This is a genomic window from Alteromonas sp. G4i13, from assembly GCF_054960505.1.
In genome coordinates this window covers 1-57,671 of record NZ_JBHNYX010000010.1, presented here as the reverse complement: position 1 = coordinate 57,671, position 57,671 = coordinate 1, and the positions used below count along the sequence as shown (strand labels likewise).

The following is a 57,671-nucleotide window of genomic DNA, read 5'->3' as shown; positions in this document are numbered from 1 at the left end:
CAGCATGGTAAAAGTAAAGACTGAGATCCTCTCTTTATCAGTGATTACTGCCAACGGATATCATGTCGAAAATAGAGAAGAGCTGGTCGCAAACAAAGAGACGTTTGATACTTTATCTTCCGCATTCTCTGACGACTTGTCTCGTTTAAACTCACTTATGCCAAATAACGCGGTAGCCAGTAACGCTGTCGACGTTAGTCTAGCCTACGTTAATAGTAGTAACGACATGTATACCGCCATCAACGAACGAATGAATATCGAAAAGGCCCTTACTACACAGCTAGAAAAAGTTTTGATGACCGCTGATGAAGCCAGTGCCCTAATGCTAGACCTTTCTTATTTAGAAGGGGATAACCCCAGCATTGAAACGCTTATTGGTGCGGGTACTGCAATAGACAACAAATTGCTAACCATGAACGATTCGTTCATAGAACTTGCAGAAACCGACAGTGCCACACAAAGCGCCAATATCATTGAGGATTTGGAGTATCAGTTAAGCAATTTGCAAGTAGATAAAGACTATGTAAACCGTTTAGCCACGGGTGTTGATGATGGCGGTACGATAGCATCTTTTAACGAACAGTATGATTTACTGATGGAAGCGGTAAACGGCACAAATGGATTAATTGCTTTGCAGCGACAAAAACTTTCTGAAGTAGACAAAGCTGCGAAAGCTCAGAAGGAAGCAAAAGAAGCGTTAGAAACCGCACTTGCCGACATTAATACTTTGTTTGACGCTGTCCAGAAGCAATCTCTTGATGGGCAGAACGCCATTCTTGAATCTGTTCAGGCCAACCTTGTGCGCAATATCATTGTCGCGGCACTGGGCTTGGTTGCTGCAATATTTTTAGCGGTTATTGTAACCCGTAGTATTTCCAAGCCCCTTGGCCGTATCAATAAAGGCTTAAGTCAGCTAAGTAAAGGGGATTTAAGCACCAAATTGCCTCAAGAGGGCAATGATGAGTTTTCTGCCCTTTCCGCAAAAGTGAACAGCCTAACCGATAGTTTACGAGAGCTAGTGGGCAATATATTAGAGCAAGAAAAACGCCTTATAGACATTACAAAAGAAAGCGTAGAGCTGGGTAATAAGAGCTTATCTGAGGTAGACAAGCAACGTGAGCAAGTAACGGTAACGTCTACGAATACAAAACATGTACAGGAAAAAAGCCGCAGCAACCTCGCCCAAATTAATGAAGCAATGGACGCCCTACGCGATATAACAAAGCAAAGTACAGACATTGGTCAATTGGTACAAAAAAGCAGTCAGCAGGTGGGTAATCAAGCCAAACAGGCGGAGTCTTCGGCGCAGATCATTAATCGTTTGGACGACAACTCTCGCAATATTGGCAGTATCTTAGACGTGATTAAAACGATTGCAGAGCAAACCAACTTGTTAGCATTGAATGCAGCCATTGAAGCTGCAAGAGCTGGTGAACAAGGTAGAGGCTTTGCGGTTGTTGCGGATGAAGTGCGAACGCTAGCCAACCGCACCCATGACTCTACGGAAGAAATTGAGCAGATGATTGGGAACTTACAAAAAGATGCTGCGCAGGCAGTAAAAGCAATTAATGCAGGGCGCGAACAAGCGCAAGAAGGGGTGGAAATTACCCAGCAAGTATCTCAACAAGTAGAGAGTATTAGAGAAATCATTGAGCGGTTAAGCGATATTAATGAACACATTGTGGCTGATACCGAACAACAAGATGTTTTACTTGGTGATGTTGCGAAAAGTTTGAACCGCATAGTTGCTTTAGCCGACTCCAGTGCGCAAAGCACGCGCCAGTCCAACGAATCAACGATGCTCTTGGATGCGCAGACAGAAAGCTTGAGAAAAGCGGTTGAGCGCTTTCAGCTTTAATCAAATTCGACATCCCAGTTAAGCGCTACACTGATGTTCCTGCCTACTTCATTTTGGCCAGAACCATGGATGCGATAATCTTTGTCGGCAACATTTTCAATGCTTGCAGCTAAGTTCAGCGTATCTGAAACTGTGTAGCCTGCCCGTAAAGACACAATCACATGGCCTGGCGTACCTTCAGGGGGGATTCTGTCTGTATCTCTGATATCGCGAGTTGAAAGCCTATCGGCTCTCTGTTGAGCTAAAATTTCAGCTTGGGCATACCAACGTTTATCACTAGACTCATAGTTAACGATACCTCCTACGTTATGTGGCATTAGCCGGCCAATGTACTCTTTCTTAGGCTCGCTCAGTGACTCTGGAAATTGGAACGTCTCTCCATAGTTAAGAGAGCCAAAAATTCTAAATGACCACTGTTCGTTTAACTGAGCTAGAAAATCAAACTCCCAACCATAGACTTCTCCGCTAGTGGCGTTAGCTTTACTAATCTCAAATTCCCCATCAAAGTTTACGGTCCCTGTTGGAAATCTAACAATTTGGTCTTCTATATCAGTGTAATAAAAACCTGTGTTGAGCTTCCAGCTTTGATAAGCCAGGCGAAGTCCAAGTTCTGTACTCAAGTATTGTTCAGGCTCGAGATTGGTGGATGGCACTTCAAATTCGTTGCTTCTTGCAGAGTCAAAGCGACTTAAATCAGAAAAATTTGGCGCTCTGAAACCTTCGGCTACCGTGAGATATGCACTCGCGTTATGGCTTAAGGCGTAAATACCTTCTAATGCAAATGCAACGTTATTCCACGTTCTATCAAGCGAAATGACATCTGAAGTAATAGGGCTTTGAATTCTATCTGATTCCGCAGAAATGTAGGTATATCTTGCTCCTAGCGCTAACGTGAGTTGTTCCATTGGATTACCGACAACTTTGGCAAAAAGACCGCTATTTAGGTAATCTGCATCCCCAGCAACAGGTCCTTGAATGGGGTTATTACTGGCGTAACTTTCTATATCATCATGGTAGACATCAAGTCCGTAATTGAAACGGAGAGCATTGTTAACGTGTTTAGAGAGTGTAGCACTTAGGCCAGTCGTTGCTACATTCGTTTCTTGTCGATCAAACCGGTCCCCCGTTCTCAAACGCGTGCGCTCTTCATCTTGCTGGTGATAGGACAAAGTAAGGTCTAGGTCGGTGTAAAAAGGGTTTGATAATGGCTGATGACTAAATTTAGCATAGGTAAGGTTTCGAGTTTGGTCGTGATCTCTTTGTAATTCACTGCCAATTGTCGTGCCTGCGAATGAATGGCCAAATATTGTCTTATGCGTTCTTGGAACATCATCTTGTTTAACCACATAATGCGCAAATGTGACTGTGCTGTTAGCCAATTGCTTTTGCCACTTTATGTCGTAAGCTAGTTCGTCGTAGCCGCTGTTTTGTAGCGTACCGCTAGCCATTTGGAAGTCACCAAAGTCTTTTTTCGTAACCCCCATGGTGAGTGCGCTATCTGCTGAACTTGAAAGATTTAATCGAGACCCGAATATATTCGAATTTTCACCTTCGGCGAGTCGCGTCATAAAGCGCAGTGAGTTTTTATTAAACGTTGGTGTTATTGTTGAAGTATTAACGATAGCGCCAATTCCATCAGATCCGTATTCGACGCCTTGCGGGCCTTTAATTATTTCAATCTGCTGTACAGAACCTATGTCAATGGTACTCCAATATTGGTTGGGGCCAGAGCGAAATGTAGAGTTATTCAGTCTGATCCCGTCTATCAGCATCAAATTTCGGTATCCAGTGAAACCACGAATGAACGGAGAGCCTTGGCCGTAAGAGGTTTTTTGTACAAGAACGCCAGGTACTAACTTGAAGTTGTCAATGATATTTCTGAAATTTGCCTTTTCTATTGACTGTCTATCTAACACGTAGGCGGTATAGGGGAGTGTTGAAATAGTATCAAAGGTCTTACTTCCAGTAATTTCAATAACTTCGACGTCATCTTCTAGCAAAACGTTTGCGTAAGAGCTTGAGGAAATACCTAAATAACTGGTTAAAATTAACGTGTAAAATTTAACTTTAGATGTGCGTAGTTTCGTATTCATCGTAACTTCCTTTGTTGTAAATGATATCAATAAAGCAACGACTCTTTACTAAATTGTGTTTTTTTTGTACAACAAAATGGAAGTGTAGGCAAGTTTACTTTTATATACAGGAAGAGAGAAATGACAATGCGTAAATTGACACTACTATTTTTTTCACTTGGCGGTTTAATAAGTTGTGGTGCGACAGAGGAACGCTCAGCAAAAGTGAGTGACAGTGTGCAAAGCGTGGCTTACTTGTCTAGTGCAGACGGTAATCTAGATATTTATATCAAGAACGTAAAATCTCAAGAAGTTAACCAAGTCACAAATAACGAGCTTGACGACCTCAACCCCACATGGAGTTTCGATGGAAACCACTTGGCGTTTCTGGGTAGAACGCTTAATTCAACATTTATTGAGCTTTATAACGTTGCTAGCAAAAAGCGAAAAACACTAGTAGACACGGTGCATAGTCCAACTTGGATAGAGTTTTCTCCCAATGAGAATCTTTTAGTATTCATTGGTACTGATGACGAAAAACAATCAGTGAAAACAGTGGATTTAATGTCCAATATCCAAACAGTTTACACCTCAGAGGAATCCGAACTTATATCACCTAAATTTTCACGGGACGGAAACCGAATAGCAGTTATTGAAAATGACAATATAACGATATTAACCAAGCAAGGTATAAAGTCAGAAATAGTACCTACTCAGTACAGAATATTAGACTTTGATTGGGGCGAGTCTGATTCTTCGCTGTACGTAACGGCTAGGTATGAAAAAAACATAAACATCTACCACCTAGATATTTCTAACAATCAATTAGATTTAATCGTTGAAAGTCCCTTCATCGATATTGAAGGTCGGTTTTTCCCTCCGAATAATTTGTTATTCTTGAGCTCCAGGCTAGATGGTACAACTAGACAGCTGTACTTATTAAACTTAGAAAGCAAAATATCCGAACAACTTTCACCTTCCGGTATAGAAATAATGAATCCATCTTGGTCAAGTGATGGAAAGGCCGTAACCTATACGCAGTATGTAAAAGGAAGGTTCACGAGCGTTTTATTTGAAATTAATACACATACTCACACCCCAGTTTCGCCTACAGACAGCGGATTTCATTTATTGCCAAAAGTGAGACCACTTCCTAGAGAGTAACTATTGTGGATACCTGCAAAGTCTTTCTATTCCTAATGCTGTCATCTTTTTTTACATGTTTTTAATTTATGTCTTACCGCAAAATTGTAAGTGGTTATAATTTGAGCGGTTTCCCAATGTGGCTTGGTATATGCATTAGGTCTAATGTCTTAGTAGTGCGTTAAGACTTACTTAAATATTGCATAAAGGACTTTCCAATGAAGCGAAAATTACTGGCCCTTTCGGGGATAGTTTTCGCAGCACACTCGATAACGTTGTACGCGTATGCTGCAGAGGCAGCCTGGCTAAATTCCCCATCCGTATTATCCGTGAACGAAGACATTCAAGTCAGTGGAGGAGGTGCACCTTCTAGCACTTACATTGATATCAAAGCCTTAGATGATTCTTCCGGTGCACTCTTATCTGAAGAGACAGTGTATACAGATAGCTCTGGCCAATTTGAATTAACGTTCAGAGCATTGAGTGACGCGAGTACAGTGAGGATAACAGCTGTTATTGATGGAAAAGAATTGTCATCAATTAGTGCACGTCAATAAGGCATAGAGAAAACAGAGGATGTAATTATGAAAATGATTAGAAAAGCAAAACCATCACTTTTTGTTTCTTTAGGTTTGACGTTAGCAATTGCCTCAAGTGCAGTTTCTTCTCAGGAAGTGGTTTACACCATAGATAGCGACTTTGTGCAGGGTAGCCTTAATTCGCTGGAATACGATGCACTTACAGAATCGCTGGTACTTAGTGAAACAGGCTCTACTTTTCCAGTACTTTGGGTAGCAAATGCAGGTGAGGACTCGGTATCAAAAATAAACACAGATACTGATTGCGAAGAAGCACGGTACAGTACTTGGTTTTTTACTAACTTTCATGGAGCCTACTCAGGACCTGCTCCTTCAAGAACAGCAGTCGATATAGAAGGCAACGTGTACGTTGCTAACCGTCATTTCGACAACAAGCCACCTAGTGTTATGAAAATTTTGGCTGAGGGCGGTATTGACAGAAATGGCAACGGGGTCATTGACACGTCAAGAGATGTAAATGGAGATTGCTCTATTGATAGAAACGATCCGAACGAAATGCCAATGCCTGTTGATAGTAATGGTAATGGTATATATGACGCAGATGAAATAGTTGATGAACGAATTGCTTGGGTCAAACAGATAGGTGGGGACCGTGGGTTAGGCCGTTCACTATGTATTGCCCCAGATGGAAATATCTGGTTGGGAATGTATAACGCTTCTGAATATTATCGAGTCGATTCTGACGATGGTACGGTACTGAACGGACCTATTGGAACCCCCGGCCATAGGCCTTATGGTTGCTTGATTGACGGCGATGGAATCTTGTGGAGCGCAACGCTTTCTTCAGTTATGGCTGTAGTTGATACAAACTTAGTGAACACTGCAAGTGATCCTTTCTTGGGGACAAAGTCTATTCGCGCCAGTGGATATGGAATAGCGTTGGCTAACGATAAGGTGTACTTCGGGCGCTCAGGTCGAGATTTTAATGAATATGATCCTAACGCACCTGAGGGAGCCGCTCCTGCCAATGATGGAAACCCTCTAACTGGTGAGTTTACGCTAGCTCCAAATTTTAATACTCAATACGGAATATCTTCAGATGGAGATGGTAACTTAATAGGTGGATTATCCACTGTAATTAAAACACGGCCCGACGGCACAAGAGTCTGGTCTACGCCGAACCCAACTTCAACATCAGTAGGGGTAGCTGTGGACAGTAACCAAAATGTTTGGGTTATGGGCTTAAATAGTAATAATGTGGCGAAATTTGATGGAGCAACAGGTAATCAGTTACTCATTAAACCCGTCGGTGCAAACCCTTACACCTACAGTGACTCTACAGGCTTTGCTGCACGAAATGTAACCGATAGAAGCGGTATTTGGATAGTGACAAGAGATAGTGGTAGCCCCGGTACTGAATGGGACATGGTTTCTTGGAACAATGAACCCGATGGCGATATCCCTCCAGGTTCAAGCATTCGAGTACGTTACAGAGCGTCAGATGTTGAAAACCAGTTAGAGCTTATCAGTTATCAAGATGCGTCGAATGGCAATCCTGGTTTGGGAGCAGTGGGCCGATTCATGCAAATGAGGGTAGAGCTTCGTCCCAATGATGATGGTGATAGCCCCCATTTTTCAGACTTAGCGCTAGCTACGCTGGCAGAGGTTGGTGCGTGTGATGTTAATGAAGATGGCTTCGTTGATAGATTTGATTTAAACCTGATTATTTCGGCGTCTGGACCTGCAGCTGCGAATGATCCGTTAGATATTGATAACAATGGAGTAATAAACAGGCTCGATGCAAGAGCGTGTGTAGATTCTTGTACCAATGCGCGCTGTGCAGTGACTGCTCCGCAATAAAGACTATAAGGAAAGTGTTATGAAAAAAATCATTAAAGCAATGCTGTTTTCGATTACTGCTTTATTTGCGACGGCTTCGTTACCTGTGCACGCTGTATTTATTGCACTGTCACCCTCTATTCAGGTTTCGGGTACAGGGCAAGTGGTTACTGTTGACCTCATAGCAGGTGATCTTGGCGACCCAATCGATACTACGATAGGCGTATTTGATGTTGACGTTTCATTTGATAGTACGGTGCTTAGCTTTGTTAGTTTTGACTACAGCGACGCGCTAGGAAGTATAATTACAAATGATTTCTTTGATTTAACAGCTGATGCTTACACCGATGACACCATGAGCGGGCTTAACGCAGCAGGAAACTCAATAAACTTGAATTTATTAAGTTTTCTATTTTCAAGTGACCTTGAGTTTTTGCAATCAACCGTAACTACACTTGCTTCTCTAACTTTTAACGTGATTGATTTAGAAATGGGGGAGTTTACCGATCTTGACTTGACGGTTTTGTTATTGGGCGATGGCCAAGGAAATGACCTTACCAATGTTGACGCGAGGAGTGCAAGAGTAACTACACAGGTTTCCGCACCGTCATCTGGCATCATCTTTTTAATGATGATGATTGCTACAGCACCTTTCGTAAGACAGATTAAACGCTAGGAGGGATTGCTTCAGCATGCACCGGATAAAAGAGAAGTAATGAAAAAGACCGCAGATCGATAGAAACGCGGTCTTTTTTTTAAGCTTATGCAAGTTCGGCCAAGCAAAGTTCATCGTGAATTTGCTTACACCACGCTTTAACGCGAGATTCTGTTAGTTCTGGTTGACGGTCTTCATCGATACCAAGACCAACAAAATGATTGTCGTCAGCCATACCTTTAGACGCTTCAAAATCATAACCTTCAGTCGACCACTGACCCACTAAGATAGCGCCTTTGGCTTCTACGATATCGCGTACCATACCCATAGCGTCTAAGAAGTATTCCGCGTAGTCTTCTTGGTCACCGCAGCCAAAAATAGCAACTAACTTGTCGTTGAAGTCAATTTGCTCTAGTTCAGGAAAGAAATCATCCCAATCGCATTGCGCTTCACCGTAGTACCACGTAGGGATACCAAAGATAAGCAAATCAAATTCAGCGATGTCTTCTTTACTGCTCTTGGCAATGTCTTTAACATCAATTAGCTGTTTACCCAATTCCTTCTGGATCATTTTCGCAACATGTTCGGTATTACCCGTGTCACTTCCGAAAAATAGGCCAACGCTTGCCATATCTAACCTCTATTAATCGTTACTAATTAAACGCCTGTGCTTAGCCAAAACCATTCAATAATGCCCTTCGCAAGAAACCCTAATGCGCCTAAACCTAGCACACCGTACGTTACCACTCGTCCAATAAGTGGCACATCGTTCTTACGCAGTACATCGTGTACAGCAAAACCCATCAACCCAAAAAGGATAGATAAGCCGCCATACAGCATGATGGACTCAATGAGTTCGTAATTTTCTGCAAGCATAGTGTTGTTACTTAAAAAAATCTGGCGCAACTATATCACAGTATATACGCCTGTAAGAGCCTAAAACGTTCAAAAATAGGTAATAATAGTCATTCTCATCTTAAATGATGATGAAAACCCTTCTTTAAGACGATTTATTGAGCGTTCTTTCTACAACGGCGTTAAAGACCGCTGGCTTTTCTGCATGTAACCAGTGGCCAGCCCCTTCTATTACATGTGCTTTAGCCATAGGAAAATAACGCGTTATGTCATCGCGATAGGCTGGCGTAATATAATCAGACTCACTGCCCTTGATGAATAATGTTACGCCATCAAATGTTTGATTTGTTTGTTCCCAATCAATAATGTGTGAATAACTGGCAATTAATCCATCGACATTAAAACGCCATTTCCAATCTCCATTTTCATCTTGATATAGGCTCTTCAATAAGAATTGTCGAACGCCTGGCTCTTTCACATGTTTAGCCATTTCTTTTTCAGCATCTTTTCTACTTTGAATTGCATCTAAAGGAACGGCCTTGAGCCCATCAAATACGGATTGGTGGCTATGGACGTAAGATACTGGTGCAATATCGGCGACAATGAGGTGAGAAACAACGTCGCCGTGGTTTAAGGCTAATCTCATGGCTACTTTGCCGCCTAATGAGTGGCCTAAAACCGCGCTTTCTCTAATATTAAGCGATTGCATAATCTCGAACACCGCATTTGCAGCATCGTCGACAGAAAATGAAGATGTCCATGGGGATTCACCGTGGTCAGGCAGATCAATGCTGATCACGTTGTAGTTAGATTCAAAGTGGCGCTTAATGCCGGCTAAATTATCGGCATTTCCAAATAGTCCATGAATGAGAATCAGCCAGGGAGAGGTAGAAGCGCATTCCGAAAGTTTGTAGTTCAACTTCACAATATACTTATCCGTTTCTGAACATGCTGTTCAAACAAAATAAGGCCTGTAAAAACAGGCCTTGTTTAATTCACAATTTCAATTAATTAATGGCGTAATCGTCGAGTGACTTACCGCTATCTAGCGCTTCTTTATAAACGCGAGGCATGCGTCCAATACCTGTCCAAAGGTGTTCTTCACCTTTGCTATCAACAAGCTTGTATTTAACCGGACGTTTTTTGCCAACCTTTTTGTTTGTTTCTACATTTAATGCCTGTAGATCTTCAACATTTAAACCCGCTTCTTCCATTTGCTTTTTAATAGCAGCGAGCTTCTCTAATTTTTCTTTCTCAAGCTTTTCTTGTTCTACTAATTTTTCTTTTCTTTTCTCAATTATACCGCTAAGTTTTTCTTGAATTTGTTCAAGTTCTTCAATGCTTAATTCCTTAACAGCACCTTGTAAACGTCTTCCATGGGTTAAAATATCTAAAAAATCGCTCATTAATTAACCTTAATACGTTGTACTTAATTTCTATTGGATAATAAATAAAAGTAGCACAAAAAAAAAGCGAGCCAAGCTCGCTTTTAAAAAATATCAGTTAAATAACTAAATAACGCATTAAATTACATATTTGGGTAATTCGGGCCTCCAGCACCCTCTGGTACAACCCATTTAATATTCTGACTCGGATCTTTAATGTCGCACGTTTTACAGTGAACACAGTTTTGTGCATTAATTTGGAACCGTTTTTCACCTTCCTCTTCAATTACTTCATATACACCAGCAGGGCAGTAGCGCTGTGCTGGCTCTGCAAATTTAGGTAAATTAACCTGCAGAGGAATAGACGGATCTTTTAATTTTAAGTGGCAAGGCTGGTCTTCTTCGTGATTTGTATTAGATAAAAATACAGAAGACAATTTATCAAAGCTTAACACGCCATCTGGCTTAGGATATGAAATCTCTTTTGCATCTTTCGCTTCTTTAAGCTGTGCGTAGTCTTTATGTTCGTCTTTCATGGTGAAAAACAAATTACCATTAAAGATATTTTGCTCTAGCGTGTTAAATGCGCCACCCCAGAAATTTCCGAGTTTGTGGATAGCGGGGCCAAAGTTACGAGAGCGGAACAATTCGTCGTATAGCCACGATGATTTAAATTTCTCTGTAAAGTTTGTTAACTCTTTTACTGGTGCCTCAGCATTTTCTGAAATGGCTTCAAAAATACTCTCTGCTGCAAGCATGCCCGACTTCATGGCCGTGTGATTACCTTTAATTTTGGCAAAGTTTAGGGTGCCTGCTTCACAACCAACCAGTAGGCCACCTGGGAAAGTCATCTTAGGTAACGAGTTAAACCCACCTTTGGCAATTGCACGTGCGCCATAAGATACACGTTTACCACCCTCAAGGTACTGTTTAAAAACAGGGTGGTGTTTTAAGCGTTGAAATTCGTCAAACGGGCTCAAATAAGGGTTGTCGTAGTTAAGGTCGACAATTAGCCCTACAAATACTTGATTATCTTCGGCGTGATATAAATAGCTGCCGCCTGTGGCATCATCCAATGGCCAGCCTGCGCTATGAACCACTAAGCCTGGCTGGTGTTTCGCTGGATCTATATCCCAAATCTCTTTAAAGCCAATAGCGTAATGCTGTGGTGAGCTGTCGTTATCTAGATTGAAGTGTGAAATGAGCTCTTTACCCAAGTGACCGCGACAGCCTTCAGCAAACACCGTGTATTTGGCACGTAGTTCCATGCCTGGCATGTAACCATCTTTTGGTTCACCGTCTTCACCCACGCCCATGTCTCCGGTAAGTACGCCGCCAACACTACCGTCTTCGTTGTAAATAACTTCAGAAGCTGCGAAACCGGGGAATACTTCAACGCCTAGCTGCTCGGCCTGTTCTGCTAGCCAACGACTAACATTACCCATAGATACGATATAGTTACCGTCATTATGCATAGTTTTGGGCGTAATGCCGTTTGGTAACTTCTTAGCTGACGTTTCATCATTAAGTAAATAAATGTGGTCTTCGGTTACCGGGGTGTTAAGTGGCGCACCTTTTTCTTTCCAATCGGGAAATAGTTCGTTAAGAGAACGAGGTTCAAATACCGCGCCTGAGAGAATATGTGCACCTACCTCGGAGCCTTTTTCGACCACACAAACCATTAGCTCTTGGTCTTTTTCATTTGCAAGCTGCATAAGCTTACAAGCCGTTGATAATCCAGCTGGGCCGGCACCGACGATGACTACGTCAAACTCCATCGATTCTCGTTCCACGGGAGGCTCCTTATGTTTGTATTTTTATAATGCACTATTGATGAAACAAATAATGCTTTGTGTCAAAAACATGTAAATTAATTGTCGTTTTGCAAGGTAATGCAGGTTGACGTTTACGTCAACAGTAAGTACATTGCAAAGCAGTTTACGTTAACGTTAACTGGCAGCGTATTATACCTGCTCGTAAACGTGGTGTTAACGTCGTTTTAAGGCTAGCCTTTAAAAAACGTACGTTCCACAGTTTCTTTTTAACGTATAAGCATTGTTAAAGTTTCAAAAAGCGTGGTGAAGTAATACGTTTTTAATTATTAATAGTTAATTATTAATGAAACGTAATTAGCACTGACGAACTCAACAATTGAGGTAAATATGAAAATACTCGTACCGGTCAAACGCGCGATCGACTACAACGTTAAGGTAAGAGTGAAGGCTGATGAATCAGGCGTAGATCTTACAAACGCGAAAATGGCCATTAACCCTTTTTGTGAAATTGCTGTTGAAGAAGCCGTTCGATTAAAAGAAAAAGGCGTGGCAACGGAAATCGTTGTTGTTTCAATTGGTGACAAAAGCTGCCAAGAACAAATACGCACAGCACTTGCCCTAGGTGCTGATCGTGGTATCCAAATTGATACCGACCAAAATCTTGATTCACTTCAAGTGGCGAAGCTGTTATCTAAAGTAGTTGAAGAAGAGCAACCTCAACTTGTTATTCTTGGTAAGCAGAGCATTGACTCTGACAACAACCAAACTGGTCAGATGCTTGCAGCGCTAACAGGTATGCCTCAAGGTACCTTCGCATCAGAAGTGGTTGTAGATGGCGAGAAGGTGAATGTAACACGTGAAATTGACGGTGGCCTTCAAACGGTTGCACTTTCGCTTCCAGCTGTTGTAACGACAGATCTTCGTTTGAATGAACCGCGTTATGCATCGCTTCCAAATATTATGAAAGCAAAGCGTAAGCCTCTTGATGTTAAAGCTGCGGCAGACTTTGGTGTTGCGCTTGAATCAAACGTTAAGGTGCTAAAAGTGACGCCTCCGCCTCAGCGCGAGGGTGGCATTAAAGTGGCAGATGTTGCTGAGTTAGTAGACAAGTTAAAAAATGAAGCAAAGGTGATCTCATGAGCGTACTCGTATATGCAGAACACGATAATGCAAGCTTAAAGACTGAAACGCATAAGCTTGTGAATGCCGCGCAAAAAATGGGTGGCGATATTCACGTGCTAGTCGCAGGTGAAGGTTGCCAAGCAGTAGCTGAAGCCGCGGCGCAAATTGACGGTGTTGCAAAAGTACTTGTTGCTGACAATGCTGCTTACAAGCATCAGCTTGCTGAGAATACGGCTGATCTAGTTGTAGAACTTGCTGCTGACTACAGCCACATTGTTGCTGCTGCAACCACGACAGGTAAGAACTTCATGCCTCGCGTAGCGGCTTTATTAGACGTAGCGCAAATCTCTGACATCATTGGTGTAGAGAGTGAAGACACGTTTGTACGCCCAATTTACGCAGGTAACGCTATTGCTACCGTACAATCATCTGACGCGAAGAAGGTCATTACTGTACGAGCTGCATCATTTGATGCTGCAACAACAGGCGGCAGCGCAGAAGTTGCAGCAGTGGACGTTGTAAAAGGCAGTGATAAGTCTGATTTCGTATCGGCAGAGCTGACTGAGTCTGAGCGACCTGAATTAACTGCAGCAGAAGTGGTAATTTCAGGTGGCCGTGGTATGCAAAACGGTGACAACTTCAAGCTTCTTGAGGGCATTGCTGACAAGCTAGGTGCTGCTATTGGTGCATCACGCGCCGCAGTAGATGCTGGGTTCGTTCCGAATGATATGCAGGTAGGTCAAACAGGTAAAATTGTTGCGCCTCAGCTTTATATCGCGGTAGGTATCTCGGGCGCTATTCAACACCTTGCGGGTATGAAAGACTCTAAAGTTATTGTTGCTATCAACAAAGACGAAGAAGCGCCAATTTTCCAGGTTGCCGACTACGGGTTAGTAGGCGACTTGTTTGATGTACTTCCAGAGCTGGAAAATTCGTTGTAAATCGAATTTTAAGGTTTAGCAAAATGAAGATAAAGGCTGCGTATACGCAGCCTTTTTTGTAGGGAATCGTTATAAAATACCTAGAGTAGTTACGGGTATGTTTTTTAATGGAACAATAATTTAAACGCGCACCACTGAGTTGTCTTCTATGCTAACAGGTGAGGGAATATAAGCATCGGCTTCCCAGTCGTTTTCCCACTTCTCTCCGTCAAGCAGATAACGGAACTGGTACTCGTGATCTTTCTCCAAATCTACCGTTAACGTGAAATCACCACTTTTCAATTTTTTCATCGTAAGTGGCTGTGACTTCCAGTCAGTAAAATCTCCGCACAGCGATGCTTCTTTGGCGTCCTTCGCCGCTTCCGCATTAAGTCGAAATGTCACTTTGCACAGAGGTTTTGATTTAAGGTATTGTTTCTTAAGACTCATAATGTGTTTTCCCTTCAACGTAGCGAAATCATTTCCGAGGCTACAATCTGTTAAGACTGCACTTAACTAGCAGCCATCGGTTAACTCATAATCAATGAGTGATTAAATAATCAACGAAAAACTGATAATTATCAATCTTACTTTGTATTCTTTTGATAATTTTTTATATTAGGGCGGCTGATTTTTATGTGTATTTTAAAAACAATTAACAGACACAAAATTTAACAATCTTAAGTGGGCACAATAACCACAAATCAGTACACTAGTGTTGAAACAATAATAATAGATTTTCGTGGGTTATCAGGTGGTATGTGAAAGTGCAATACATCGTTGCGTCCGTTTCACTCGCGTGGATTTCCTTCGTTCCTAGGGATAGTAAATGAAAAACTCCATCTTGATGAAAAGTGGCATTCCACTAATCATAGTTTTGGTCGCGTTTATCGCCGCGACAGTCATGATCAAATCACGTAAGCCACCAGAGCAAGTACCCGTGGAAATTCCTGCTTTTTTGGTTGAAGCGAAAGAAGCAACAGCAGAGGCCGTGAGCTTTATCGTAAAATCTCAGGGTAACGTTGTTCCGCGAAATAAAACTGCGTTAAGTGCGCAGGTCAGTGGCCAAGTAGTGAGTTTGTCTGATGTATTTATAGCTGGCGGTACGTTCAAAAAAGGGGATGTGCTGGCAACACTTGAACAAGATGATTATCGCACGGATCTTAAGCTTGCAGAGGCTGAATTAGCTCAAGCGCAAGCAGCGCTTCAAGAAGAAATAGCTCGCGGCAAAGTAGCAGAGCAAGAATGGCGATCGGTAAGTAGCGTTGCACCGCCTGAGTTGGGTTTACGTAAGCCGCAACTGGCAAAAGAACAAGCAAACGTTAAAGCTGCAGAAGCCAAACTAGAGCGTGCAAAACGCAACTTAGCAAGAACGCAAATTACAGCCCCTTATAATGGCATTGTGGTTGAACGTAATATTGACCTGGGTCAGTTTGTATCAATGGGCGCAGTACTTGGTACAGTGTACTCCACCGATACTGCAGAAGTCAGGCTGCCTATTACTGACAGCGATTTAATGTTTATCAATATTGCCGGACAGTCCAATGACGGCGCTCCGGTTTCGTTAACGGCCTCTGTGGGCGGTGTGAAACGTACTTGGGAAGGTAAACTGGTGCGTTCAGAAGGTATTTTAGATACAGGCAGCCGAGTAGTATATGCCATTGTGGAAGTACAAGATCCTTACAATCTGAAATCTTCACACAATGCCCCCCTTCGTTTTGGTCAGTTTGTAGAAGCAGAAATCACGTCTCGTCAGAATGAAGAATTGGTGGTGTTGCCTCGTAGCATTTTACGTTTAGACAATACCGTACTGACTGTTAACGACAATCGTGAGATTGAAATAAAGCCTGTTGAGGTTGCGCGCACAACCGCTAAAGAAGTGTTTATTCGTTCTGGTATTGAGCATGGAAGCCTGGTAGTGAGAAGTGCCGTACCAAACCCGTATAATGGCATGAAAGTTCGTCTACCAGGTGATGAGCCAGTGCTTTCTGATGCAGCTGAATCAGATGCTAGCGAAGATACTGATAAAGTAGAGAGCACGTCCACCGAAGGTGATAGCGAATGAGCCGTATTGATACCAATAAAGGGCTTATTGCCTGGTTCGCGCGTAACAGCGTAGCTGCAAACCTTCTGATGTGGTTGCTTGTAGTTGGCGGATTATTTGGTGCCTTCAGTATTCAGAAGCAAGTATTTCCCAATTTCGAGATAGACGTTATTAATGTTCGCGTACCGTATTTGGGGGCCGCACCTCAGGAAGTAGAAGAGGGCGTACTGCTTAAAATTGAAGAGTCAATCAAAGACTTAGAGGGTATTAAGCAGCTTAATTCCACAGCCGTTGAAGGTATGGGTACGGTAAGTATTCAGGTGGAAGAAGACTATGATGTTCAATCTTTACTTGATGAAGTAAAAGTACAAGTTGACGCTATTCCGAGCTTCCCCGCAGACACTGAAAAGCCCGTTATTTACCGTCAAAAAATACAACAAGACGTAATTTGGCTCTCGGTTTACGGCGACGCGTCTGAACGGGAGTTAAAAGAGTTTGCCAAAGATTTGCGCGACGACATTGCTAACCTACCTGGTATTTCAAGTGTTCAAGTTGTTGGGGCAAGGGACTATGAGATTTCCGTTGAGCTTTCGGAAGTTGATTTGCAAAAATACAACCTTACATTCGCCGATGTCGTTGCGCGTTTAAGTCAAACCAGCGTCGACTTACCTGGCGGCTCAATTCGCACTGAAAATGGCGATATTCTGCTTAGAACGAAAGGGCAAGCCTATACGGGCTGGGATTTCTCGCAGATTGTTTTAGTAACAAACGGTAACGGCACGCGCGTGACATTAGGTGATGTGGCGTATATCAACGATGGTTTTATTGAAAATAACCAATATGCGCTATTCGACGATAAACCCGCTGTTAGTTTGCGAGTGCGTGCGGTAGGTGATCAAAACGCATTAGAAATCTCTGAGCAAGTTAATACCTATATTGAGAGTCAGAAATCGGAATTTCCGGCGCATATTACAGCTGATACGTGGGGCGACAGTTCGTTCTACTTAGCTGACCGACTCAACATGATGCTGGAAAACATGTTCTTCGGCGCGCTGCTGGTTTTCTTGGTACTTTCTTTATTTTTAAAAATTAAGCTCGCGTTTTGGGTCATTGTGGGCTTGCCGGTTTGTTTTCTTGGCACCTTGTTAGTTATGCCGCTAGATATGGTTGGTGTGTCTATCAACATGCTTAGCCTGTTCGCGTTTATTCTTGTGCTGGGTATTGTGGTTGACGACGCCATTATCATGGGGGAATCGGCGTATTCTGAAATAGACAAAAAAGGCCATAGCGCTGAAAACGTGATAGCGGGCGTCAAAAAGGTCGCTATGCCAGCAACATTTGGCGTGTTGACAACCATTGCCGCATTCTCGCCCATGCTGATGGTATCTGGGCCGTTTGGAATTATTTGGAAAACCATCGGTATGGTGGTTATCGTATGCCTTATTTTCTCGCTCATTGAGTCCAAACTAATATTGCCGGCTCACTTGGTACACATGAAGCTTAAGCCTTACGATCCTGAAAAGGCGAATAGATTTCAAAAGTTCCGAGATTTCTTCAGCGAAGGTATTAAGACGTTTATAAACAATAAATACGCGCCATTTTTGGCTACAGCTGTACGAAATCGCTACACCACGGTTGCTGTGTTTATGGCTATGCTGATCCTCACAGTAGGCCTGTTCGGTGGTGGTATTGTACGTTTTGTATTTTTCCCGAATATTCCTAGCGATTTTATGATTGCAAGTTTCGAGCTTGAGCCAGGCTCATCGCTTGAACAGCGTGATAATGTACTGACTACGCTTCGCGAGGCCATGCACCGCATGGACGACAAAGTAGCTGAAGAGTCGGGTGAAAACGTTATAAAGCACGCCATTGCCTTTGATAACGGCAATCTTGGGGGCGAGATTTTCGCAGAGCTCACCAAAGGTGAAACGCGAACGCTGACAGACTTTGAAATTCAAGACATGTGGCGTCAAGAGTTACCAGAAATCCCAGGTGTTAAGTCGTTTAATATTAGCTCTCCGGGTGGCCCTGGTGGTGGTTCAGACCTGAGCTTTGAATTTAGCTCAAGCGATATTAAGGCCCTTCGTTCGATAAGTGATGAACTTAAAGAAGCGTTGGATAAATACGAAGGTGTTACCGACATTAACGACACCTTCTCAGGCGGAAGCGAAGAAATTCAACTCGCGCTGAAACCTCAGGCTGATGCGCTAGGTATTTCTTTGCGTGATTTAGGTCAGCAGGTTCGCTTTGGTTTCTATGGTGCGGAAGTTCAGCGTATCCAGCGTGACGATGAAGAAATCAAAGTGATGGTGCGTTATCCGAAAACGGAACGTAGCTCTATAGAGCACCTTGAAAACATGCGTATCCGCGCGCCAAATGGGCAAGAAATTCCGTTTGAGCAGGTGGCGACATTTACAGTTGGTCAGGGCTTTGATTCAATTATTCGTGTCGATGGTAAACGCTCGGTAACCGTAACTGGTGCAGTGGATAAAGCGTTGCTTGACCCGTCAGAAGTAACCAATGATGTGATTGAAAATCTGATGCCGGATCTACTAGCGCGGTATCCCAAGGTGGACTTCCAGCTTCAAGGTAACTCGAAAGAGCAGGCTGACGCTATGATCAGCCTAATGCAGGGGCTTCTATTTGCACTCTTTGCCATTTATACCTTGCTTGCTATTCCGCTTAAATCGTACAGCCAGCCGTTCATCATTATGTCGGTTATACCTTTTGGTATCGTAGGCGCCATTGTGGGGCATTTGGTATTAGGTATGGCGGTAAGCGTACTTTCTATCTGCGGCATAATTGCGTTGTCTGGGGTGGTAGTTAACGACAGCTTGATCATGGTGGATTTCGTTAACCGTGCGCGCAAAGAAGGCATGTCGCTAATGGATGCTGCTATTAGCGCAGGTACTCAGCGTTTCAGAGCAATTATCCTCACCTCACTAACAACGTTTATGGGGCTTATGCCAATTGTTTTTGAGCGCAGTTTACAGGCTCAAGTTGTGATCCCAATGGCTATTTCATTGGCCTTCGGTATTTTGTTCGCCACGGTGATCACCTTGCTGCTTGTCCCAGCGCTGTACCTTATTTTAAATGACCTCAAAAGCGTGTTTAAAGGTCGAAAACATACGCAAGTTACGACAGAAAGCTAAATAGAAAATGCCGGTTGAAACCGGCATTTTTCGTTTAAGGAATAAAAATGAAGAAAAATCTAATATACGCTGCCATAGTAGCGGCATCAGCAGGTTTAACCTTGGCGTGTACAAGCTCGTATACCGAATCTACTAGTTCAGTGCAAGGTGAATCACAAAGTGGCGGCATGCCAAAAGTGTCCGACTATCCAGAAACCAAAACTGTGACTCAGCATGACAACTATCATGGCACTGTAGTGAGCGACCCATACCGCTGGCTAGAAGAAGAAAAGAGCGAAGAGGTAAGTGCTTGGGTTGAGTCTCAAAACACCCTTGCTCGTCCTTACCTGGCTGAATTGCCCTCTAGAGAAAGATACAAAGAACGTCTAACAGCGCTGTGGGACTACGAAAAATATTCAACGCCATATATGGTAAACGGCAAGCTGTTTTATTCTTATAACGACGGCTTGCAAAACCAATATGTGCTTTATATGGCTGACGGCGTTAACGGTGAGCCTGAAGTACTGATTGACCCAAATACATTGAGTGAAGATGGCACAGTGTCTATGGCGTCAACTGAACTAAGCCCTAAAGCCTCGTTCTTGGCCTACATGCTTTCTGACGGTGGTACAGACTGGAAAACTATTCACGTTCGTGACACCAGTAAGAAGTCGGATTTAACTGACATTATTAAAGGCATTAAGTTTTCAAATATCGCGTGGTTGCCCGATGAAAGCGGCTTTTTCTATTCACGTTATCCTAAAACAGAAGCGGGTAAGTACGACGATAGCCAAACCGTATCTATCTATTTTCACGCAATAGGTACAGCGCAAAGTGAAGACAAAAAGGTTTTTGCGTTTGACAATAAACCTACATGGAACCCTTATCCTTCGGTTGTTCAAGATGGCAAAACACTGCTCATTTCTGTGTTCGAGGGATATCAGACGAATGGTGTTTATGCTAAATCGCTGGTAAATGCTAACAGTGAGCTCGTTCCGGTTTTCGACAAATGGGATGGCCGTTACGACCTAATTGGCGAGCATGACGACGAGTTATTTTTCACATCTACAGCAAATGCCCCTACAGGTAAGGTTATTAAGGTTGATTTCGATGGTGGCGTTAAAGCAACGGAAACCGTAATTGAAAGTACATCTGATACCTTGTCGAGCGTTTCACTATTGGGTGAAAAACTTTTTGCTCAGTATCTAAAAGATGTAAAAGGGCAGGTAAGTGTATTTGATTTAAACGGCAAGAAAATAGATGAAATTGCGTTTAATGATATTGGAAGTGTTAGCGGGTTTTACGGAAGCAAAAATGCCGATACAACGTTCTATAAACTTACGGGATTCACAAATCCTGGCCAAGTATTTGCGTACGACGTAAAAAGCGGCGAGTCATCATTATTTAAATCCATCGATACAGGTGTTAATTATGATGATTACGAAACAAAGCAAATTTTTTACACCAGTAAAGATGGAACAAAAGTTCCCATGTTTATCGTGCATAAAAAAGGCTTGAAGCTAGATGGAAATAATAAAACGTTACTGTACGGGTATGGTGGTTTTAACATTTCACTGCTGCCCCGCTATTCAGTATCACGCATGGTATGGGTAGAGCAGGGCAATGTACTGGCCATAGCTAACTTACGTGGTGGTGGTGAGTATGGGCAACAGTGGCACAAGGCTGGGACTAAGTTAGATAAGCAAAACGTATTTGATGACTTTATCGCCGCGGGCGAGTATTTGGTTGAAAGTGGCTACACCACGCCTGAGAAAATGGGTATCCAAGGTGGCTCGAATGGCGGTTTGCTTGTTGGTGCGACCTTAACACAGCGCCCGGATCTCTTCTCTGCTGCCTTACCTGCAGTCGGCGTGTTAGATATGCTTCGCTATCACACACCTAGTGCAAATGCGCGAGCATGGTCCTCTGATTATGGGTTAAGTGAAAACAAAGACGAATTTGAAGCGCTTTATGCTTATTCGCCACTTCACAACACTAAGCCGGGCACGTGCTACCCAGCTACATTAGTTACTACTGGTGATCACGATGACCGTGTTGTGCCGTGGCACAGCTATAAATTTGCAGCCCAACTACAGGCTGACCAAAGCTGCGATAACCCAGTTCTGCTTCGTGTTGAAACTCGAGCTGGTCACGGTGCGGGTACGCCAACATGGATGCAAATAGAAGGGTATGCCGACCAGTGGGCCTTTTTGGAGTCCGCTCTCAACTAACGCATATATACTGCTATTAAATAGAAGCCGCTTTAAAAAGCGGCTTTTTTGTTTGCATTTTAAACAAATGAACATATACTGTATAAACATCAGTATGGTTTATTTTGAGTCTTATCTTGGTTCGCTAAAAAGCGCAACGTTTAGGAGATAGTTATGCAAACAGGCATTAAAGCGGTTGATCAGCTTATTTCAAAACACGGCATTATGGCTGAATTCGGATCAGACACGTTTCAACGCCGTAGCCGCTTGACTGGGGGCGACGAGCGCGCAAATGGGTTGCCTTTCTGTATGTATCAAAAGGTGGTACATGCCCCTTTGTCTCATCAATTTACCGTGCATCACTTTTATATGCCGGGTAATAAGGGGAAATTAGCGAGCTTTTTGTTTAATGAAAAAGGGCAATTAATTGAGCAGGTCTACTACCAGAAAGTTGCCCGCTGGGTGCAGGTGTGCAGAAAGTTACAGCAGCTAGTACAAATGCCTACGTCTGATATTCATATGGCGGCGTAACAGATAAAAAAGCGGTAACGTTTCTCAACGTCACCGCTTTTCTACTAAATAGATAGGTAGCTACAATGGAAGAGAGTAGCTACTTAACTTTTCTTAGTAATATGTGTACTTAAACTCAACACCCCAAATACGAGGTTCGTTTACAATACCCGTTAAGTTTGCAAAGTCGATTGCACCTTTAACGTTGTCTTCGTCTGTTATGTTACGACCGAATAGCGCTACCGTGTAGTTGTGCGCAAAGTTCTCATAACCAATGCGTAGACCGCCTTCGAAATTGTCGTCTGTAGTAAACTCAACCGCTTCATATAGGAAGATGTTGGTTTCACCTTGGAACGCCCAATCAGTAAACACGAAGAACTCACCGTCATCACCCATAGGGATAGTGTAACGTGCAGTGAAGTTAAAGATTGATTCAGGTGCTTGCGGGAAAGGGTTTCCGTCAATGATTGCATTGAATCCATCTGGGCGGTCGTCAGTTACTGTACAGTAGCCAGTGAAGCCATCAGATGCGCTTGTACCACAAGGTGCAACCGTTAAAGAGTCATCTTTGATCTCAGTGTGGTTGTAGCTGTAGCCAGCAGTAAAGGTAAGTTCGTCAGTCGCTAGCCATTGAGCGTCTACTTCAAAACCATAAGCTTCACCTTCGTCAGCATTCACTAGCGCAGTAAAGTTGTTACCACCACCAATGGCCGAGAACTGCATGTCATCAACGGTGTAGTAGAACGCAGCAGCGTTTAGACGTAGCGTGTCGTCGAATAGGTCTGACTTAATACCCACTTCAAAAGAGTTGATCGTTTCTGCGTCTGCAACTGAAGGTGCACCTTCAAATGCAACGTCACGACCTTGGATAGTTTGCGCTCTGAAACCATTAGCATAGCGAGCAAAAACAGACATGTCGTCAGTTACACGGTAGTTCGCGCTAAGCTCAAAGCTTGTTTGACCGTCATCTACGTTGATGTCTTCGTAATCCTGAACGGCAGCAATGCCTAGAACAACGGCAAACCCGTCAACGTTTTGTTCGCCAACAACAAGAGATTTCTTGTCGTGAGTGTAACGGATACCACCAGTAACGTTTAGCTTGTCGTTAACTTGGTAAGATGACTGACCGAATACCGCCCATGTTTGGTTTTCATGGAATACCGTAGTCGCACCAAAGAAACCGTCGATGCTGGTTACATTGAACGATGCATCGTAATAGAAAGCACCTACTTGCCAGTTCATTGGGTCGCTGGTGTTGCTTGCTAAACGAAATTCTTGCGTGTACTGCTCTAGATCGTCAAGGTTATCTTGAGTCACAAAGTTTTGTGAAGCAATCGCGTCGCCGTCGATGTCGCCAAGGCTTGAACCTTCAGCGGTTTCAATTGCAGAGATTGAAGTAAAGGTTACATCGTCCATGTCGTATTCTAGTTTAAGTGATGCACCTAAACCTTCATAAGACTGTGGGTTGTTATCTGTACCGTTACCTTCTAGATCGCCATCGTAGCTTACTGTTTCGCGGTCGTAGCTATCGTTAAGGTCATTGCTGCCTTTATTAAAAACGTTTCCACGGAAAATTGAAGCAGTACCGTCTAAGTCGCGGCCGTGTACGTTGAGAAGTGCAGAGAAGTCCGCTGATGGCTCCCAAAGAAGCTGTAAGCGCCATGCTTTTTCGTCGAAGCCGCCTAATGCGTCGTTTTGACCTGTTGCTGCGTTGTCGATGTAATCATCACGCTCTTGTGACAATACAGAAAGACGGGCAGAAAGTTCGTCAGTAAGGCCGCCGCTAATAGCGCCTTCGAAGTTCATTGTACCGTATGAACCGAAGCCTGCTTTCGCGTAACCTTCAACGTCTTGGGTTGGTTTTACTGTATCAAATTTGATGATACCAGCAGTGGTGTTACGACCAAATAGTGTACCTTGTGGGCCACGAAGTACTTCAACTTGCTGAACGTCGAAAAGCGGGAAGCTTTTAAGTACCACGTTTTCCATTACCACTTCGTCCATGATAATAGAAACAGGTTGTGATGCAGCAAGGTCGAAGTCGGTGTTACCTAGACCACGAATATAAAAACGCGGCGCAACACGACCATTTGATGACTCAGCATAAAGACCAGGTACGCGAACCGCTAGAGCAAGAATATCTTCACCGCCAGAGAATAGGCTTTCGAATTTCTCACCGCTTAGCGTCGCAACAGAAATAGGCACTTCCTGAATTGACTGAGTACGCTTTTGCGCAGTAACGGTAATCTGTTCAAGTGAGGCTTCTTTTTTTTCTGTCGTCGCGGCCTCTTGTGCAAGAACTGAAGAGCTGAACGCAGCACTAACGGCTAACGCTAGTGTGGCGATTTTGTGTGTTCTCATGTTTCCACCAAGATGATTTTAAATTTATACTTTTGTAGTGTTTTTAGCACAAAAATTAACAATCTATGCTTGGCGCTGCATTTTACACAAACTTTTACATAAAAACTTCAAATTTGTGCAAACCAAGGCGTTTTTCATCGAAAATGCACAATATTAGTTAGATTGAATATAACTAAAAAGCCTGTGTGCACAGGCATGGAACATCAAACTTAATAGAGAGATATTTTTTGGTGCAAGTAGTCTACTAACCATCTAAATCAAATTAGCCTCGCTTGAATTTCGCTCGGTATTGAGAAGGTGATAAACCAGTCGTTTTTTTAAATAGTCGGGTGAACGAGCTAAGGTCTTCATAGCCTACAGCGCTAATCACGCTCTCTAACGGCATACTAGAGGTTTCTAAGAGCTTTCTCGCGTGCTCAATGCGCAGCGACTGTAAATACTGACCTGGTGTAATATCACACGCGTTTTTAAATCGGCGTATAAGTGTGCGTTCGGTCATATTATGCCGTAGCGCTAGTTCGCTTAGCGTACATTTATTTTGTACGTTCTTTTCCAGAAAAGACTGTACCGCTTTAATGTCCTTGTCTGAGTGAAATCGTCGCTGACGACTGCTGGCGTAAATAGTTTGGCTTGTTCTGGACACATCCAAAACGTGGGATTTTGCCGTATCGCTCGCAATCTGATGACCACAGTAGCGTTCTATCAACAAGATAGATAAATCAATCCACGCCATGCCGCCGCCTGCACAAAACACCGTATCGTCTTCAGTAACCATTTTCTCGGGTTGTAAGTTTACGGTAGGGTACATGGCCTTAAATTTATCTGCATATCCCCAATGTGTAGTGGCAATTTTATTATCCAATAATTCAGATTGGGCCAAAAGGAAAGTACCGGTGCAATTGGCGGCAATGTCGGCCCCAATTTTCTGAAGACGCCTTATATGTACAAGCAGAGGCGCTGTGCTTTCTAGCACTTCATCAATATCGCCACCAATGGTGGGAATTAACAAGACATCAGTCTGTGAGACTTCTTCGATGGCAATATTGGGCTGTAGAACAACTTGATTAGAGCAAAGAATAGGCTGCCCATGGTGACTGGCCAACTGTACTTTAAACTGAGGGTTGGTTGGTAAGTTGTGTATTCGCTGCCAACTAATACCTGCGAAAGCAAATACATCGAGGGCTCCTGTAATGGCAGATGCCAAGGCTTGGTTAAAGCCGAGTACGGTAACGGTGAACTTCGTGTTATTCATAAAAATAATTCGATTTATAAAATAAGATAAAACTCAGTGATTGTTGGCGTGATTGACCATTATTGTGTCATTAATGACAATGATGGCACGATAACGAATATGACACAATGTGTTAACAAGTTTTCGTAGAGGACAGGACACCATGGCCGATCAACTTATTCCCCGCCGTGAAATGCAATTTCAGCTGTACGAAGTATTAAACACCGCAGCCTTATGTGAAAAAGCTCGCTTCGAAGAGCACAATGTAGAAACCTTCAACGCTGTTATTGATATGGCCGAGAAGATGGCAGAAGAGTTATTTCTTCCTCATAATGCCGTTGCTGATAAAAACGAGCCTACATTCGATGGCACTAAAGTCTCTATGATTGACGACGTAAAAGTGGCCTTCGATACTTATAGAGAATCGGGCTTTATCGCGGGTCACTTCGATTTTGAAGATGGCGGTATGCAGCTTCCTGTTACCGTGATGAATGCCTGCGCGGGCTATTTTTTAGCGGCAAACCCATCGTCAACCGCTTATCCTTTCTTAACTGCGGCGGCCGCCAATGTCATTAAACACTTTGCCTCCGAAGATATCAAAAGTGCGTTTCTATCAAAAATGCTAGCGGGTGACTTCACTGGCACCATGGCACTTACCGAGCCCCATGCCGGTTCGTCACTTGCTGATATTCGTACATCAGCAAGGCCGCAAGATGATGGTACGTACCGAATCAAAGGCAGCAAGATTTATATATCAGGTGGTGAGCATGAGCTTTCTGACAACATCGTACATTTGGTGTTGGCGAAAATTCCAGGTGGTCCAGCTGGTGTAAAAGGCATCTCCTTATTTGCTGTACCTAAATACCGTCTCGACGCTGACGGCAATCCAGATGTGCGCAACGATGTAACCCTTGCTGGTCTTATACATAAAATGGGCTACCGAGGTACGACTTCAACCGCACTAACCTTTGGCGAAAATGGTGACTGCCACGGCTACCTGATTGGCGAGCCGCACCAGGGTTTGCGCTACATGTTCATGATGATGAACGAAGCACGCATTGGCGTGGGCTATGGTGCTGCCATGATAGGGTATCGCGGGTACCGTTACTCACTAGAATACGCAAAAGATCGTACCCAAGGTCGCGCTGCGCCTAATCTTGCGCCAGAAGACGAGCCTACACCTATTATCAATCACGGTGACGTGCGACGTATGTTGCTAGCGCAAAAGGCCTACTGTGAAGGCGGTATGTCCCTCTGCTTGTACGGCAGCATGCTCATCGATGAGATGGAAACGGAAACTGACAGCGAAAAGCGTACCGAACTTTCTCAGCTTTTAGATCTTTTAACACCCGTGTTCAAAGCATGGCCTTCGGAGTTTGGCCCTAAAGCCAACGATTTGGCAATTCAAATTCTAGGTGGTGCGGGCTACACCCGTGAATATCCTGTTGAGCAGTGCTGGCGCGATAACCGCTTAAACCCAATTCATGAGGGCACGAATGGTATTCAGGCGTTAGACCTGCTGGGAAGAAAGTTATGGCAGCACGACGGCAAAGGCCTTCAGGTGCTGCTTTCTCGTGTAACAAGCGATATGAAGCGCGCAGAAACGCCCAGAGCACAGGCGCTAGCTGCAAAATTAAAACCATACTTAGACCAGCTTGGCGGTTTAATACAACAAGCTGCGGCCGACCTGCGCTCTGATAAACAGCCTGTTTTACTAACTAACGCGAGCTGCTTTTTAAATATCTTTTCAAGTTGTGTGGTGAGCTGGATTTGGCTGCGCCAGGCAAATGTTGCCGAACAAGCACTCGCTAATGGTGCTGGCGAGCAAGACGTTGACTTTTATGAAGGTAAGTTATCAGCAGCTGAATACTTCTTAAATTGGGAGTTACCGCTAGTCAGTCGCGATATTGAGGTGCTTTCTTCACGCGAGGCGACGTGTAACAACGTAAAAGCGAGTTATTTTTAATCGTTCAAATCAAGAAGCATGCGCAGTGACCAAAATTAACGGCGTTGCGCTTGTTCACTAAATTGGAGTACAGCTAATGAATGTAGCTGCAAATGTCGAAGGCAAGCATATTCTTATTACTGGTGGCGGCTCGGGTATTGGTGCTGCTTCGGCTCGCGTATTGAGTGCGCGTGGTGCAACAGTCGGTATTGCCGACTTAAACAAAGGTAATGCCAAAACATTGGCTGAAGAAATTGTTGCTGCAGGTGGCAAAGCCTATGCGGTGGCTGTGGATGTTACCGAACCGGCTCAGGTCAAAGCGATGTTCGACACGGCGCTTTCTCATAATGACAAAATTGACGTAATTATTAATAACGCGGGTATCGACCATTTTCCAGCTCCGCTAACTGAAGTCGATGACGCCATGTTTATGAAGAATATTCAGGTCAACTTAGCTGGCGTGTGGTATTGCATGAAGAACGCCCTTAAGCATATGACGACGACAGGCGGTGGCCACATCATCAATATTGCCTCTGTAGCTGGATTGCGCTCTGCGCCTATGATTAGTGCTTACAGCGCTTCAAAACATGGGGTAGTGGGGCTTACTAAATCGGCGGCGGTGGAATACGCAAGGGCGAACATACGCATAAACGCTGTTTGTCCAAGCTTTGTAGATACCCCTATGGTGCAAGGCGTTTTATCAAAATTGGATGAAAGAGGCCAAAAAGGGCTTATTGGCGCAAATCCAATGAAGCGTTTGGGTAAACCAGAAGAGATTGCTAACGCCATTGCTTGGTTGTGTAGTGATGAGTCGTCATTCATGACGGGTCAGTCAGTAGTACTCGACGGTGGTATGTTGGCCTAGAGCAGGCACCGCAACAAGCGTTAATAAGAGAAATTAAGCACACAGCACTTTATCAGCAAGAATTAAGGATATGACAATGAAGAACCTTTTTGATTTAACAGGAAAAGTGGCACTGGTTACAGGTGCAAGTCGCGGTATCGGTGAGTCTATTGCCCGTTTGCTTGCCCAGTATGGCGCGCATGTAATTGTATCAAGCCGCAAAATTGACGGCTGTGAAGCCGTGGCTTCTTCAATTCGTGACGCAGGTGGTAAGGCGACAGCGCTAGCGTGTCATGTGGGTGAAATGGAGCAAATTACAGAAGCATTTAATGTCATTAAACGCGATTTTGGAAAACTGGATATTTTAGTAAACAACGCGGCAGCCAATCCTTACTTTGGGCATATCTTAGATACTGATCTTGGCGCCTACAATAAAACTGTAGACGTCAATATTCGTGGCTACTTCTTCATGTCGATTGAAGCTGGCAAAATGATGAAAGAGCAGGGTGGTGGCGTCATTCTCAACACGGCATCGGTAAATGGCGTAACACCGGGCGACATGCAGGGGATTTATTCTATTACCAAAGCTGCGGTTATCAGCATGACTAAGTCATTTGCAAAAGAGTGCGGTAGCTTGAACATTCGCGTAAACGCATTATTGCCAGGCTTAACCGATACTAAATTTGCGTCAGCGTTAACAACTAATGAGCAAATCCTGAAGCACGCACTTAAAGTTATTCCACTAGGTCGTGTCGCTGACCCAGATGAAATGGCGGGCACGGTATTGTATTTAGTATCAGACGCTTCAACCTACACGACCGGCACGACAGTGGTAGTAGATGGTGGTATGCTAGCGTAATTAGATACAGTTACGAGATACGACCATGCATATATGGGTTGACGCCGACGCGTGCCCTGCAGTGATCAAAGACATTCTTTTTAAGGCAGCCAGACGTACCAAGCTGCCTTTGTCTTTGGTGGCTAACCATTCCATGTCTGTTCCACCAGACAAGCACATAACCTTAACGCAAGTGCCGTCAGGCTTCGATGCCGCTGACGATTATATAGTAGAGAAGTGTGAAGCGGGTGACTTGGTGATTACCAATGACATTCCATTGGCCGCTGATGTACTGGCAAAAAATGCGCTAGCATTAAATAATCGTGGTGAAGAATACGATAAGTCGTCTATTAAGCAGATACTGGGCATGCGGGATTTCATGGAAACCATGCGCTCAAGCGGAGAACACACAGGCGGTCCAAAAGCCTTCTCCCAACGTGACAAACAAAACTTCGCCAACGCACTAGACCGACTCCTCACCCAAGGCCTCCGCAACCTCAAATAAAATAATGGGGTCAGAGTACATTAATTTGGGGGTCAGAGTACTTTAAATACTGAAAAAAGTACTCTGACCCCCATTGGGTTTTAGCAATCTCCACCACCGCCATCACTGCTACAAGATGAGCTTGAGCTACTGCTTGGCGTGTATATCGCTGAGGCGCCATCGCTTTGAGAGCCTGGCGTAGCGCCTCGAGTATTGGAAATAAACGTAATTAGGAACACCAACGCACATAGCGAAACAATAGCGATAGATGCTTTCCACTCGCCGGTTATAGCTCCGCTATAACACGAGTACGCAGCCACGGCTAAACTAACAAGCCTTATTAGTAACCTCATAACGATCTCCTTTTCAGTTAACGGAAATGGGAGACAGAAATTTACTCTGACCCCATTATTTGGTGGTTATTTAACGATGGTCATTTCTTCGATGAGGTTTGTTGCACCGTCAACGTATTCCATTACCCATAACATGTAGCGGCTATCTACATGGATGGTACGGGTTGTTTTCGGATCAAAATCCCAATCAGAATTTACACTCTCGAATGTACCGTCAAACAACAGGCCGATAAGCTCTGCTTTTGCGTTGAGCGTTGCTGAGCCTGAGTTACCGCCTGTTGAATCTAAATCCGTCAGGAAGTTTACCGGCACGCTGTTAATAGCGTCTAACTTGTAAGGGCCGTATTTCTTATCTTCAATAAGCTCAAGCTGTTTTTTAGGTGAGTCGAATGGTGTCTCGCCCGTGTCTTTTTCGGTAATACCTTCAAGACGAGTAAACGGCTCGTAAATCAGACCGTCTTTAGGCGAGCCGCCCATTACATTGCCGTAAGTAACACGCAGCGTACTATTTGCATCTGGATAAGCAAGGCTGCCAAGAGATTTTTGCCACTCAATAATGGCACTCATGTATTTAGGGCGAAGCGCGGCAGCTTTACCGCTTAGCGTTTTGCTCTTATCTTCAATAGCCATCTCGGTATCGAACAGGGCAACCGCAAGTTTAATGAACGGGTCGTTGCTATTTTCGAAATCAGCGCGGCTTGCAGTTAACCATTTCAAACGTTCTTCAGTGTTAGTCAATGAAGTCTTGTCGTAAAACGCCTTTAACTTCTTCTGAAGTGTTTTTCCGTCAGTATCACTATCAATGCCTACTGCTTTATCGAACGCGGCTACTCGGTTTTCTTCAGGCTGTTCAAGGTACATACTAATCATTTTTTGCCAAACGGCCTGATCAACGGCCGGATCAAAGCGACGCTCAATGCGCTCTACGCCTTCTTTCAGGCGAATTTGATCGCGGTCCTGAAATCCAGATTCACGTTCTGCGTCCGGCTTTTCTTTTTCGATGGCATTGCGATACAGGGTTTGAGCTGACGACAAGAGTTGTGCACGACTTAGGTTGTTGTACCAGAAGTTTTGCTTGTTCATTTGCATTTGTTCAGCACTAACCGCATCAAGATCGGCTAGTGCTTGCTTCATTTCACTCTTACCGTTTTTATCAAGCCATGCAGCTAGTTGCTCTTCACGCTCAGCGCGACGTGGAACAAGTCCAACGCGTTTAGCGCCAGAAAGCTGGCCTAACGTATTTTTGTGGAAGTTGTTAAGACCCGCTAACAATGCTTCGTATTTGATACGCGCATCGCTGCCTTCTTCAGATGCACTTTCGATAGTCTTGATCCACGCGTCTACCAGTTCAAGGTAAGTGGGATATAACCAATCAAACGTGTACGATACTTGTGATAAACGTGCATAGCGATTAGTAGAGCCAGGGTAGCCCGCTGCCATAACAAAGTCGCCGTCTTCAAGTCCAGCTGCCGAAACTTTTAAGAAATGCTCAGGTTTAAACGGCACGTTCTCTTCACTGTAATCAGCAGGTTTACCGTCTTTACCCACATAAGCACGATAGAAAGAGAAGTCGCCCGTATGACGAGGCCACATCCAGTTATCTACATCACCACCGTATTTACCAATTGAATCAGCAGGCGCGTAGGCAATGCGCACGTCACGAATTTCCATTTGCTTAATTAGCTTATACTCAAGGCCTTGGAAAAACGAAGGCACAGAGCAGCGGAAGCCCGCTTCAGACTCACATTCTGCAATTAATGCTTTGCGGTTCGCTTCAATGAGGTCGTAGCGCTCGCGTCCTTGAACGTCATCGCTGATACCGCCAATGACGTTGTCGGTTACATCAGAAAAATCGACCGTAACGAACATGCGTGTACCCGGCGCGGCCGGCAGTTCTTCACCAATTTCTTTTGCTAGGAAACCATCTTTTAAATAGTTGTTTTCTGGGGTGCTGTTATATTGAACAGAGCCGCGCGCACAGTGGTGATTAGTAACGGCCAAGCCTTTGTCAGAGACAAACGATGCTGAACAGCCACCTAATGAAACAATCGCGCCCATAGGAAACGCGGTTAGGTCGTTAATACTACTAGCAGGGATTGCTAAGCCTGTTTCTTTTAAATCGCCGGCAATTGAAGGGAGTTGTTCTGGCGTGAACATGCCTTCCTTAGCATTTACTTGCATTGCACTGCCAAGTAGCGCGGCAGAAAGACAAAATACACTTACTTTAGACATGGGTGATCCTTGTTCTTGTCGTTAATCTCATTGTTATAAGTCAGTCGTAACAAATACCAAGTTAACGTGTACGTCAACATTGTTATAGTGTAACGATTATATTCTGCTTGCCCTACTAAAAAGCGTATAGCGCACCGCGTGAATTTGTTAAAAAGTGTAACTAGCCGCCACTGACAGCGTAGTTGGGGCGTTCATCGCAGAAATAGGAAGACGGGTAATTTGAAGGCAATAAAAAAGGCAGGGTAAGAACCCTGCCTTTTGGATCTTAAGAATCAATAGTTCGTACTTAAAGCACTGATACCAATGCTTTAGCTAGTGTTTCTACGTTTTCTTGGTTGATGCCCGCAATGTTAACGCGGCTAGAATCAACAAAATACACACTGTGCTTTTCACGCACTTCGCGCACTTGCTCTGGAGTGATACACAAGAATGAGAACATACCTTTTTGGTCGTTTACGAAGCTAAAGTCTTTAGGCGAGCCATTATCGTGAAGGTTTTGAACTAGCATCGCACGGAGTGATTTCATGCGATCGCGCATTTCGTTCACTTCAGATACCCACTCGTTGTTAAGTGCTTCGTCAGCTAGGATGATGTCTACCAACGCGCCGCCGTAGCTTGGTGGCATAGAGTAGATGCCACGTGCGATTGACTGAATTTGACCCTGAGCAATTTTACGGGTTGCTGAATCTTCAGTAATAATGGCAGCTAAACCAACACGTTCGCGATAAAGTCCAAAGTTCTTAGAACAAGAAGCCGCAACAATTACCTCTGGAAGGTTTTCAACCAATAAACGCATGCCGTACGCATCTTCATCTAAGCCTTCACCAAAGCCTAAGTATGCAACGTCGATAAATGGTAGGAACTCACGCTCTTTAGCGACTTCTAATACTTCATCCCACTGAGCGTTGGTAAGGTCAGCACCCGTAGGGTTGTGACAGCAACCGTGAAGAAGAACGATATCGCCTTTTTCTGTTTTACGTAGCGTTTCCATCATAGCGTCAAAGCGAATGCTTGCTGACGCTTTATCGAAGTACGGGTAGGTTTCGATTTTAAGACCCGCAGAGCCGATAAGTGGAATGTGGTTCGCCCATGTTGGGTCGCTTACCCATACTTTAGCGTTGTCGTTACAACGGGCAAGTAGTTCTGAAAGAATACGCAATGCACCGCAACCACCTGGAGCTTGAACCGCTGCAACGCGGTCTGCTAATAGAACGGGGCTAGTCTTACCTAATAGCAAAGACAACATACCGTCGATAAAACCTTGATTGCCCTGAGGCGTGATGTAGGTTTTGCTAGTTTCGGTATCTAAAAGCACTTTTTGCGCTTTTGCGACACTTGAAAGAATAGGGGTATTACCTTGCTCATCTTTATATACGCCAACACCTAAATCGATTTTGTTTGGGTTGGTGTCTTCACGAAAAGCAGCTGACAGGCCAAGAATTGGATCTGGGGCGAGATGGGGTAATACTTCAAACACGATATGTCCTCACGTTACGTTGGTATGCAAAAGATAGCAGGCTGGCATTATGCCACCGATGGTAGAAAAAACGACCCCTAAAGGTTGAAAATATTTCAATTAGTCGAGGAAAGAAAACGTAAACGAAAGTTTCATTTCAAAAACACCCTAAATTGAAAAAGAAAAAGCGCGGGTTTCTTGTGCTTCGCCTTTGTCTGAAAAGCGTCGTTCTTTCCAGGTCAGCGTATTGTTTCTATCTACTAATAGCAGTGTAGAGGTACGCGTTCCGTATTTTTCGGATTGAATAAAAATGGAAGACAACGCCTTTTCCCACTCATAGCCTACGCCCGTGTCGGGTAACAGGGCATCGTCGGCTTTATTGTCGTAACGTAAAATATCAAATAAGTCTTCATCATTAATGATGTTTTGTTTTGTGACATAATTGTTCAATGCGGTAACGCCCTGCGTGACTTTTGGCCAAGGTGTGGCAATATCCGCGTTAGACAAACCGTAGACACCAGTGTCGATAATGTGGGTCGAATTGTTTACGTTGTTGTAAACCTTAAGCGAATTTATATCTCCGAATAACAGGTTGTAGCCGTTGTATCGGTGGCGCGTTTTTTCTAGCGTTGCCAAGTATTGTGATTGTGCAACAGGCTTCATTTCGACTGAGTCGTGCTTCAGCCAGTTGGCGACTAATTCACCTCGCGATACCGCATTTTTATTGATGTTGTGTGGGTCCCTTACATTAGTAAGCGCCGCCACATATCCGTTACGCGTAACACCCATCCAGGTTCCATTAGCTTCTAAGTCTTGTCCGGCGAGCAAATGCGGGTGGCTTTTCCAGAATGAAGACGGCGCGGTTGGTCGTGCGTAAAACTCATCCCGATTCGCAGCGATGATAAGCGGGTAGTCATCTCGCATATTGTTTGCGATAAATAAAATACACATAGCTATATTAAGCCCATATTCTCTAAGAATTCAAAACGCTGTATTGTTAACAATTGCGTTACAAACCCATTTTGATTACTCTTCGCCAAATTGCGCACACTCCAACGTTTTACTCTGTTAATTAATATGCGGGTACAATATGGAAAGTAAAGCGCTTTTCGTTACGGCATTCCACTTCGAAGCCTCAGAAAATAAATTAGCAAATAGATAACCTAAGTGTAGTAAGCAGAGCATAATAATAATGACGAAAACCTCACACCCTCAAACCCACTCTAAACGGGCCAATAGTGTTAAAGTTGGAGAGCATGTCCCTCGCAAGTGGCCCAACTGGTTGTCGTCGTTTGCAGCATGGGTGCTGACAAAAAGGGGCTGGCGTGTAGAAGGTGAACTAATCAATCAGAAAAAAGCCATTTTAGCGGTGGCACCGCACACATCGAACTGGGATTTCTTTATTGGCTTGTTCGTGGTTTTTTCCTTTAAGCTAAACATTAATTTTTTCGGAAAGCACACCATCTTTGCGCCCCCTTTGGGCGCTATTGTTAAAAGGCTAGGCGGCATTCCTATAGAGAGAAGTAAAGCGCATGGGGTGGTCACGTCTATTGCAAATAAGATAAAGGAAGCCGATCAATTAATACTCGCGTTAGCGCCAGAGGGTACACGAAGCCCCATTTATCCATGGAAAACAGGCTTTATGCACATTGCACGAGAAGCCGAAATTCCTATACAAGTCATTGGGTTGGACTACGCCAGAAAAATGATTGTGTTGGGGCCAATTATTCAGAAAGTGACTAACATAGATGAACAAATGCAAACTATTTATACGTTTTATGATAATGTTTGCGCAAAATATCCTAAAAACTGCATTACAAAGCCATAATCATTTCTATTGAAGTGGTAAGTACGCAACCGTATCAACTCAGAGTACTGGTGCGCACTCGGCTCGGTCGCAAACATCTATTTTCGGAGCTTCACCCGTGACAAAATTGGGATTCACAACCCGTCAGGTTCATTCTGATCGCATGCTAAATACGCCTGAACATGGTGGTGTTCACAGCAGCACGTCTAATTCAGTTCTTTTCGAGTTTAAAGATGCGCAGGGCATCATCGATGCGTTTCAAGGTAAACGAGCTGCTCATGTTTATTCTCGTTCATCGTCACCTTCTGTGGCGGCATTGCAAAATATGCTTAATGATCTGGAAGGCGGTGTAGGTACTTTGTGTTACTCAACCGGAATGGCGGCGATAAGCAGCTCGTTATTTGCTTTACTCAAAGCCGGCGACCATTTAATTGTAAGCCAATACCTTTTTGGTAATACGCGAAGCTTTTTTGAAACCATTAAAGATTTTGGTGTGCAGGTTACCCACACAGATGTGACCGACATTCAGCAAGTCAAAGAAGCTTACCAGCCAAACACAAAAGGCGTTTACACCGAAACCGTAGCTAACCCTGTGACACAGGTGGCCGACCTTCACGCCATTGGTCAATTCTGCGAAGAGAAGCACATGCTGTTTATGGTTGATAACACCATGACGCCACCCCCTGTTTTTTACGCTAAAGATGCTAAAGCGTCGTTAGTGTTTTGCTCGCTGACAAAATACATTGCAGGTCACGGTAACGTTTTAGGTGGTGCTGTCATCGATACGGGTAACTATGATTGGACTAAGTTTAGTAACCTAAAACCGGCTTATCAGGTTGCAGATACTGCACAGTGGGGCATTACACAAATCAAAAAGAAAGGTTTACGCGATTTAGGCGCTACATTGGCACCGCAATCAGCGACGGCCATTGCCCTAGGCATGGAAACCTTAGATTTACGTTTATCACGAAGTCAGCATAATGCTATGCAGTTGGCGACGTTCCTAGATAATCACCCCAAGGTATCTAAAGTCTTTTATCCAGGTCTTGCCGACCACCCTCAGCATTTCATGGCAAGGGAATACCTAAACGACGGCTATGGCGCAATTTTGAGTTTTGACCTTATCGACGGTGCTGATCCCGTGGCGTTTTTAAACGAAATGAAGTTAGTTATTTGCGCCACGCACTTAGGGGATAATCGCACCTTAGCGCTACCAGTTGCGCCTACTATTTATTTTGAGAACACGGCAGAAGAGCGTGAGTTAATGGGTATTTCCGATACCATGCTGCGTATCTCGGTAGGTATTGAAGACACTCAGGATCTGATTGCAGATTTCGACACGGCGCTAAATACCATATAGATAAAATCTTCTTGTCGAGAAAAACAAAAAAGGGGCGTTTGCCCCTTTTTTTATTTTAGATTAATTGGGTCTCAATATAATTGAAACACAATGGGTTTAGCTATTTTTGACTAGTCAAAACCTAGCGTAATTTGTCCACGAATTTCACCACTTGGGAATGCATCTGAGTGGAAGTTAGTGTAAAGACCTCCGTCTGCCATAACATTCATTTGCTCAGCGGTTAACGTAGTATTAGCAGGCACAGACCACATACCGCTGGCACCGGCAGTAAGTCCAATTAGAACATCTCCATTTACGCCCATTTCACCCTCGTGAATGTGAGCCATGTTTGCTGTCATACCGGTAATGGTTACGCTGCCTGACAGTGCACCTGTAGATGTATTCAAAGTAAATGCACCAGCGCCGCTTGCTGTTGTAGTTACTGCAGGCACTTCTTGTAGGCCGTTTGCGATGATGCCGTACACTTCAATATTATCAGGTGTGATTTGGCCGCGAATTTCACCACCAGTATTAGCTGCTGTATGCACATTCACATAATGACCACCTGCCAGTAGTTGCGTAGCTGTGGCTTCATCTAGTGCTATGCTTCCGTCTGTCATCCAAACGCCAGCGGTGCTTTCACTTTCCACAAGTCCTACAAGTACGTCACCATTTTCACCAGCAAACCCAATATGAATGTGCGCCATAGTCGCATTTTCAATAGTGGTTACCGCCACAAGAGAAACGTTGTTGTTTGTGGTGTCGAAGAGCGCATAGCCAGACCCCATTGCCATGGTGTCAACTGCTGGTACCTCTTGGCTGCCGCTTAGTGAGAATGTTACTACCGCAGTTGTGTCGGGAACAATCTGACCACGCACTTCACCGTTAGGGTTAGCGGTAGTGTGAACATTTAAATACCACTCACCGTTAGTCAGCGCGTCTAAGTTGATAGGTGAAATATTAGTTTCAGCGAGAACATAAGTACCATTACCAGCATCAGTCAGTGGGAAAGCAACCGGACCATTCATACCAATGCCGCCATCGTGTACGTGTACACCAGTAACATCCGTTAAGCCTGATACGTCAACACTTACGCTAAACGCAGGTAAGTCTTCGTCAATTTCGACCACTGCAGTTGCCATAGACATAGTGGTAACGGCAGGCACTTCTTGTGACCCACTTAAGTTTACATTGTAAGTCATGTCAGCATTAAAAGCTGGTGGAGGTGGTGCTAGGCCATCAAGCAACGCTAATTGAGGTAAATCACCTTCCATCGCGCCATCTAGTGCGATAGCAGTGTAAATCTCACCATTCTCAAGCGCTAAAACGCCTGTTTCGATTGCCGCTGTTTTGGTGCCTGTTGGTGTAACCGTAACTACGTAGTCACCTTCTGCAAGACTTACGTAACCTGTTTCAACAAGCTCGCCAGTCTCATAGGCAATATCGGCAAATGCCGGGTCAACCGCATCAATTTCGCCATCTGCGGTTACGTAAATATCGACGTTACCCGCTGAAGGTGAAGCATGTACAATACGCACTTTCGCTTCTGTCGCTACGGAGCGGGGCATATCAACAAGCACATCAAGTTCTGGTGCAGCCAAAACGTTGTTTGCGATAGCGGTATAAGACATACCTACTTCTAGCGTCAACTCAGCATCGTCAATTGCCACAACACTGTTGTCGCTATCGGCTACAACGTCAATGAGATAGTCACCGGCTGCAACAGACAAATAGTCTGTGGTGCGCGGGAACTGTATTCCGTCCACCAATACTATTTCGTTATTTGCTACAACATCAACCGCTGGTGCGTCGCTGATACCGTGCACAACGCGGATAGCAGCACCTGCTTCTGCATCCCATATTTTGAAGCTTCCATCACCGTCCGCGGCCAGTAATGTTACTGGTGAATCGCCTGTACCTACGTTATTAGTGGCAGCGATAAGCAAATCGGCACCGTCTGCAAGGTTTACCGTACCAGAGTCGTATACAACCGTTGTCTCACCGGCCGGTGTAATACGAATTTGATAATCGCCCGCAGGTACTTGAATTAAATCGGTTGCGTCAGTAAATTCAGCAGTAACAAGCGGCTGCTCGGCAGTGATATCTGTATCTGGTGCCGTAACATAAATATCTACCATAGGTGCCATTGATGCTGCATGTACAATCTGTACTTGAGCATTACCCGCGTCAACTGCGGTTTCCATACTGGTCACTGTTAAAAGCGATAACGACTCATCGCTAACATTACCTACGGCAAAAATATCGTAGTTCATGTCAGCTTCTAAAGTAACGTCAGCTTGCAACACTTCAGCGTTTTCACCTGGAAGAATGCCTGTAACACCAATATCGTACATGCCTGTCTCAACTTCGAAGCGAGATGAAGCGACTTGGTAATCAACGCTTTCGAGATCGTTGAGTATGGCGTCGTTAGCAGTGATGTTTACCATTGGTGCGTCTGATGCTGCGTGAACAACTCGAACGTTTGCGTATTCCGGGGCGGGTGTGGGCTCTTGTACGACATCGTCGTCGTCATCCGAGCAGCCAATTAAAAACAGTGGTAATATTGAACATGCAAGGAGCGCTTTGGTCCTTCTCATATTTTGTATCCTCTTAATTGTGTTGTGGCAAACTCGGTTACGCTGAGCAAATAAGAGAAGATCAACCTCCTTGCAACATTAACGTAATGTAATGTTTTCAATAATTTCACATTTACTCTGTTCCTTGGCAGTTTGTTCTACAAAATAGAACGAAGCCTTCATGTTTTTGATATTTTCATCCCACCCGATTGCCGTAATATAGCCATATATTATCGAAACAACGAATATTGGAGTTCGGCATGAAAAAAGTACTAGCTATATTTTCCAGCCTAAATGGCAACCAAGGTAATTCTTCAAAGCTTGCAAACGAGTACCTTTCAAAAATTGAGAATGACGGTTCTGTGCACATTAACCGCGTGGATGTTGCCTCTCTGGCACTGCCTCATTTAACAGGTGAAGAAATGCAAGCGTGGATGACTGAGGCGTCTGAGCGAAATGAATCACAACAGGCATTGGTAAAAGTCTCTGATGACATTGTTGAAGCAGTAAAAGCGGCTGACGAAATTGTGCTAGCCGTGCCAATGTACAACTTTGGCATCCCATCGAGCTTAAAAGCTTACTTCGACCGTATTGCAAGAGCTGGTATAACATTTAAGTATACCGAGACAGGTCCTGTCGGATTGCTAGAAAATAAATCAGCGACTGTTTTTGCCGCGCGTGGTGGTGTGTATGCAGGTTCAGACTTTGATACGCAAACGCCGTATTTAAAACACTTTTTAAATTTTGTTGGTATCAGTGACGTTAAATTCGTTTACGCTGAAGGACTTAACATGGGCGAAGAGCAAGCAAACAAGGCTTTTTCTGAAGCAAGCGAAAAAATTATTGAACTAACCAACAACTAAACACACCAAATTAATGCAGTTAGCTAAAACGTAGGAAGTATGTTTTCAGCTAAAAGTGTGTTCCAAGTTGAGTGTGCTTGATTGCCCCGCGTGTTACGCGGGGCTTTTTTATGCGCGGCTTTTAGATTCTCGTTTGGTGTGACCTATAGGCAGCGTTGATATTCGCGGTTTTATTCGCTTTTGAGGAGTGCCTCTATGTCAGCGATAAAAGCCGGATCAGTGGGCTTTGTTGAACTAGGGTAGTGGGTTATTTGCTTACCAGAGCTGTCAATAAGGTACTTATTAAAGTTCCATGATGGCGCTTTGCCGGTGGCGGTTTTTAGCATTCTATACATAGGATCGGCGTCTTCACCTTTTACCGATATTGGTTCAAACATCGGAAACTTTACGCCATAAGTCAATTCACACAGTTCTGCCGTTTTGCCTTCATCATTATCTTCTTGGTTAAAATCGTGCGACGGGAAGCCAAGTACTACAAAATCTTTGTCTTTGTAGTCACTATAAAGAGCTTCTAAACCTTCAAATTGTGGCGTGTAGCCGCAATAGCTGGCTGTGTTCACCACTAAAAGGGTCTTTCCGGCATATTCGTTACACAAATTCACCGTTTCTTGTGAGTTGAGCTTACGCTTCATGAACTTTAGTACGCTGGGGCACTCGCTCGCAAAGCTAGGAGTCGTGAAAAAGCTGAGCGCAAGCAACGCAGGTACAAAACCTTTAGCTTTCATAGTGTTTTACCTCATCAGTGAATTTTTGTTATTTTGTTCAGGCCGACAGACCAGTTTCACAACCATAAACGCAGATGGTTTACGTTTGGTTCACTATCTCAATCGATGAACGTTAGCGTATTAGTAACTGCTCTGCGTATAATGTTAACGTTTTTTACATAACAACGACTTAAAATAATGAAAAAATACTCTTCTTTACTCATCGCGGCTAGCGTTACTTTTGCGTTGGGCGGATGTGCAAGCACTACTAACGAACCATCTAGCCAAACAGCGTCTACATCGCTTCCTGCTGCCACTGTCCAGCAAACCGTTACACCCGATGTCGCGCCTCAGAACAGCGCGAAAAATGGTGAAATTACTTTAAAGCAAATAATGTCAGATCCACAATGGATGGGCGCGCTACCCGAAGGTATGGGGTGGTCGGTCAATGGCGATAAAATTGTTTTTGAAAAAGAAAGGCAAGATAGCGCGTTAACAGATGTTTATGTTGCTGAACTCTCAAACCCTGCAAATGCCGTAAAAGCACCGTTGTCAGATTTGCACAAGTATCGTTTTGACGAACGTGTAGTAAGAAATGATGGTGTAATTGCTTATTCATTTGAAGACAGTGTTTATGTGCAATTTACCAACGGTGAAACTGTGCGTATCGCGCGTGGCGGGAATGCGCTGTCAACGCTTTCATTTATGACTGATGGCCGCTTAATGGCGTTAAGCGGTAACAAATTTATTGCTATAGACCTATCTAACGGCACCCGCGAAGAATTATTGAGCTGGGAGTTTAGCGACGAGCCTAAAGCGGTTGAGCCGCCTAAAGATTATATTGCCGAGCAGCAACAGTCGCTGGTGGAATACATCAAACTACAGCGCAAAAACAGACAAGAAAAAGACGACGCTCAAAAAGCGTTGGCCAAAGAAAACAGTAGTGTAGCACCTACGCCGTTTTACTTTGATAAGTCGCATCGACTAGCGGGTATTAGCGTATCACCTGCGGGTAACTTTGCAGTAGTCGCCACCACGGAAAGTAAGCCGACTCGTGATGACAGCGACATCATGCCGCATTATATCCAAGAAGACAGCCGCATTGCCGCGAAGCCGGTACGCCAACGTGTTGCAGATGCAGAATCGGTAAATCATGAACTGTGGCTGCTTAATTTGAAAACTGGCGAGAAGAGTGAACTTAAATACTTTAATTTGCCTGGATACAATGACGACGTACTTGCAGATGTAAAAGAAGAAAACGCGAAAGCCAATGGCGAGACCTATGAAGTTAATCGTTTGCCGCGCGATATTACCTTACTGCAAAGCTGGTATTGGACTAAGCCTTCGATTCGCTGGCACAAAAACGGTAACGCTGTTGCCGTTATGCTAGAAGCGTGGGACAACAAAGACCGCTGGATTGCAACGGTCGACCTAGAAAATAAAACGCTAGAAAACCAACATAGGCTTCATGACGATGCGTGGGTAAACTACCGTTTCAACGCGTTTGATTGGCTAAATGACAGCGAGACGCTTTACTATCAGTCTGAGCATACTGGTTACTCTCACTTATACGTTCAAAAGCCTGGCGAGAAGCCTGTCGCGCTAACCAGCGGCCGTTTTATTGTTGACGATTTAACGCTTTCTAGCGATGACAATTATATCTACTTTAAAGCTAACATGGAGCATCCGGGGCTTTACGAAGTTTATCGTGCAGATTTAAGTGACAATACCATCGATACCATGACTGATTTGAATGGTATGACAGACTACTCACTTAGCCCTGATGGTAAAAATTTGCTGCTAAGCCATAGCAAGGTGAATCAACCACAAGAGCTTTACGTTAAGCCAGCAAACGAAACAACAGCGGCAAAGCAAATCACGCAAAGCACCAGTGCAGATTTTAATGCACTTCCATGGGCGGTGCCTAACATCGTTGCTATTGAATCGACGCATACCGATGCACCTATTTACGCACGAGTATATTTACCGGAAAATTACGACAAGACGGCACCAAATAAAGCGGTAGTGTTTAATCACGGTGCAGGCTACTTGCAAAACGCCCACATGGGGTGGTCTGGTTACTTCCGAGAATACATGTTCCATAGCATGCTCGTGCAGCAAGGCTATGTCGTACTAGATATGGACTATCGCGCTAGTGCTGGCTACGGACGTGATTGGCGAACCGCTATTTATCGTCAAATGGGTACGCCTGAAGTGCAAGATTTGCGTGATGGTGTTAACTGGCTTGTTGAAAATGCAAATGTAGATCGTAAGCGTATTGGCACATACGGCGGTTCATACGGCGGCTTCTTAACCTTTATGTCTATGTTTACCGCGCCAGATCTGTTTGCGGCAGGTGCAGCACTTCGTCCGGTAACCGATTGGGCCCATTACAACACGCCATATACGGCTAATATTCTTAATACGCCTGATATCGACCCCATTGCGTTTGAGCGTAGCTCGCCAATTTATTTTGCCGATGGACTAGAAAAGCCTTTGCTTATCAATGCGCCAATGGTTGATGACAACGTGTTTTTCCACGACACCGTGCGATTGGTACAGCGCCTTATCGAGCTTGAGAAAGAAGATTTTGAAACGGCCATTTATCCGGTAGAGCCACATGGCTTTGTGCAGCCAAGCTCTTGGCTTGATGAATACCGTCGTATATACAAGCTATTCGAAGAAAACTTATAGGCAAAACTGCGAGTGCAACCCAGTGATTAAGAGCCACTGAGTTGCTCACAGCGCGGTAGCTATTAAGGACGGAAAAAGCTTACAAAAAAGGCCCAAATTCAATGAATTCGGGCCTTTTTTAAATCTTCTTTTTTTGCTTCAGCACGTTAATCTGTTTTAACAAATCAAAATGCGCAAAAAGAGTGACGCTATAACGCTCGAGTTTCTATTTTCTTTTCGCCGTAATGAACATAAGTAAGAAGATTGCTATACCCGTAAGCGCACCAAATAAATGCGCATCTACGGCAACTTTTGCGTCAATCAGGTTTGCAACTTGTTCACTACTACCGTCTATTTGTTCGTATCCCACTTTAATCGCTAACCCAATAAGCAGTAGCCAACCCGACTTCATCTTTTCCTTAATATCAACACAGGCGCCCCATGCGAAAATACCATGTAGTGCGCCAGATAAGCCTGCGTACCAAATGAGATCCGGAGAGAAAAAATAAAGCCCAATACTGGTTCCCAAACAGCACCACACAAAAACTTTTAAGTACAAACCAAGGCGATAATGTTCACCGTGGAGTGCCCACAATAACGCCAGACCTGCTAAATTTAAAAGTAAGTGATAGCCATTGGTGTGCACGATATTTCCGCTGACTATACGCCAGGTTTCTAAACCTTGAATGGCATACCTGTCGTAAGCCAAATAATTGCCAGACATGGGCTCAAAGAAAAACGCGACAACGGAGCATAGCGCTACAAATAAAGGACCAGCGCTATACTTAAGCGAAAACGGCAGTGACATCATCAGTGTTAGTTATTTTTGAATTTCGAATTTGCTGGCTATGATACAGAAATTGCCAACGCGGTGAAAACTGAAGTACACCTAAAATAAAAAAGACGACAGTAAAGGAGTAATTATGTCTTACATTATTACCGAAACAAACCAGCAATGCTTAACCATTACGCTTAACCGTACCGATAAAAAAAATGCATTAACGCGGGACATGTACCAAGAAATGGCGAACGCCATATTAGGTGTTAAGAACGATGGCTCAACCAAAGTGGTGGTCATTAAGGGCGCGGGCGATTGTTTTACTGCAGGGAATGACATTGGAGACTTCGCACAGCAACAAGATCACGCTCAGGTGCCAGAAACAGCTGCGTTTATGCGCGCTCTGGCGGCGTGTCACTTGCCGGTTATTGCGCAAGTTCACGGGTTGGCAGTGGGCATAGGCACAACGCTTTTACTTCACTGCGATTTTGTCTACGCCACTCCAGATACCCGATTTGTTCTACCATTCATCAACTTAGGGCTTGTTCCTGAATATGCATCAAGTTATCTTTTGCCTAAGGTTGCCGGTCATATAAAGGCGGCAGAGTGGCTAATGCTGGGCGAACCCTTTACCTCTGCTGATGCTTATCAATTTGGTATTCTGACAAAAATTGTCGACGCTCATGAAATAGATCAAACGGTTCAAACTACGGTAGAGAAACTCGTCGCCAAGCCTTCATTTTCGCTTAAACAAACAAAAGCGCTATTAAAAGGTGACGGAGAGCGAACAAACCAACAAATGAACGAAGAGTTTGATATATTTTTAGAAGCGTTGGGCACAACCGCAGCTCAAGAAGCGTTTGATGCGTTTCTTAAAAAACGCCCAATAAACCCCGAAAAATTTAAATAAGAGGAAGTATTATTTTGAGACGCAGTGCTTTTTTCAGAGCTTCAGTGGTAACTCTTGCATTATCTAGCTGTTTTATTTTTGGTGCGAACGCGAAGCAAACGCGTGAAGTTGGAGAACCAGAAGCGGCAACAGGCTACATAGAGAAAAAGGCATTTGAAGCCAAAGATTATATGGTTGTAGCGGCAAACCCCTATGCGTCTTGGGCGGGAAAGAATATTTTAGAAAAGGGCGGCAGTGCAATCGATGCAGCGGTAGCTGTGCAATCGATGCTTTCGCTGGTTGAACCACAATCGTCAGGTATTGGTGGTGGTGCGTTTATCCTTTATTGGGATAATAAGAACAAAGTACTTCACACCTTTGACGGCCGTGAAACAGCACCGAAAGCTGTCAATTCTCATTGGTTTATTGAAGGTAATAAACCAATGCGCTGGTTAGATGCCGTAGTAGGCGGTAAGTCAGTTGGCGTGCCTGGAGCAGTAAAAGCGCTAGAAATGGCTCAGGGCGAGTTCGGCAAGCTGCCTTGGAATACGCTGTTCGACGATACAATCAAAACAGCTGAAGACGGCTTTAAAGTATCGCCGCGTTTAGCCAAACTTGTTGCATTAGACTATCACCCTGGCCTGAAAACTTTTCCTGCAAGCTCTACTTACTTCTTCCCGGCAGGCCTGCCGTTAAAAGAAGGCACGGTAAAGAAAAATAAGAAGCTGGCTAAAACCTTAAGAGGTATTGCTGAAAAAGGCAGCGATTATTTACTGAAAGGCGAAGTTGCCGAAAAAATAGTGGAAGCGGTTAATAATGCGGAGATTAACCCTGGCCAAATGTCGTTGGAAGACTTAGCAAGCTACGAACCAGTAAAACGTGAACCCGTATGTGGCCTGTACCACGAAAAACGCATTTGCGGTATGGCACCACCTAGCTCAGGTGGCGTAAACGTTTATCAAATTCTAAAAATGTTAGAAGGTTTTAACCTTAGTCAATACGCACCAGATTCAGTAGAGTTTGCCAACCTATATACGCAAGCTAGTGCGCTTTCATATGCCGACCGCGAGAAGTTCATTGCGGATAGCGATTTTACTAACTTGCCGTTTGCGGCCATGATTAATACCGCTTATCTTCAGCGCCGAGCCGAGAGTATTGCTGTTGATAAAGAGTGGCGCCGCAAACGCGCGGGCAATCCCTACGCCGATGCGAATGTAGCACTTGGTACGTCAATGGAGCTGCCCAATACCTCACACGTTTCTATAGTAGACAAAGAGGGCAATGCAGTATCAATGACTACCAGCATTGAATTTATGTTTGGTTCTGGGATTATGGTAGAAGGCTTCCTGCTTAATAATCAGCTTACCGACTTTTCATTTTCGCCAACCAAAAACCGTTTTCCAGTACCAAATCGCGTAGAGCCTGGTAAGCGTCCTAGAAGTGCTATGAGCCCTACCATGGTGTTCGACAAAGAAGGGAATTTAGAGGTGGTTGTAGGCTCGCCGGGCGGCTCTAGAATTGTAAGCTACGTCGCTCAAACCCTGATTGGAGTTTTAGACTTTGGCTTGGATATTCAACAGGCCATCAATCTTCCTAAAATTACTAATCGAAACGACTACACTGCGTTAGAGAAGGGCACACCAATAGCTGAGCTTGAAGAGCCGTTAAAGGCACTCGGCCATAACGTTAAAGTAGTGGATTTAAACAGCGGTCTTCATGGCATTCAGTTTAAATCAGGTAAATTAATTGGCGGCGCAGATCCTCGCAGAGAAGGCATTGCAGTAGGGCGCTAATATTACATTTGCCTAGTTAAAACTAGATGCAGCAATGCGCTGTTGAGTGAGTGAAAGCGGAAGGTTAAATATCTTCCGCTTTTTTGTTTGTGCCGGGAAGTAACACTCGAGAGAAGAGTTCTCTTTTATCGATTAGTTCGTGTAAGGCAATCAACCATCAAATATTAATGTAACCTTCAAGGTAAGACACCGCTTGGCCAGAAATAAGCACGCGGTCACCTGCCACCTCACATTTTAATGTGCCGCCTCGTTTAGATGCCTGATAAGCCATAAGTTTTGATCGTCCAAATACTTTTGCCCAATAAGGCGCTAGCCCAGTGTGGATTGAACCGGTAACCGGGTCTTCATCACCGCCGTTCGCAGGCCAAAAATAACGCGAAACAAAATCAAATTGCGTACCAGGCGCTGTCACTACCACATCATAAGGCGCTAGTGTTTTTAGTTGTTCGCAGTCTTGAATTACGCTTAAAACGTCGTCTTCGTTAGAATAAACAGCAAAGTAAGCTTGGTTATTTTTTAAAATGCTTTTGGGCTTGATAGAGAGCCCTTTTAGTAACGCTTCAGGCACTTCACCGACAGGGCTGGGCATTCTATTAGGGAAATCCATCTGAATAAATCCGTCGCTTTTTTTAACGACTTTCATCATCCCAACCGACTTGGCGAAAAGCGAGATGTGCGGCAGTTGGTAGTTTTCGCTAAAAATGACAAACGCAGAAGCTAAAGTAGCATGACCACAAAAATCGATTTCCGTCACAGGGGAAAACCAACGTATAGCGAATACGCCATTATCATCTTCAACTAAAAAGGCGGTTTCTGAAAGGTTATTTTCAGCAGCGATTTCTTGCATTTTTTCATCGCTAAGCCATTTACCCGTTATAACTACTGCAGCAGGATTGCCCTTAAACCTTACATTAGTAAATGCATCGACAACGTTAATTTTAATTTTCATTCGAACGCGCTTTTTTTATGATCGTATTTAAGTCTGGTTTAATTGGCATTGCCTTAAATGGGCTAACGTTAGCGCCACCTGTATTTCCATGAGGTACTAGCCCAAAAACAGTTTTTGTGGCAGCGCCCGCAATTCTGAAAAGTTGACCAAAAAACTCACCAATATTGCCTTGTTTCACTGCCCATAAAAGCATTTGAACGTGTACTTTAACGTGTAGCCTTGTAGAGGCTTGACCAAGAACGTGGGCATTTTCTAAGTGTGAAAAAGCACACTGTTGGCTGTTTTGGTTTTGCTTTCTATGAGCTAGCGCTAGTTCAGCTTCTACATAAGGGCGAATATTGCGCGTAAAGCCTTTTGCTTTGAACATGGTGTAAGCACCTTTATTGAGGTTGATTTAAACCAAGCTCTTTTTGCATTTTCTTGGTTAACCCTAACGATACTAGTTTATAAGATGCGCTTAAATAGTATTTTAACGCTTCATCTTCATCACTCTCGCAATTGTACTGTTGTATCCATTTCATTCCACGACTAGCGAGATAGGGCGCAGGCCTATAGCCAGGCTTTTCTTCCAGAAAATAATAGTTTTGCTCAGATGTTTTAAAGGTAAAAGCAGGGTGTCCGTCCTTGCTAATGCTCCCTATAGCAAAGACTTTACCACCTACTTTCCATACTTCTGAACTCCCCCACTGAACGACGTGAGTAGTGTGGGGGAGTGCTTTGCAATAGTGATTGAATTCATCAATGGTCATATGATTCTATTTATTGAAGAAGCTGACTAGTGGTTATTGTGATTAGTAAGCATCTTAATAAAGGTTTGGTTCATATCGCTACCCTCTTTTAAGAACTCGTAGTTAAGCAAGTGGTCTGCCCCTTGGTAGTTTATGTGCTTACACTTATGTTTAGTGCGCGCATTCATTTTTTCACAAACTGTTTCAGCCATAGTAGGCGAGGGCCAAATTTCATCGTTTTCGCCAGTCATTAACACAACATCGGCGCTGATTTTCTGTACAGGAATATTAGCTTTACCGTTGTCTGCTCGATTTTCTAAAGATTGCGTATAGAGATCTAGCAAACCATTAACTTCACCCGACGGGTTGAAAGGAACAAACGCTAAGTCTTGCCCGTCGTAAGTCCAGCTGGAACCAGGCACTTTACTCCAATCTTTCAAAATACCTGCCCAAACAACAGAGCTAGGCGCAATAGCAACCACATTTGAAATACTTGGTTCTTTTGACGCTAGAAGAAGTGACAGTTCAGCGCCTTTCGACCAGCCAACTACAATAATGTCGTCCGGCGTGGTTTCTGGTTGTGATTTTAACCACGACATAGCCTGAATTACATATTCAAGAGGTATTCTCTCTAACTCTGCTGGTAAGCCTTCTTCCTTAAAATAAGCTAAAGCTAGGGTAGGGAATCCCGCTTCAACGATTGGACTAGCGAGCTTTTCTGGCACGCCGCCTTCGGATCCTCCAAGCACTAAAACGCCAACTTTACGTTCTTGTGACTCTGAAGAGTAATACGTAGCAACAAAACCATCATCTTCTATTTTTAGCGAACGCGTAGAGGCTTCACACGAGAAAGAGACTAGCAAGGAAAAGAAAAAATAGATAAGTAAGGTTTGTGTTTTCATTTTTTTACCCGTTTTTTTAACATGAAATTAAGGTTGAGTACTCAACTGAAATAGCGCGCTCGATTATTCAATGGTCTTATGATTTTGTATATCGTTGCATATTTCGCAATGGATCCGCTTTTTAAAATTGTAAATGCGGCGAGCTGCAAATATAGAAATAGATATAAAAGCCCATGTAACCCCGAATTCAAGAGAGTAGGAAAAAGACTGGCCTTTAAAGTATTGAACACTGGCAAAAATAGTGGCCAGCAAGGGAAATGCGACTAGGTATTGTAAAGTCCATTTTTTTATAGGCATTGTCGTTCCTTCGTAAATCTTCAAAATATAGATTTAGACTATCACTAGTGTTCATCTACATATAAGCGTTGATAAAATGCGTGTCAATTTTAACCTTAAGATTGCTCATACATTTTAATAGGCATTCCATTTTCATTTCTGAGTATTCTTTTTGATTTTTTTCTTTCTAACTCAGCTTTCCATTCTGGCTTAATCACAAGATAGTAATAAACGATAAAGCCTAGCCATGATAATAAAAACGACATCAAGAACCAGATGACCTTGTTATTACCAGAAGCCTTTTTAGATATAAGTGCTAGAACCCAAGGTAGGATATTTATTGTGAAAAAAGAGATAAAAAGTACAAGTAAAAACGATAAGTTCATAAAATATCCTTTCTTATTAAACTATCTAATAGAGAACACGGCAGCCATCTAAGATGTGAAACTCGTGTGCGAAAATTAGAATCTACGTGTCGGGATCCGTGCTTACGTATTTCAACGGCCAGTTCGAGCTTCTTACTAGTGTGCCTTCTGACCTTGGAAACATCAATGATTCTCAAACTCAGGCTTGGCGTAACTACTTTTAAAACTAAATGCATCCTGAGATTCTCCATTTTCCCGAAGATGGTCTAATTTAGTGATAGCTTCCTGAAGGGTTGGAATATGGCCCTTCGGTATCCACCAAAGCACATAAGATGCTTCGCTTAAGGGCAAAAACCACTCTTTTTTACGCTTAAGGAAATCAATGTGATGCGTCTTGAACATGAAGTTCTTAAGGGACTCTACGCTTTCCCAAACAGACATGTTAACAATGATATCTGGGTTATTTTCTACCTCTATATTAGTGGCATCACCTGATTCGTCTTTCAAACGCCAGATAAATCCTGGACTTTGTTCAGCAATGGCGTTGATAGGGTCTAAGTTATTTACAAAGTCCGCCATTTCGGGGGACTCCAAGTTAAACCTGACTTTTCCAATATTCAATTGAGCGAGATGCATATTGTCTCCTTGACTTTTAACTTAGAGAACGCGTTTTATAAAGTTAGACTAGGTCTAGTACTTTGAAGTGTCTGTCTTGGAATTAGTTTACGCATTTTCCAAATAACGTACTTTTGAATGGAGAAAACGAATAGTTAGCTCCAATTTTAAAACAGTTGCTTGAGCAGTCTGCTCAGATGCCAGTTCAGCACATTGGCACCCGAAAACAAAAAACAAAGTTAAAAGATTCCTTTTCATTGACCTAAACCTCTTATTGCACAAGACACTAAGTGCCTAGTTACATTCACTCGTTTGCAATGGAATAAACTGTGTCAGCACAAAAGTTACAGATAGCACCATCTTTACCTGTTATGAGCTTGGTTACTTCTTGTCGTGATTTTCCGCAAAAGCTACAAACTAAAAGCGAAGATTCCTTTTTGAAAGGTTCGTATTCGGTAGGCTTGATAGTACAGCTGTTACCCAAGCATAGTTGGATAACATCGTTTTCTGATAATTGATGTAACCCCCAATCTTGCGTATGCGTGTCGCCAACACTGAATGAGGTGACACTTAAAACAAATGATTCTGAGTTTTGTAGCTTTTCAATTCGAATCTCTAGAGCATCTTCGATATTCGCACCCACGTCAAAAGCTTCCAATCCATTGATTTCAATTCTACAAGACTTCATCCTTACTCCTGTAAACAAAAAGTACCCAGATAGAGGGCTGTAGCACGTGGGCTAAAATGTGAAGCAGCCCACATGTATGGTTCCTAGGGAATTTGCGAGCGAGTTTATTCCATTGTTCGGTGCGTGCATCTTTAAATCACCACGTTAGGGGCTTTACCATGAAAGTCCAAGTACAGTTTTTTGAGATTATCTGGTACCAGAGGCCAGCCACGTTCAATACCTTCTTTGGTACCTTTCCAAAATAAGTGCTCTGTATAATATACATCTATGTACTCGAATTCTGCTTCGGTTGCAGTATCTAGTTTTTCGCTTATGTACAGCAACTGTTCTAATGCTTCTTCTAAATTACCTTGGTTAAACAAAATGGTTGTCAAATTTGCGAACTCTTCCATTAGAAATGTGAGTGCCCAATTTTCATGTTTTTCCATAAGAGGCACAACGTCAGGAAATTTAGTACGTATCTCTTTTAACAATTGTCTTATTTCTGATTTAGCCATTGATTTCTCAGAAGCTTCTAACATTAAGCTAAGAGGCGCATATGCGCTGAGCATAATGGCGAAGCTGCCCCGCATATATGCCTTCTAGTGACCAACGGGAACGGCTTTATTTGTTTGTTACATCGCAAGACCTCTGAACCTCCCTACGACCTTTTTATCGGGTATTTGACAATGCTTTGTACCACCGAAAAGCTTAATACGGTTGCGAGCAAAAATTCTGTAGAAGAAGTCTCTAAAAGAACGCGGCAAGATTTTAGTTACACCGAATAAAAACCAGAACCCAGTTAAGTCTTTTGCGATTTCTAGTGCAGCGTCAGACCAAAGAAAAACGTTTCCGTTCTTAACTAACATAAAAGTATCAACACCTACAGTATCAACTTTGTAACGTTCGATAACTTCTTGAGCATATTCTGATTGCATTGGTGAGAATATAAAACGTTCAGTTTTGTCGCGCTTCAAAATAAAGGCAACTGCTCCATTACAGAAGTTACACACCCCATCGTAAATAACTAAGTCCTTGTCTTCCATCGAACTATCCCGCGATATAACGCTAAGCTTTGAGGCAGTGACGTAGCGACATATCTACGAAGTGCCGTTGCGTTACTGTCCCAGTGACCAAAGGGAACGCGTTAAGCGCCTCGTTAAACACAAGTTTCAGCTAACGAAGTGCTGGCTTGCGATGTGTTTGAAAGCATTTTCTCCATACTTTGTTTTAGAACCATTACTTCCTTGGCCCTATTTTCGTTAAGAATTTGATGGCCAAGCTCTAGTAATTCGATGCGTGTTCTGACGAAACTACAGATGGCTTGTTTTGCGTTTTCTAATTCACCATTTTCTATTTGTTGATGAACAGAAGAAAGATGAATAATGCTGCTATATAACTCTGTAGAGTTTGAACTAGCGCCCGCCGACGTACTGATATATGCGCCGAGAAATAATCCCGAAGTAAAAATGGCTATTGAGAATAGTGAACAAATAATCTTATGTTTCATTCAATACTTCCTTGTGCATAACGCCTAAATATGGGGCACAAACAGGCAGGCTATAATGGCGAAGCCGCGCACGTGTTTGCGTCCCAGCGAGCGGTAGCGAGTGACATAATTTGTTTGTTATGTTGCAATGCTCACTAGTCCCAGCACGCTTAGTAGCGCCCATGCGCCAATGGAAATTTTTTGTAATCTGTTAAATTTAAAATTTGATTGTGCAAGCTTTTTTGCGCTTACAGCGGTAATGAAAAAGAAGGCAGCCATGCAGCTCGTAGCCAGCGCCAGTATTATGAGGTTGTAGTTGAAAAGCAATCCGTGAACCAAAATAAGCATTGCGACCGTTAAAAATCCAAATACTATCCTGACACCAAGTATATCAACCTGCATAAAACAGCCTCCGTTTTACCAATTCCTTTCTGCAACATAACACCCCACATAAGGGGCAGTAACACGTGGGCTAAAATCCGAGCGAAGCGACAGAGCCCACGTGTTACTGTCCCAGCGAGCCTGCGAGCGGCTTAATGTGATTGTTATGTTTACTTGCCTAAAAAGCGCAGTTGTATTTTTAACATAAACGCCAGCAGTAATCCGCAAACAATAGGTGTTGCCAATATAAAGTTTACTCTTCCTTGATGCCAATTTTGAGAAAGCCAATAAATAACAAAGAGTACTGAATAAACAGGAAACAGCACCATTAACTTGCTTTTTTGTACTGCCACCTTTGTGTATTGCCCTAGGGCCAGTGACATAAAGAAGAGAAAAGAAAAAACGAAATAAGTTATATACAGAGTATTGTATATAGCTTCCAGCAATGGATTTTGAATAAGGAGTATGAAGAATAGAATGCTCAACCCAATAAATGGATAGCGCGCCGTTTTAATACTCATTAATGCCTAATTCCTAGGGTAAACATAACTTTTAAATAAGGGGCGCAGGCATGTGGGGCATAATGGCGAAGCCGCCCCGCATGTATGCGTCCCAGCGAACGAAGTGAGCGTCAACAGTTGTTTGTTAGTTTTTGTTTAGCTCTAAACTATCAGGATCTAACGTAAAGTATTCATTTACTTCATAATCTAGCATTGGGCGACCAAGAAATGTTTTGGTTCCAGATTCTTTGTTTGGCCAGTAAACTGAGTATGGGAGTACATTCATATGCTTATAAACTTTAACGATTTGTGGAGCGCCGCCTATATGTGGGTATTTTTCATCACGAATCATTTCAATCAAAACTTCAAGCGGCTCCATATCTAGACCTGGGATGTTAGCAATACCTTTTGAATGTATAAGCTTTGTCATTTTCCGCCTCGCAACATCCGTATTATTGCCTATGAAGGCATAATATTTCGTACCATCGGCTCTCTTTATATGATTAGACGCTTTGCGAAAATGAAATTCATCTTTATCTTGATCGTAATATAGTGTCCAAATCTTAAAGCTATTCGTTTTCCAAGAATATCCAGCAAATAAAAACATCGCATCTGGTACTTCAAATGCATCGCTACCTTTTGGAAGATCATGAATATGCTCTCTCATTCCTTCGATAACTTTTAGGATGTGCCCTTTTAAATCTGTTATATCTATGGCGCGAGATGACGATTTTGTATGCATGGAGATAGAATTATTTATTTGTACCATCATTGGATATGCATATTGTGTGTTTCCAGCAAAACATAAAACAGAGTCCTGTCTTACAAGGGGAATTATTTTCGGACAGCAATCCCAAGCCCTTCCCCATCGAAGTCTACTATCAGTTGCTATTACTAACTCCTCTGTGTTTTTTACTTTTCTAATCCATGCTACTGATAGAGTCACGATTCCTCCCTAAAGAACTAACGCCCGCATTTGCGGCTGCTTTGAAGCGCAGCGGAAAAGCAGTCCGACAACATGCGCTTGTTAAGCCTTGCCGCCATAAATTTCGGTGATGAATTGCTGAACATCAGCTACCTCTCTTTCAGTTTTTGTAATGACGACTTCTTGACCCTCTGAAAGAGCCGGAATAAATAGTATTCCATGGTTAATACTAGCAGCACTCATATAGGTGTATAGCTGTTCACGCCCGCTAACTCTGATTGCTGAGGGGTTCATAATCGGACTTTTGAGTTCAACAATAACTTTTTCATCTCCTTTTTCCAAAATAAGATCCGGCCTTAACACTCTACCATTACCAATTCGAATTATTTGATCAGAAAATATTGTAATGTCTGGAGCTACAGCGCTAAGAAAGCCATGTAGACTTCCCATGACTTCGGCCTCAAGAAATCTAGGAGCGTGTCCTCTTTGTATTTTTGGCGTTTCCTGACAGTAGGAAGTAAGCAAGAAAATCACTTGCTCATAAAACCCCATTTCAGATGAAGCTTTCAGTTTATCAGCAAACAACTTGGCTTCTTTTTCTTCTTTATCCTTCGCGTGCTTTCCTATCATTTGATCTAGTAGAATATTGAAAAATGCATAGATATTAACTATTGCCAAAAATGCTTCTTGTTCGGAGAAATACAACTTATAGTCATGAGTGGATTTATTACGCCATTCTTTTCTGTAGTTTGAAAATAGCTCGAGAACTCTTTCTTTTAGAAGATTATTTGTTTCAAGATACTTTTCTATATCGTTTGGTGTTTTTCTTCCTGCAGCTTCACCAGTCAATACGACATAAGCCTCTTTTAAAGCACCTTCGAAGGCCTGGTTAGTACGGTAAACGACATCATTGAACAAATAGTCTTCGCCTCCCTGCCCATTGCTAAGGTGCTTTTCAGCAATTTCAATGTGATTTAATACGCATTCAATTCCAAGATAATTGCTAGTACCTTCAAAAACCTTGCTTTTATCTTTTATTAGCTTAGATAGATCCATATTCCTACTCGAAGGCTTAACGCCGCAAGAAACGGCGAGTTTACGAGTCCGATTTGCTTGCCTTGTTAAGTCGTAATTCGTACTCGGTTAATTTAACTAGGAAATCATCAATAAACGATAATTCCCTCTCTTTGCTTGCTAGAGATTTTGCAAAATTTGCTTCAACTCTAATCTCTTGGCACTGTGCAATTGAGGCTCCGTCCATGCCATATAGAATCCCCGAAGGCCATTCATGTACGCAATGTGACAACCAACTCAAAATACTTTGTAAAAGTAATTCATTACCTTCTTCCATGCTCGGATCAATTTCGTGGCATTTCCTATAAAAATCCATTTCAACATTAGAGCCAAGTTCTTCAAAGATACCTTTGGTTTGATATACATTCTGAACCAGCTTTCCTAGCCACAACGTTGAATTATAGTCACTGCGCTCATAGCCTTTCTTTAGTACGGGGTAAACAAGATCAATAAAGACCTCATGCCTAATGCAGCTATGCCTGTTTTTTTCTAGCTTTGGCAAATAACTCCATACCCAACTCTTTATTTCATCGTCATTTTCAAATGAATCAACAAACTGCTTGATCGAAGCAGCGGCCTTCTTCTTGAGGCCTAACTCAAGCTCCGATTCAAATCTTTCGAAGTATTCAATATTCATAGAGACTTAACACCCCCATAAGGGGCAGTAATACGTGGGCTAAAATCCGAGCGAAGCGACAGAGCCCACGTGTTACTGTCCCAGCGAAGCGACTTAATGTGATTGTTAGACTTCACCTCATGCGATGTTGTAACTCTGTATCACCAGTGCATTCTATATAAAGTTTTTGAAACTTATCCTTTATATCAGGAAGCTCATCTAACGCATACTCGCAAAAACCTTCAGCATAGTGTTCTCCCTTTGGAGTTTCATGAATGAAGTCAAACACCCCATGTCTAAGATGTTGAAGTTCAGCAACTCCTTTACCATATTCTATGCTCCTGGAATAAAAATCCTCATCTAATTCTGCTATTTCGGTAATCAATTGAGTAAAGACTTGGTCCTTTATTTCAGGAACAAAAATACCACCGCCACCACCATCTGGGCGAACGTACTCAAATCGTTCCGTTCCTGAAGTAGAACTAATGATTTGATATAAGGTTTCTGGGGGCATTTCTTTAACTTTTTTAACTATACTCTCGATCTGTTTCCAAACCCAATAATTGAGTTTTATCTCCTCAGCCAATATTGTCTTTAGTGCCTTTATTTTCCGATTTTTCGATGCATTTTTACGGTAGGCTTCCAATACTTCTTTTATGATGAAAAGTGTAATTGCGACAATCGCGCCTATTGATAGTGGATTCATATTATCTGTCATATCAAGATGATTGAACTCTTCAATTGCTAGAAAGAAAAGGCTAAATAGAAAGTAAGCAAAAGCTATCGCGGTTATGCCAAAAATAGCACCGAAAATTTCTGGTAATAAAGTCCTAAGAATGTTCAAGACAAGAGATTCCAAACGTGAAGTCTAACGCTAAGCTAACGGGCAGTGACGTAGCGGTATAATCGCGAAGCGCCGCTGCGTTACTGTCCCAGTGAACGAAGTGAGCGAGTTAAGCG

General features: G+C 43.3%; 53 protein-coding genes (1 of these 53 running past the window's edge). 21 read left to right on the top strand and 32 right to left on the bottom strand.

Going from position 1 to position 57,671, the window contains the following annotated elements:
- Positions 1–1,858 carry the 3' portion of a methyl-accepting chemotaxis protein gene (locus ACFI6J_RS06910; RefSeq protein ID WP_462585907.1) on the top strand. 149 nt of this gene lie to the left of the window's left edge, so only the last 1,858 of its 2,007 coding nucleotides appear in the window; the start codon falls outside the window, past its left edge; it ends in the stop codon at positions 1,856–1,858.
- Here the strand turns inward: ACFI6J_RS06910 and ACFI6J_RS06905 are convergent.
- On the bottom strand, positions 1,855–3,951 hold the full coding sequence (locus tag ACFI6J_RS06905) for a TonB-dependent receptor domain-containing protein (protein WP_321825521.1): 2,097 nt from the start codon (positions 3,949–3,951) through the stop codon (positions 1,855–1,857). The genes ACFI6J_RS06910 and ACFI6J_RS06905 overlap by 4 nt on opposite strands.
- A 120-nt stretch (positions 3,952–4,071) precedes the next feature.
- On the opposite strand from ACFI6J_RS06905, the gene ACFI6J_RS06900 reads away from it, so the two are divergent.
- From ACFI6J_RS06900 to ACFI6J_RS06885, 4 genes are all read left to right on the top strand, one after another.
- Positions 4,072–5,094 carry a TolB family protein gene (locus tag ACFI6J_RS06900; RefSeq protein ID WP_462585905.1) on the top strand — a complete coding sequence of 341 codons (1,023 nt, stop codon included), beginning with the start codon at positions 4,072–4,074 and terminating at the stop codon, positions 5,092–5,094.
- A 197-nt stretch (positions 5,095–5,291) separates the two neighbouring features.
- Entirely contained in the window at positions 5,292–5,630 is a 339-nt protein-coding gene (locus ACFI6J_RS06895) for a hypothetical protein (RefSeq protein WP_462585903.1), read from the top strand.
- 27 nt (positions 5,631–5,657) lie between these two features.
- Positions 5,658–7,472 (top strand): NHL repeat-containing protein, encoded by a 1,815-nt coding sequence (locus ACFI6J_RS06890; protein ID WP_171338280.1) that lies wholly within the window; start codon positions 5,658–5,660, stop codon positions 7,470–7,472.
- 19 nt (positions 7,473–7,491) lie between these two features.
- A complete protein-coding gene (locus ACFI6J_RS06885) occupies positions 7,492–8,127 on the top strand; it encodes a hypothetical protein (protein WP_462585901.1) in 636 nt (211 codons plus the stop codon).
- An 85-nt stretch (positions 8,128–8,212) separates the two neighbouring features.
- Here the strand turns inward: ACFI6J_RS06885 and fldA are convergent, their stop codons facing one another.
- The 5 genes from fldA to ACFI6J_RS06860 all read right to left on the bottom strand — a co-directional run bounded on the left by fldA (position 8,213) and on the right by ACFI6J_RS06860 (position 12,139).
- Positions 8,213–8,737, bottom strand: a complete 525-nt coding sequence (fldA, locus tag ACFI6J_RS06880; RefSeq protein ID WP_014998614.1) for a flavodoxin FldA — start codon at positions 8,735–8,737, stop codon at positions 8,213–8,215.
- Between the two features lie 26 nt (positions 8,738–8,763).
- Complete coding sequence (locus ACFI6J_RS06875; protein ID WP_012519093.1) at positions 8,764–8,982, bottom strand: DUF2788 domain-containing protein; 219 nt, start codon at positions 8,980–8,982, stop codon at positions 8,764–8,766.
- 124 nt (positions 8,983–9,106) lie between these two features.
- Positions 9,107–9,886 (bottom strand): alpha/beta fold hydrolase, encoded by a 780-nt coding sequence (locus ACFI6J_RS06870; RefSeq protein WP_462585898.1) that lies wholly within the window; start codon positions 9,884–9,886, stop codon positions 9,107–9,109.
- 82 nt (positions 9,887–9,968) lie between these two features.
- A complete protein-coding gene (locus tag ACFI6J_RS06865) occupies positions 9,969–10,367 on the bottom strand; it encodes an H-NS histone family protein (RefSeq protein ID WP_061485992.1) in 399 nt (132 codons plus the stop codon).
- A 122-nt stretch (positions 10,368–10,489) separates the two neighbouring features.
- A complete protein-coding gene (locus tag ACFI6J_RS06860; protein WP_462585896.1) occupies positions 10,490–12,139 on the bottom strand; it encodes an electron transfer flavoprotein-ubiquinone oxidoreductase in 1,650 nt (549 codons plus the stop codon).
- A 369-nt stretch (positions 12,140–12,508) separates the two neighbouring features.
- Between ACFI6J_RS06860 and ACFI6J_RS06855 the strand changes: the two genes are divergently transcribed.
- Positions 12,509–13,261, top strand: coding sequence for an electron transfer flavoprotein subunit beta/FixA family protein (locus ACFI6J_RS06855; protein ID WP_014979496.1), 753 nt, complete (start codon positions 12,509–12,511; stop codon positions 13,259–13,261).
- On the top strand, positions 13,258–14,184 hold the full coding sequence (locus tag ACFI6J_RS06850) for an electron transfer flavoprotein subunit alpha/FixB family protein (protein ID WP_014976738.1): 927 nt from the start codon (positions 13,258–13,260) through the stop codon (positions 14,182–14,184). Before ACFI6J_RS06855 ends, ACFI6J_RS06850 begins: the two co-directional genes overlap by 4 nt.
- A gap of 120 nt (positions 14,185–14,304) precedes the next feature.
- On the opposite strand, the gene ACFI6J_RS06845 is transcribed toward ACFI6J_RS06850, so the two are convergent.
- Positions 14,305–14,613, bottom strand: coding sequence for an isoamylase early set domain-containing protein (locus ACFI6J_RS06845; RefSeq protein WP_039216445.1), 309 nt, complete (start codon positions 14,611–14,613; stop codon positions 14,305–14,307).
- Between the two features lie 379 nt (positions 14,614–14,992).
- On the opposite strand from ACFI6J_RS06845, the gene ACFI6J_RS06840 reads away from it, so the two are divergent.
- The 4 genes from ACFI6J_RS06840 to ACFI6J_RS06825 all read left to right on the top strand — a co-directional run bounded on the left by ACFI6J_RS06840 (position 14,993) and on the right by ACFI6J_RS06825 (position 22,079).
- Positions 14,993–16,228 (top strand): efflux RND transporter periplasmic adaptor subunit, encoded by a 1,236-nt coding sequence (locus tag ACFI6J_RS06840; protein WP_014949732.1) that lies wholly within the window; start codon positions 14,993–14,995, stop codon positions 16,226–16,228.
- Positions 16,225–19,359 (top strand): efflux RND transporter permease subunit, encoded by a 3,135-nt coding sequence (locus ACFI6J_RS06835; RefSeq protein WP_069944450.1) that lies wholly within the window; start codon positions 16,225–16,227, stop codon positions 19,357–19,359. Before ACFI6J_RS06840 ends, ACFI6J_RS06835 begins: the two co-directional genes overlap by 4 nt.
- A gap of 47 nt (positions 19,360–19,406) precedes the next feature.
- The gene (locus ACFI6J_RS06830; protein WP_462585893.1) at positions 19,407–21,569 is read left to right on the top strand and encodes a prolyl oligopeptidase family serine peptidase; all 2,163 of its coding nucleotides are present in this window, start codon (positions 19,407–19,409) and stop codon (positions 21,567–21,569) included.
- Positions 21,570–21,722: 153 nt separating this feature from the next.
- Positions 21,723–22,079 (top strand): hypothetical protein, encoded by a 357-nt coding sequence (locus ACFI6J_RS06825; protein ID WP_374961953.1) that lies wholly within the window; start codon positions 21,723–21,725, stop codon positions 22,077–22,079.
- Between the two features lie 93 nt (positions 22,080–22,172).
- Here ACFI6J_RS06825 and ACFI6J_RS06820 read toward each other — a convergent pair whose 3' ends face one another.
- Positions 22,173–24,419: a TonB-dependent receptor gene (locus tag ACFI6J_RS06820; protein WP_462585890.1), complete on the bottom strand. Its 2,247-nt coding sequence runs from the start codon at positions 24,417–24,419 to the stop codon at positions 22,173–22,175.
- A gap of 262 nt (positions 24,420–24,681) precedes the next feature.
- Positions 24,682–25,671 carry a GlxA family transcriptional regulator gene (locus ACFI6J_RS06815; RefSeq protein ID WP_462585888.1) on the bottom strand — a complete coding sequence of 330 codons (990 nt, stop codon included), beginning with the start codon at positions 25,669–25,671 and terminating at the stop codon, positions 24,682–24,684.
- A 142-nt stretch (positions 25,672–25,813) separates the two neighbouring features.
- Between ACFI6J_RS06815 and ACFI6J_RS06810 the strand changes: the two genes are divergently transcribed.
- The 4 genes from ACFI6J_RS06810 to ACFI6J_RS06795 all read left to right on the top strand — a co-directional run bounded on the left by ACFI6J_RS06810 (position 25,814) and on the right by ACFI6J_RS06795 (position 29,782).
- On the top strand, positions 25,814–27,616 hold the full coding sequence (locus ACFI6J_RS06810; RefSeq protein WP_239259820.1) for an acyl-CoA dehydrogenase: 1,803 nt from the start codon (positions 25,814–25,816) through the stop codon (positions 27,614–27,616).
- Between the two features lie 76 nt (positions 27,617–27,692).
- Positions 27,693–28,460 carry an SDR family NAD(P)-dependent oxidoreductase gene (locus tag ACFI6J_RS06805; protein WP_462585886.1) on the top strand — a complete coding sequence of 256 codons (768 nt, stop codon included), beginning with the start codon at positions 27,693–27,695 and terminating at the stop codon, positions 28,458–28,460.
- A gap of 76 nt (positions 28,461–28,536) precedes the next feature.
- Entirely contained in the window at positions 28,537–29,298 is a 762-nt protein-coding gene (locus ACFI6J_RS06800) for an SDR family oxidoreductase (protein ID WP_014949725.1), read from the top strand.
- Positions 29,299–29,323: 25 nt separating this feature from the next.
- Positions 29,324–29,782: a YaiI/YqxD family protein gene (locus ACFI6J_RS06795; RefSeq protein ID WP_014949724.1), complete on the top strand. Its 459-nt coding sequence runs from the start codon at positions 29,324–29,326 to the stop codon at positions 29,780–29,782.
- An 80-nt stretch (positions 29,783–29,862) separates the two neighbouring features.
- Here the strand turns inward: ACFI6J_RS06795 and ACFI6J_RS06790 are convergent, their stop codons facing one another.
- The 4 genes from ACFI6J_RS06790 to ACFI6J_RS06775 form a co-directional block, all read right to left on the bottom strand.
- Positions 29,863–30,114, bottom strand: a complete 252-nt coding sequence (locus ACFI6J_RS06790; protein ID WP_458731984.1) for a hypothetical protein — start codon at positions 30,112–30,114, stop codon at positions 29,863–29,865.
- Between the two features lie 66 nt (positions 30,115–30,180).
- Positions 30,181–32,346 carry a S46 family peptidase gene (locus ACFI6J_RS06785; protein ID WP_283629146.1) on the bottom strand — a complete coding sequence of 722 codons (2,166 nt, stop codon included), beginning with the start codon at positions 32,344–32,346 and terminating at the stop codon, positions 30,181–30,183.
- Between the two features lie 286 nt (positions 32,347–32,632).
- Entirely contained in the window at positions 32,633–33,823 is a 1,191-nt protein-coding gene (locus ACFI6J_RS06780) for an amino acid aminotransferase (protein WP_462585883.1), read from the bottom strand.
- Positions 33,824–33,970: 147 nt separating this feature from the next.
- Entirely contained in the window at positions 33,971–34,753 is a 783-nt protein-coding gene (locus ACFI6J_RS06775; RefSeq protein ID WP_462585882.1) for an NRDE family protein, read from the bottom strand.
- A gap of 241 nt (positions 34,754–34,994) precedes the next feature.
- Here ACFI6J_RS06775 and ACFI6J_RS06770 point away from each other — a divergent pair, with 241 nt between their 5' ends.
- A complete protein-coding gene (locus ACFI6J_RS06770; protein ID WP_462585880.1) occupies positions 34,995–35,630 on the top strand; it encodes a 1-acyl-sn-glycerol-3-phosphate acyltransferase in 636 nt (211 codons plus the stop codon).
- Positions 35,631–35,727: 97 nt separating this feature from the next.
- Complete coding sequence (locus ACFI6J_RS06765; RefSeq protein ID WP_462585879.1) at positions 35,728–36,969, top strand: cystathionine gamma-synthase family protein; 1,242 nt, start codon at positions 35,728–35,730, stop codon at positions 36,967–36,969.
- A gap of 110 nt (positions 36,970–37,079) precedes the next feature.
- Here the strand turns inward: ACFI6J_RS06765 and ACFI6J_RS06760 are convergent, their stop codons facing one another.
- Positions 37,080–39,545: a CHRD domain-containing protein gene (locus ACFI6J_RS06760; protein ID WP_462585877.1), complete on the bottom strand. Its 2,466-nt coding sequence runs from the start codon at positions 39,543–39,545 to the stop codon at positions 37,080–37,082.
- A gap of 239 nt (positions 39,546–39,784) precedes the next feature.
- On the opposite strand from ACFI6J_RS06760, the gene ACFI6J_RS06755 reads away from it, so the two are divergent.
- A complete protein-coding gene (locus tag ACFI6J_RS06755) occupies positions 39,785–40,387 on the top strand; it encodes an FMN-dependent NADH-azoreductase (protein ID WP_061485981.1) in 603 nt (200 codons plus the stop codon).
- Positions 40,388–40,557: 170 nt separating this feature from the next.
- On the opposite strand, the gene ACFI6J_RS06750 is transcribed toward ACFI6J_RS06755, so the two are convergent.
- Complete coding sequence (locus ACFI6J_RS06750) at positions 40,558–41,112, bottom strand: glutathione peroxidase (RefSeq protein WP_014949715.1); 555 nt, start codon at positions 41,110–41,112, stop codon at positions 40,558–40,560.
- A gap of 177 nt (positions 41,113–41,289) precedes the next feature.
- Here ACFI6J_RS06750 and ACFI6J_RS06745 point away from each other — a divergent pair, with 177 nt between their 5' ends.
- The gene (locus tag ACFI6J_RS06745; RefSeq protein ID WP_462585875.1) at positions 41,290–43,785 is read left to right on the top strand and encodes a S9 family peptidase; all 2,496 of its coding nucleotides are present in this window, start codon (positions 41,290–41,292) and stop codon (positions 43,783–43,785) included.
- A gap of 205 nt (positions 43,786–43,990) precedes the next feature.
- On the opposite strand, the gene rrtA is transcribed toward ACFI6J_RS06745, so the two are convergent.
- Positions 43,991–44,575: a rhombosortase gene (gene rrtA, locus ACFI6J_RS06740; protein ID WP_370244012.1), complete on the bottom strand. Its 585-nt coding sequence runs from the start codon at positions 44,573–44,575 to the stop codon at positions 43,991–43,993.
- 112 nt (positions 44,576–44,687) lie between these two features.
- Between rrtA and ACFI6J_RS06735 the strand changes: the two genes are divergently transcribed.
- Both ACFI6J_RS06735 and ggt read left to right on the top strand, forming a co-directional pair.
- Entirely contained in the window at positions 44,688–45,452 is a 765-nt protein-coding gene (locus tag ACFI6J_RS06735) for an enoyl-CoA hydratase (RefSeq protein ID WP_039222129.1), read from the top strand.
- A gap of 14 nt (positions 45,453–45,466) precedes the next feature.
- A complete protein-coding gene (gene ggt, locus ACFI6J_RS06730; RefSeq protein ID WP_462585872.1) occupies positions 45,467–47,224 on the top strand; it encodes a gamma-glutamyltransferase in 1,758 nt (585 codons plus the stop codon).
- A gap of 157 nt (positions 47,225–47,381) precedes the next feature.
- Here the strand turns inward: ggt and ACFI6J_RS06725 are convergent, their stop codons facing one another.
- From ACFI6J_RS06725 to ACFI6J_RS06650, 16 genes are all read right to left on the bottom strand, one after another.
- Positions 47,382–48,173, bottom strand: coding sequence for a PhzF family phenazine biosynthesis protein (locus ACFI6J_RS06725; protein WP_156078442.1), 792 nt, complete (start codon positions 48,171–48,173; stop codon positions 47,382–47,384).
- Positions 48,163–48,540, bottom strand: a complete 378-nt coding sequence (locus ACFI6J_RS06720; RefSeq protein ID WP_014949709.1) for a DUF3703 domain-containing protein — start codon at positions 48,538–48,540, stop codon at positions 48,163–48,165. Before ACFI6J_RS06720 ends, ACFI6J_RS06725 begins: the two co-directional genes overlap by 11 nt.
- Positions 48,541–48,553: 13 nt before the next feature.
- Complete coding sequence (locus ACFI6J_RS06715) at positions 48,554–48,922, bottom strand: MmcQ/YjbR family DNA-binding protein (RefSeq protein ID WP_156078441.1); 369 nt, start codon at positions 48,920–48,922, stop codon at positions 48,554–48,556.
- A 26-nt stretch (positions 48,923–48,948) separates the two neighbouring features.
- Positions 48,949–49,803, bottom strand: a complete 855-nt coding sequence (locus ACFI6J_RS06710; protein WP_156078440.1) for an acyl-CoA thioester hydrolase/BAAT C-terminal domain-containing protein — start codon at positions 49,801–49,803, stop codon at positions 48,949–48,951.
- Positions 49,804–50,195: 392 nt separating this feature from the next.
- Entirely contained in the window at positions 50,196–50,465 is a 270-nt protein-coding gene (locus ACFI6J_RS06705) for a hypothetical protein (RefSeq protein WP_014949705.1), read from the bottom strand.
- A 162-nt stretch (positions 50,466–50,627) separates the two neighbouring features.
- A complete protein-coding gene (locus ACFI6J_RS06700; RefSeq protein ID WP_049588960.1) occupies positions 50,628–51,080 on the bottom strand; it encodes a DUF3291 domain-containing protein in 453 nt (150 codons plus the stop codon).
- Positions 51,081–51,363: 283 nt separating this feature from the next.
- Positions 51,364–51,747: a ClpX C4-type zinc finger protein gene (locus ACFI6J_RS06695; protein ID WP_014976713.1), complete on the bottom strand. Its 384-nt coding sequence runs from the start codon at positions 51,745–51,747 to the stop codon at positions 51,364–51,366.
- Between the two features lie 131 nt (positions 51,748–51,878).
- Complete coding sequence (locus tag ACFI6J_RS06690) at positions 51,879–52,244, bottom strand: DUF7674 family protein (RefSeq protein WP_044583858.1); 366 nt, start codon at positions 52,242–52,244, stop codon at positions 51,879–51,881.
- Positions 52,245–52,361: 117 nt separating this feature from the next.
- Positions 52,362–52,772, bottom strand: a complete 411-nt coding sequence (locus ACFI6J_RS06685) for a thiol-disulfide oxidoreductase DCC family protein (protein ID WP_014976711.1) — start codon at positions 52,770–52,772, stop codon at positions 52,362–52,364.
- A gap of 113 nt (positions 52,773–52,885) precedes the next feature.
- Positions 52,886–53,236, bottom strand: coding sequence for a hypothetical protein (locus ACFI6J_RS06680; RefSeq protein ID WP_014949701.1), 351 nt, complete (start codon positions 53,234–53,236; stop codon positions 52,886–52,888).
- 117 nt (positions 53,237–53,353) lie between these two features.
- Positions 53,354–53,617, bottom strand: a complete 264-nt coding sequence (locus ACFI6J_RS06675) for a hypothetical protein (RefSeq protein ID WP_014976710.1) — start codon at positions 53,615–53,617, stop codon at positions 53,354–53,356.
- Between the two features lie 149 nt (positions 53,618–53,766).
- Positions 53,767–54,117, bottom strand: a complete 351-nt coding sequence (locus ACFI6J_RS06670) for a hypothetical protein (protein WP_014976709.1) — start codon at positions 54,115–54,117, stop codon at positions 53,767–53,769.
- A 124-nt stretch (positions 54,118–54,241) separates the two neighbouring features.
- Entirely contained in the window at positions 54,242–55,042 is an 801-nt protein-coding gene (locus ACFI6J_RS06665) for a hypothetical protein (protein ID WP_150141304.1), read from the bottom strand.
- 81 nt (positions 55,043–55,123) lie between these two features.
- Complete coding sequence (locus tag ACFI6J_RS06660; protein ID WP_150141393.1) at positions 55,124–56,077, bottom strand: PD-(D/E)XK nuclease family protein; 954 nt, start codon at positions 56,075–56,077, stop codon at positions 55,124–55,126.
- A gap of 40 nt (positions 56,078–56,117) precedes the next feature.
- Entirely contained in the window at positions 56,118–56,732 is a 615-nt protein-coding gene (locus ACFI6J_RS06655; protein WP_014976706.1) for a hypothetical protein, read from the bottom strand.
- 112 nt (positions 56,733–56,844) lie between these two features.
- Positions 56,845–57,570, bottom strand: a complete 726-nt coding sequence (locus tag ACFI6J_RS06650; RefSeq protein WP_156086480.1) for a hypothetical protein — start codon at positions 57,568–57,570, stop codon at positions 56,845–56,847.
- Positions 57,571–57,671: the final 101 nt, after the last annotated feature.

Excerpts from the sequence above, each read along its gene's own strand:
- ACFI6J_RS06775 (WP_462585882.1), bottom strand. The coding sequence starts at position 34,753 with ATGTGTATTTTATTTATCGCAAACAATATGCGAGATGACTACCCGCTT.
- ACFI6J_RS06790 (WP_458731984.1), bottom strand. The coding sequence starts at position 30,114 with ATGAGGTTACTAATAAGGCTTGTTAGTTTAGCCGTGGCTGCGTACTCG.
- ACFI6J_RS06845 (WP_039216445.1), bottom strand. The coding sequence starts at position 14,613 with ATGAGTCTTAAGAAACAATACCTTAAATCAAAACCTCTGTGCAAAGTG.
- ACFI6J_RS06710 (WP_156078440.1), bottom strand. The coding sequence starts at position 49,803 with ATGAAAACACAAACCTTACTTATCTATTTTTTCTTTTCCTTGCTAGTC.
- fldA (WP_014998614.1), bottom strand. The coding sequence starts at position 8,737 with ATGGCAAGCGTTGGCCTATTTTTCGGAAGTGACACGGGTAATACCGAA.
- ACFI6J_RS06815 (WP_462585888.1), bottom strand. The coding sequence starts at position 25,671 with ATGAATAACACGAAGTTCACCGTTACCGTACTCGGCTTTAACCAAGCC.
- ACFI6J_RS06800 (WP_014949725.1), top strand. The coding sequence starts at position 28,537 with ATGAAGAACCTTTTTGATTTAACAGGAAAAGTGGCACTGGTTACAGGT.
- ACFI6J_RS06890 (WP_171338280.1), top strand. The coding sequence starts at position 5,658 with ATGAAAATGATTAGAAAAGCAAAACCATCACTTTTTGTTTCTTTAGGT.
- ACFI6J_RS06735 (WP_039222129.1), top strand. The coding sequence starts at position 44,688 with ATGTCTTACATTATTACCGAAACAAACCAGCAATGCTTAACCATTACG.
- ACFI6J_RS06905 (WP_321825521.1), bottom strand. The coding sequence starts at position 3,951 with ATGAATACGAAACTACGCACATCTAAAGTTAAATTTTACACGTTAATT.
- ACFI6J_RS06770 (WP_462585880.1), top strand. The coding sequence starts at position 34,995 with ATGACGAAAACCTCACACCCTCAAACCCACTCTAAACGGGCCAATAGT.
- ACFI6J_RS06900 (WP_462585905.1), top strand. The coding sequence starts at position 4,072 with ATGACAATGCGTAAATTGACACTACTATTTTTTTCACTTGGCGGTTTA.
- ACFI6J_RS06895 (WP_462585903.1), top strand. The coding sequence starts at position 5,292 with ATGAAGCGAAAATTACTGGCCCTTTCGGGGATAGTTTTCGCAGCACAC.
- ACFI6J_RS06840 (WP_014949732.1), top strand. The coding sequence starts at position 14,993 with ATGAAAAACTCCATCTTGATGAAAAGTGGCATTCCACTAATCATAGTT.
- ACFI6J_RS06795 (WP_014949724.1), top strand. The coding sequence starts at position 29,324 with ATGCATATATGGGTTGACGCCGACGCGTGCCCTGCAGTGATCAAAGAC.
- ACFI6J_RS06760 (WP_462585877.1), bottom strand. The coding sequence starts at position 39,545 with ATGAGAAGGACCAAAGCGCTCCTTGCATGTTCAATATTACCACTGTTT.
- ACFI6J_RS06805 (WP_462585886.1), top strand. The coding sequence starts at position 27,693 with ATGAATGTAGCTGCAAATGTCGAAGGCAAGCATATTCTTATTACTGGT.
- ACFI6J_RS06750 (WP_014949715.1), bottom strand. The coding sequence starts at position 41,112 with ATGAAAGCTAAAGGTTTTGTACCTGCGTTGCTTGCGCTCAGCTTTTTC.
- ACFI6J_RS06850 (WP_014976738.1), top strand. The coding sequence starts at position 13,258 with ATGAGCGTACTCGTATATGCAGAACACGATAATGCAAGCTTAAAGACT.
- ACFI6J_RS06720 (WP_014949709.1), bottom strand. The coding sequence starts at position 48,540 with ATGTTCAAAGCAAAAGGCTTTACGCGCAATATTCGCCCTTATGTAGAA.
- ACFI6J_RS06830 (WP_462585893.1), top strand. The coding sequence starts at position 19,407 with ATGAAGAAAAATCTAATATACGCTGCCATAGTAGCGGCATCAGCAGGT.
- ACFI6J_RS06700 (WP_049588960.1), bottom strand. The coding sequence starts at position 51,080 with ATGCATCTCGCTCAATTGAATATTGGAAAAGTCAGGTTTAACTTGGAG.
- rrtA (WP_370244012.1), bottom strand. The coding sequence starts at position 44,575 with ATGATGTCACTGCCGTTTTCGCTTAAGTATAGCGCTGGTCCTTTATTT.
- ACFI6J_RS06865 (WP_061485992.1), bottom strand. The coding sequence starts at position 10,367 with ATGAGCGATTTTTTAGATATTTTAACCCATGGAAGACGTTTACAAGGT.
- ACFI6J_RS06715 (WP_156078441.1), bottom strand. The coding sequence starts at position 48,922 with ATGACCATTGATGAATTCAATCACTATTGCAAAGCACTCCCCCACACT.
- ACFI6J_RS06825 (WP_374961953.1), top strand. The coding sequence starts at position 21,723 with ATGCAAACAGGCATTAAAGCGGTTGATCAGCTTATTTCAAAACACGGC.
- ACFI6J_RS06820 (WP_462585890.1), bottom strand. The coding sequence starts at position 24,419 with ATGAGAACACACAAAATCGCCACACTAGCGTTAGCCGTTAGTGCTGCG.
- ACFI6J_RS06655 (WP_014976706.1), bottom strand. The coding sequence starts at position 56,732 with ATGAATATTGAATACTTCGAAAGATTTGAATCGGAGCTTGAGTTAGGC.
- ACFI6J_RS06875 (WP_012519093.1), bottom strand. The coding sequence starts at position 8,982 with ATGCTTGCAGAAAATTACGAACTCATTGAGTCCATCATGCTGTATGGC.
- ACFI6J_RS06680 (WP_014949701.1), bottom strand. The coding sequence starts at position 53,236 with ATGAAACATAAGATTATTTGTTCACTATTCTCAATAGCCATTTTTACT.
- ACFI6J_RS06660 (WP_150141393.1), bottom strand. The coding sequence starts at position 56,077 with ATGGATCTATCTAAGCTAATAAAAGATAAAAGCAAGGTTTTTGAAGGT.
- ACFI6J_RS06745 (WP_462585875.1), top strand. The coding sequence starts at position 41,290 with ATGAAAAAATACTCTTCTTTACTCATCGCGGCTAGCGTTACTTTTGCG.
- ACFI6J_RS06755 (WP_061485981.1), top strand. The coding sequence starts at position 39,785 with ATGAAAAAAGTACTAGCTATATTTTCCAGCCTAAATGGCAACCAAGGT.
- ACFI6J_RS06690 (WP_044583858.1), bottom strand. The coding sequence starts at position 52,244 with ATGGCTAAATCAGAAATAAGACAATTGTTAAAAGAGATACGTACTAAA.
- ACFI6J_RS06885 (WP_462585901.1), top strand. The coding sequence starts at position 7,492 with ATGAAAAAAATCATTAAAGCAATGCTGTTTTCGATTACTGCTTTATTT.
- ACFI6J_RS06695 (WP_014976713.1), bottom strand. The coding sequence starts at position 51,747 with ATGAAGTCTTGTAGAATTGAAATCAATGGATTGGAAGCTTTTGACGTG.
- ACFI6J_RS06810 (WP_239259820.1), top strand. The coding sequence starts at position 25,814 with ATGGCCGATCAACTTATTCCCCGCCGTGAAATGCAATTTCAGCTGTAC.
- ACFI6J_RS06675 (WP_014976710.1), bottom strand. The coding sequence starts at position 53,617 with ATGCAGGTTGATATACTTGGTGTCAGGATAGTATTTGGATTTTTAACG.
- ACFI6J_RS06705 (WP_014949705.1), bottom strand. The coding sequence starts at position 50,465 with ATGAACTTATCGTTTTTACTTGTACTTTTTATCTCTTTTTTCACAATA.
- ACFI6J_RS06855 (WP_014979496.1), top strand. The coding sequence starts at position 12,509 with ATGAAAATACTCGTACCGGTCAAACGCGCGATCGACTACAACGTTAAG.
- ACFI6J_RS06685 (WP_014976711.1), bottom strand. The coding sequence starts at position 52,772 with ATGGAAGACAAGGACTTAGTTATTTACGATGGGGTGTGTAACTTCTGT.
- ACFI6J_RS06785 (WP_283629146.1), bottom strand. The coding sequence starts at position 32,346 with ATGTCTAAAGTAAGTGTATTTTGTCTTTCTGCCGCGCTACTTGGCAGT.
- ACFI6J_RS06835 (WP_069944450.1), top strand. The coding sequence starts at position 16,225 with ATGAGCCGTATTGATACCAATAAAGGGCTTATTGCCTGGTTCGCGCGT.
- ACFI6J_RS06725 (WP_156078442.1), bottom strand. The coding sequence starts at position 48,173 with ATGAAAATTAAAATTAACGTTGTCGATGCATTTACTAATGTAAGGTTT.
- ACFI6J_RS06670 (WP_014976709.1), bottom strand. The coding sequence starts at position 54,117 with ATGAGTATTAAAACGGCGCGCTATCCATTTATTGGGTTGAGCATTCTA.